The organism is Paenibacillus sp. FSL R10-2788 (assembly GCF_038003885.1).
GTDB lineage: Bacteria > Bacillota > Bacilli > Paenibacillales > Paenibacillaceae > Paenibacillus_AQ > Paenibacillus_AQ odorifer.
Genome location: NZ_JBBOQA010000001.1, coordinates 4,670,467 through 4,728,137, shown reverse-complemented (window position 1 = coordinate 4,728,137; position 57,671 = coordinate 4,670,467). Strand labels below are relative to the sequence as shown.

At 44.1% G+C, this 57,671-nt stretch carries 48 protein-coding genes, 1 pseudogene and 2 riboswitches (2 of these 51 only partly in view); of the genes and pseudogenes, 39 read left to right on the top strand and 10 right to left on the bottom strand.

Annotated features, from left to right (window positions below; all coding sequences use genetic code 11):
- Positions 1-228, top strand: the 3' portion of a protein-coding gene (locus NSQ50_RS21070; protein ID WP_036676073.1) for an FtsX-like permease family protein. Its footprint begins 1,749 nt before the window's first position; only the last 228 of its 1,977 coding nucleotides appear in the window; its start codon lies off the left edge, out of view; it ends in the stop codon at positions 226-228.
- Positions 229-274: 46 nt separating this feature from the next.
- Positions 275-496 (top strand): hypothetical protein, encoded by a 222-nt coding sequence (locus tag NSQ50_RS21065; protein WP_036676074.1) that lies wholly within the window; start codon positions 275-277, stop codon positions 494-496.
- Positions 497-584: 88 nt separating this feature from the next.
- Here the strand turns inward: NSQ50_RS21065 and NSQ50_RS21060 are convergent, their stop codons facing one another.
- Entirely contained in the window at positions 585-1,592 is a 1,008-nt protein-coding gene (locus NSQ50_RS21060; protein WP_036676075.1) for an ABC transporter substrate-binding protein, read from the bottom strand.
- A gap of 213 nt (positions 1,593-1,805) precedes the next feature.
- On the opposite strand from NSQ50_RS21060, the gene NSQ50_RS21055 reads away from it, so the two are divergent.
- The 10 genes from NSQ50_RS21055 to NSQ50_RS21010 all read left to right on the top strand — a co-directional run bounded on the left by NSQ50_RS21055 (position 1,806) and on the right by NSQ50_RS21010 (position 13,676).
- Positions 1,806-2,864: a FecCD family ABC transporter permease gene (locus tag NSQ50_RS21055; RefSeq protein WP_036676077.1), complete on the top strand. Its 1,059-nt coding sequence runs from the start codon at positions 1,806-1,808 to the stop codon at positions 2,862-2,864.
- Positions 2,865-2,926: 62 nt separating this feature from the next.
- Positions 2,927-3,901, top strand: a complete 975-nt coding sequence (locus NSQ50_RS21050) for a FecCD family ABC transporter permease (protein WP_370510596.1) — start codon at positions 2,927-2,929, stop codon at positions 3,899-3,901.
- A 42-nt stretch (positions 3,902-3,943) separates the two neighbouring features.
- Positions 3,944-5,659: an ABC transporter ATP-binding protein gene (locus tag NSQ50_RS21045; protein WP_036676085.1), complete on the top strand. Its 1,716-nt coding sequence runs from the start codon at positions 3,944-3,946 to the stop codon at positions 5,657-5,659.
- A gap of 42 nt (positions 5,660-5,701) precedes the next feature.
- Positions 5,702-6,742: an NAD(P)/FAD-dependent oxidoreductase gene (locus NSQ50_RS21040; protein ID WP_036676089.1), complete on the top strand. Its 1,041-nt coding sequence runs from the start codon at positions 5,702-5,704 to the stop codon at positions 6,740-6,742.
- 144 nt (positions 6,743-6,886) lie between these two features.
- On the top strand, positions 6,887-7,543 hold the full coding sequence (locus tag NSQ50_RS21035; protein WP_076223029.1) for a hypothetical protein: 657 nt from the start codon (positions 6,887-6,889) through the stop codon (positions 7,541-7,543).
- Complete coding sequence (locus NSQ50_RS21030; RefSeq protein WP_076147000.1) at positions 7,501-8,511, top strand: AraC family transcriptional regulator; 1,011 nt, start codon at positions 7,501-7,503, stop codon at positions 8,509-8,511. Before NSQ50_RS21035 ends, NSQ50_RS21030 begins: the two co-directional genes overlap by 43 nt.
- Before the next feature lie 132 nt (positions 8,512-8,643).
- Positions 8,644-9,669: an iron-hydroxamate ABC transporter substrate-binding protein gene (locus tag NSQ50_RS21025; RefSeq protein WP_256717010.1), complete on the top strand. Its 1,026-nt coding sequence runs from the start codon at positions 8,644-8,646 to the stop codon at positions 9,667-9,669.
- Positions 9,670-9,825: 156 nt separating this feature from the next.
- Positions 9,826-11,340, top strand: coding sequence for a spore germination protein (locus NSQ50_RS21020; protein ID WP_143760463.1), 1,515 nt, complete (start codon positions 9,826-9,828; stop codon positions 11,338-11,340).
- Positions 11,337-12,542 carry a Ger(x)C family spore germination protein gene (locus tag NSQ50_RS21015; RefSeq protein ID WP_038572463.1) on the top strand — a complete coding sequence of 402 codons (1,206 nt, stop codon included), beginning with the start codon at positions 11,337-11,339 and terminating at the stop codon, positions 12,540-12,542. The genes NSQ50_RS21020 and NSQ50_RS21015 overlap by 4 nt, the downstream gene beginning before the upstream one ends.
- A 36-nt stretch (positions 12,543-12,578) precedes the next feature.
- The gene (locus tag NSQ50_RS21010; RefSeq protein ID WP_038572462.1) at positions 12,579-13,676 is read left to right on the top strand and encodes a GerAB/ArcD/ProY family transporter; all 1,098 of its coding nucleotides are present in this window, start codon (positions 12,579-12,581) and stop codon (positions 13,674-13,676) included.
- 6 nt (positions 13,677-13,682) lie between these two features.
- Here the strand turns inward: NSQ50_RS21010 and NSQ50_RS21005 are convergent, their stop codons facing one another.
- From NSQ50_RS21005 to NSQ50_RS20995, 3 genes are all read right to left on the bottom strand, one after another.
- Complete coding sequence (locus tag NSQ50_RS21005) at positions 13,683-13,913, bottom strand: hypothetical protein (protein WP_036676096.1); 231 nt, start codon at positions 13,911-13,913, stop codon at positions 13,683-13,685.
- A gap of 142 nt (positions 13,914-14,055) precedes the next feature.
- Positions 14,056-15,015 carry an ABC transporter substrate-binding protein gene (locus NSQ50_RS21000; RefSeq protein ID WP_076213662.1) on the bottom strand — a complete coding sequence of 320 codons (960 nt, stop codon included), beginning with the start codon at positions 15,013-15,015 and terminating at the stop codon, positions 14,056-14,058.
- A gap of 160 nt (positions 15,016-15,175) precedes the next feature.
- Positions 15,176-16,762, bottom strand: a complete 1,587-nt coding sequence (locus NSQ50_RS20995) for an AraC family transcriptional regulator (RefSeq protein ID WP_081384343.1) — start codon at positions 16,760-16,762, stop codon at positions 15,176-15,178.
- A gap of 149 nt (positions 16,763-16,911) precedes the next feature.
- Here NSQ50_RS20995 and NSQ50_RS20990 point away from each other — a divergent pair, with 149 nt between their 5' ends.
- The 4 genes from NSQ50_RS20990 to NSQ50_RS20975 all read left to right on the top strand — a co-directional run bounded on the left by NSQ50_RS20990 (position 16,912) and on the right by NSQ50_RS20975 (position 20,589).
- Entirely contained in the window at positions 16,912-17,271 is a 360-nt protein-coding gene (locus tag NSQ50_RS20990; protein WP_036676102.1) for a (2Fe-2S) ferredoxin domain-containing protein, read from the top strand.
- Between the two features lie 243 nt (positions 17,272-17,514).
- Complete coding sequence (locus NSQ50_RS20985; protein WP_036676105.1) at positions 17,515-18,669, top strand: AI-2E family transporter; 1,155 nt, start codon at positions 17,515-17,517, stop codon at positions 18,667-18,669.
- A 19-nt stretch (positions 18,670-18,688) separates the two neighbouring features.
- Entirely contained in the window at positions 18,689-20,161 is a 1,473-nt protein-coding gene (locus tag NSQ50_RS20980; protein WP_038572460.1) for a carboxylesterase/lipase family protein, read from the top strand.
- A gap of 23 nt (positions 20,162-20,184) precedes the next feature.
- A complete protein-coding gene (locus tag NSQ50_RS20975) occupies positions 20,185-20,589 on the top strand; it encodes a VOC family protein (RefSeq protein WP_038572459.1) in 405 nt (134 codons plus the stop codon).
- A gap of 48 nt (positions 20,590-20,637) precedes the next feature.
- On the opposite strand, the gene NSQ50_RS20970 is transcribed toward NSQ50_RS20975, so the two are convergent.
- Entirely contained in the window at positions 20,638-22,140 is a 1,503-nt protein-coding gene (locus tag NSQ50_RS20970) for an N-acetylmuramoyl-L-alanine amidase family protein (protein ID WP_076223084.1), read from the bottom strand.
- Positions 22,141-22,347: 207 nt separating this feature from the next.
- Positions 22,348-23,520 carry a PstS family phosphate ABC transporter substrate-binding protein gene (locus tag NSQ50_RS20965; protein ID WP_076101509.1) on the bottom strand — a complete coding sequence of 391 codons (1,173 nt, stop codon included), beginning with the start codon at positions 23,518-23,520 and terminating at the stop codon, positions 22,348-22,350.
- Between the two features lie 209 nt (positions 23,521-23,729).
- A riboswitch (FMN riboswitch) is annotated at positions 23,730-23,878 on the top strand.
- Between the two features lie 126 nt (positions 23,879-24,004).
- Between NSQ50_RS20965 and NSQ50_RS20960 the strand changes: the two genes are divergently transcribed.
- The 12 genes from NSQ50_RS20960 to NSQ50_RS20905 all read left to right on the top strand — a co-directional run bounded on the left by NSQ50_RS20960 (position 24,005) and on the right by NSQ50_RS20905 (position 41,654).
- A complete protein-coding gene (locus NSQ50_RS20960) occupies positions 24,005-24,961 on the top strand; it encodes a DMT family transporter (protein WP_076101508.1) in 957 nt (318 codons plus the stop codon).
- A gap of 244 nt (positions 24,962-25,205) precedes the next feature.
- Positions 25,206-28,658, top strand: coding sequence for a glycosyl hydrolase 53 family protein (locus NSQ50_RS20955; protein ID WP_076223031.1), 3,453 nt, complete (start codon positions 25,206-25,208; stop codon positions 28,656-28,658).
- Positions 28,659-28,797: 139 nt separating this feature from the next.
- Positions 28,798-30,543 (top strand): sensor histidine kinase, encoded by a 1,746-nt coding sequence (locus NSQ50_RS20950; protein WP_038572456.1) that lies wholly within the window; start codon positions 28,798-28,800, stop codon positions 30,541-30,543.
- Positions 30,544-30,561: 18 nt separating this feature from the next.
- Positions 30,562-32,202, top strand: a complete 1,641-nt coding sequence (locus NSQ50_RS20945) for a response regulator (protein WP_038572455.1) — start codon at positions 30,562-30,564, stop codon at positions 32,200-32,202.
- Between the two features lie 107 nt (positions 32,203-32,309).
- The gene (locus NSQ50_RS20940) at positions 32,310-34,028 is read left to right on the top strand and encodes an extracellular solute-binding protein (RefSeq protein ID WP_076223033.1); all 1,719 of its coding nucleotides are present in this window, start codon (positions 32,310-32,312) and stop codon (positions 34,026-34,028) included.
- A gap of 234 nt (positions 34,029-34,262) precedes the next feature.
- Positions 34,263-35,153 (top strand): ABC transporter permease, encoded by an 891-nt coding sequence (locus tag NSQ50_RS20935; protein WP_036676126.1) that lies wholly within the window; start codon positions 34,263-34,265, stop codon positions 35,151-35,153.
- A 27-nt stretch (positions 35,154-35,180) separates the two neighbouring features.
- Positions 35,181-36,059, top strand: a complete 879-nt coding sequence (locus NSQ50_RS20930; protein ID WP_076104427.1) for a carbohydrate ABC transporter permease — start codon at positions 35,181-35,183, stop codon at positions 36,057-36,059.
- Between the two features lie 318 nt (positions 36,060-36,377).
- Positions 36,378-37,034 carry a stage V sporulation protein AA gene (locus tag NSQ50_RS20925; protein ID WP_036676129.1) on the top strand — a complete coding sequence of 219 codons (657 nt, stop codon included), beginning with the start codon at positions 36,378-36,380 and terminating at the stop codon, positions 37,032-37,034.
- Between the two features lie 2 nt (positions 37,035-37,036).
- Positions 37,037-37,462: a stage V sporulation protein AB gene (locus NSQ50_RS20920; RefSeq protein ID WP_036676132.1), complete on the top strand. Its 426-nt coding sequence runs from the start codon at positions 37,037-37,039 to the stop codon at positions 37,460-37,462.
- A gap of 453 nt (positions 37,463-37,915) precedes the next feature.
- Complete coding sequence (locus NSQ50_RS20915) at positions 37,916-39,616, top strand: spore germination protein (protein ID WP_076223087.1); 1,701 nt, start codon at positions 37,916-37,918, stop codon at positions 39,614-39,616.
- A gap of 126 nt (positions 39,617-39,742) precedes the next feature.
- Positions 39,743-41,077, top strand: a complete 1,335-nt coding sequence (lysA, locus tag NSQ50_RS20910) for a diaminopimelate decarboxylase (RefSeq protein WP_036676133.1) — start codon at positions 39,743-39,745, stop codon at positions 41,075-41,077.
- 145 nt (positions 41,078-41,222) lie between these two features.
- Positions 41,223-41,654, top strand: a complete 432-nt coding sequence (locus NSQ50_RS20905) for a peptidylprolyl isomerase (RefSeq protein ID WP_036676135.1) — start codon at positions 41,223-41,225, stop codon at positions 41,652-41,654.
- Positions 41,655-41,709: 55 nt separating this feature from the next.
- Here the strand turns inward: NSQ50_RS20905 and NSQ50_RS20900 are convergent, their stop codons facing one another.
- Positions 41,710-42,465 (bottom strand): YwaF family protein, encoded by a 756-nt coding sequence (locus NSQ50_RS20900; protein WP_036676136.1) that lies wholly within the window; start codon positions 42,463-42,465, stop codon positions 41,710-41,712.
- 243 nt (positions 42,466-42,708) lie between these two features.
- Between NSQ50_RS20900 and NSQ50_RS20895 the strand changes: the two genes are divergently transcribed.
- Entirely contained in the window at positions 42,709-46,176 is a 3,468-nt protein-coding gene (locus NSQ50_RS20895; protein ID WP_076223034.1) for an LPXTG cell wall anchor domain-containing protein, read from the top strand.
- A 16-nt stretch (positions 46,177-46,192) separates the two neighbouring features.
- Here NSQ50_RS20895 and NSQ50_RS31625 read toward each other — a convergent pair.
- The 3 genes and pseudogenes from NSQ50_RS31625 to NSQ50_RS20885 form a co-directional block, all read right to left on the bottom strand.
- Positions 46,193-46,387, bottom strand: a pseudogene (locus tag NSQ50_RS31625) (stalk domain-containing protein); the annotation flags it as partial.
- 218 nt (positions 46,388-46,605) lie between these two features.
- Entirely contained in the window at positions 46,606-47,709 is a 1,104-nt protein-coding gene (locus tag NSQ50_RS20890; protein ID WP_076223036.1) for a sensor histidine kinase, read from the bottom strand.
- Positions 47,706-48,416 carry a response regulator transcription factor gene (locus NSQ50_RS20885; RefSeq protein ID WP_076223038.1) on the bottom strand — a complete coding sequence of 237 codons (711 nt, stop codon included), beginning with the start codon at positions 48,414-48,416 and terminating at the stop codon, positions 47,706-47,708. The genes NSQ50_RS20890 and NSQ50_RS20885 overlap by 4 nt, the downstream gene beginning before the upstream one ends.
- Positions 48,417-48,874: 458 nt before the next feature.
- Here NSQ50_RS20885 and mscL point away from each other — a divergent pair, with 458 nt between their 5' ends.
- The 10 genes from mscL to NSQ50_RS20835 form a co-directional block, all read left to right on the top strand.
- Positions 48,875-49,270 (top strand): large-conductance mechanosensitive channel protein MscL, encoded by a 396-nt coding sequence (gene mscL / locus NSQ50_RS20880; RefSeq protein WP_036676141.1) that lies wholly within the window; start codon positions 48,875-48,877, stop codon positions 49,268-49,270.
- Between the two features lie 188 nt (positions 49,271-49,458).
- A riboswitch (FMN riboswitch) is annotated at positions 49,459-49,632 on the top strand.
- A gap of 218 nt (positions 49,633-49,850) precedes the next feature.
- Positions 49,851-50,951 (top strand): bifunctional diaminohydroxyphosphoribosylaminopyrimidine deaminase/5-amino-6-(5-phosphoribosylamino)uracil reductase RibD, encoded by a 1,101-nt coding sequence (gene ribD, locus NSQ50_RS20875; RefSeq protein ID WP_076223040.1) that lies wholly within the window; start codon positions 49,851-49,853, stop codon positions 50,949-50,951.
- A 55-nt stretch (positions 50,952-51,006) separates the two neighbouring features.
- Positions 51,007-51,675, top strand: coding sequence for a riboflavin synthase (locus NSQ50_RS20870; RefSeq protein ID WP_076104433.1), 669 nt, complete (start codon positions 51,007-51,009; stop codon positions 51,673-51,675).
- A 62-nt stretch (positions 51,676-51,737) separates the two neighbouring features.
- Entirely contained in the window at positions 51,738-52,991 is a 1,254-nt protein-coding gene (locus NSQ50_RS20865; protein ID WP_051490904.1) for a bifunctional 3,4-dihydroxy-2-butanone-4-phosphate synthase/GTP cyclohydrolase II, read from the top strand.
- 36 nt (positions 52,992-53,027) lie between these two features.
- Positions 53,028-53,495: a 6,7-dimethyl-8-ribityllumazine synthase gene (ribH, locus tag NSQ50_RS20860; protein ID WP_036676377.1), complete on the top strand. Its 468-nt coding sequence runs from the start codon at positions 53,028-53,030 to the stop codon at positions 53,493-53,495.
- Positions 53,496-53,631: 136 nt separating this feature from the next.
- Complete coding sequence (locus NSQ50_RS20855; protein WP_076223042.1) at positions 53,632-54,423, top strand: segregation and condensation protein A; 792 nt, start codon at positions 53,632-53,634, stop codon at positions 54,421-54,423.
- Positions 54,392-54,994 (top strand): SMC-Scp complex subunit ScpB, encoded by a 603-nt coding sequence (gene scpB, locus NSQ50_RS20850; RefSeq protein WP_036676149.1) that lies wholly within the window; start codon positions 54,392-54,394, stop codon positions 54,992-54,994. Before NSQ50_RS20855 ends, scpB begins: the two co-directional genes overlap by 32 nt.
- Before the next feature lie 181 nt (positions 54,995-55,175).
- The gene (locus tag NSQ50_RS20845) at positions 55,176-55,883 is read left to right on the top strand and encodes a DUF2953 domain-containing protein (protein WP_076101497.1); all 708 of its coding nucleotides are present in this window, start codon (positions 55,176-55,178) and stop codon (positions 55,881-55,883) included.
- An 89-nt stretch (positions 55,884-55,972) separates the two neighbouring features.
- Positions 55,973-56,461: a GerW family sporulation protein gene (ytfJ, locus tag NSQ50_RS20840; RefSeq protein ID WP_036676154.1), complete on the top strand. Its 489-nt coding sequence runs from the start codon at positions 55,973-55,975 to the stop codon at positions 56,459-56,461.
- A 250-nt stretch (positions 56,462-56,711) separates the two neighbouring features.
- Positions 56,712-57,671 carry the 5' portion of a D-alanyl-D-alanine carboxypeptidase family protein gene (locus NSQ50_RS20835; RefSeq protein ID WP_178420405.1) on the top strand. Its footprint extends 240 nt past the window's final position, so the window shows 960 of its 1,200 coding nt (coding positions 1-960); the start codon lies at positions 56,712-56,714; its stop codon lies beyond the right edge, outside the window.

The following is a 57,671-nucleotide window of genomic DNA, read 5'->3' as shown; positions in this document are numbered from 1 at the left end:
TATGCATTAGGTATTGCATTGTCTTCTTTTTATGTTGTCAGTTCTTCCAGGGTTGAAATGTCTACAGCTCTGGAGCCGATGTGGTTTTGTTTGTTGGTGGGCGGAGCATATCTTTTATTTCAAGTCCTTTTTTATCGTATATACACCAAAATATACACTCACAATATGCTGGCACATATTAAGCTACTCGATATTCCCTTAATAGAACAAAATGAGATTTCAATTTAATCCCAAATATGATAATATTGGTGCACAAAACGTGGGGGGATTCCATTTGAAAAAGATTTTTTCCAGAATTGCAGTCGCATTAATGATCTTGACCCTTGTTGCGATAGTCACTTGCTTTTATATTGGTGAATTCACCTATGCGTATGGATTAATTTTGGTGCTGTTTTTCGTATTTGCGGGGATGGGACAGCTCTATAAGCTTAAAAATGATGAGTATATGTACAATAAATTAAATAACACCGATGAGTATAATGAATATACTAGATGATATAAATTTAACAGAAGCTTATTATGTATAGCCAAACACCCCACTTTAGACAGTGCCTAAAGTAGGGTGTTTTTGTATGTGCCTATGTTTATTTCTTACCGTTGCGTTCAAGAATCATATCTACGAACAGATCAATCTGTGCGGTAATCGCAATCGGATCATAGCGGTAGTAGGTATCAAAATCATTGTAGAATAGATGATCGTTCTTCGCAGCATCAAGTCCGTTCCAAACTGGAGATTCCTTCAGTTCTTTCAGCTTATCTCCTTTTTTGTCAGGATCATAAGTGGTGAGGAACATGTAGTCAGCTGCATATTCTGGCAATAGCTCCATGGACAGCTGCAACGTTTGGTTGTCGTTGCTGTTTTTAGTAGGCATTTTTAGCTTCAGTGCGTTATAAAGGGCTTGTCCACCCCGGCCAGCATTATTTCCGAAGGTCCATAGCTCACCTTTATCAGTCAGCTCATAGATTCCAAAAGTATCATTTTCATTTACGACACCTTTAAGCTTCTCGCGGCCTTCAGCAGCCTTTTTCTCAAAGTCAGCAATAAATTGTTCAGCTTTGTCAGGCACACCTACAATGTCACCGAACAGTTTAACAGTTTCATAGATATTTGTAGCAGTTCCGTATGGAATATGAATGGTTGGAGCAATTTTGGATAAAGCATCGTAGTTATCATCATACATAACGACGATTAGATCAGGTGTAAGTTCCAGAGCTTTCTCGGCGTTAACTGGAGCACCGACATCTTGTGTGTTTGTGAGCAGGTCTTTCAAGAAGGGATTATCAAAGGTACTAGGTTCGACACCTACAACATTTGCTCCTACGGAGAGCAACTCCCCACCATAATAATCTGTAATAATCCGCTGTGGTTTTACAGGTATTTGCACAGTACCTTTAGTGGTTTCATAGCTACGCATTTCAGCAGCTGAAGCCTCAGGAGCAGTCGTTGGCTCAGTGCTCGGTGCTGTAGTTGCTTCTGTTGTTTCTGTTGGTTTATTAGATGAAGCATTGTTTGTTCCCCCGCAAGCTGTCACAAATACAGACAATAACATTATGAGTGCCAGGATGGGGAAGAGGGTCTTTCTTTTTAGCATGATAAACCTCCCTATATATGTGTACCAACAAATAATAATGAGAATCATTATCATTATTATTTTCAATTTGAACTTTATCAAATCCTAGAATTCCTGTCAATGCAATAAAATAAATGCCTCCTATTAAATCTATCTATTGCCAAACCTAGGAAGGCTCATTTACAATAGCATAGTGATAATGAGAATCAATTTCATAGAAATAGGGTGGCATTCATGAATCAACAGATATCTTCCAAGATTAGACCTAATAAAGGGTCAGCCATACAAGAGTTCCGTTCACGTCCTTGGGCTGCCACGTTAATCTTGGTTGGCGGTCTGGTACTATTAGCACTAGGTATCGCTGTTTCAGTCTCCTTTGGAGCGGCTGATATTAAACTTTCTGTGGTATGGGCAGCTGTGTTTCACTTTGATCCGGAGATCATGGATCATCAGATTATTAGAGAATTACGATTACCCCGTGTACTTGGCGGGGCCATGATAGGGGCCAGCTTTGCAGTTGCGGGTGCCATTATGCAGGGAATGACCCGAAATCCACTCGCAGATTCAGGTTTGATGGGCATCAACTCAGGCGCAGGATTTGCGCTGGCGCTTTGTTTTGCATTTTTCCCGAATCTATCGTTTATGTATTTAATCCTATATTCCTTCATTGGTGCCGGAGTAGGGGCTGGGGTTGTGTATGGGGTCGGATCATTGGCCAAGGGAGGGCTGACTCCTGCTCGTCTGGTGCTGGCAGGTGCTGCTTTTAGTGCACTGCTGTCAGCGCTGAGTGAAGGGGTAGCTTTATATTTTCACATTGGGCAAGATTTGGCTTTCTGGTATGCGGGAGGCGTGGCTGGGACGAAATGGATTCAGCTTAAAGTCATGTTCCCTTGGATAGGAGCAGCGTTAATTGGGGCTATGGTAATATCCCGATCGATTACAATGCTCAGCCTAGGTGACGATGTTGCTAAAGGGCTAGGCCAGCGCACAGGGCTTGTTAAGCTGGCAGGGACTTTAATCGTATTGATTCTGGCTGGATCATCAGTTGCAGTAGTAGGAGCCGTTGGGTTCATTGGACTAATTATTCCCCATTTGACCCGTTTTTTTGTAGGTGTGGATTACAGATGGATCATTCCATGTTCAGCTATTCTTGGCAGTCTGCTTGCAGTATTTGCAGATTTAACAGCACGGATGATTAATCCCCCTAATGAAACGCCGCTTGGAGCAATTATTGCACTGATCGGTGTACCTTTCTTCCTTTATCTTGCACGTAAAGAAAGGAGGGAACTGTAATGATAGAGAAAACTTCATTCGATTCCTTCCAAGCCGCCAAAAATAAACGTGGCTTAGTTATAATGATTATTTTAGCTGTACTGATTGTTATTGCTTTTATTATTAGTATGAATACAGGATACATACGTTTGACACCTATGGAGCTGCTTAATACGTTATTCGGTAAAGGGACGGATAAGCAAGAGTTAATCTTGTTTCAATTTCGGCTACCGCGTATTGTGATCTCCGTTCTGATAGGCGCAGGTTTGGCTGTATCCGGAGCTGTGATGCAGGGCGTCTTTCGTAATGCTTTGGCCGACCCCGGCATCTTAGGGATTAACGCTGGTGCAGGAATTATGGTTATGCTGTTAATATCTTTTTATCCGACGGCAACCGCGGCTCCGGTGTATCTGCTGCCTATGGTGGCGTTTGTTGGTGCGGGAATTACTGCTGCCTTGATCTATGTCTTAGCTTATAAACGGCATGAAGGAATAAAACCCATGCGACTGTTGCTGACCGGTGTAGCGGTTGCAGCTGGAATGAGTGCAGCGATGATCGTGCTGACTCTTCGGCTGGATCCGGAGAAGTATCAGTTTGTGGCTACTTGGCTTGCAGGAAGTATTTGGGGCACAAGCTGGAAGTTTGTACTTTCTTTACTACCGTGGATCGTAATTCTCGTGCCGTATGTCATCTATAAAGCAAGGGTAATGAACGTCCTTAATTTGGGTGAACAGACAGCTGTAGGACTTGGGGCTGCTGTAACGAAAGAACAATTCCGGCTTCTTGCGGCTGCGGTTGGTCTAGCTGCGGCAAGTGTTGCTGTGAGTGGTGGGATTGGCTTTGTCGGCCTTGTCGGCCCCCATTTGGCGAGACGACTAGTTGGACCCAAACATCAGCTCATGCTGCCAACCTCAGCGCTGCTCGGCTCACTGCTAGTTATTATAGCGGATACCATTGGGCGCTGGATCTTACAGCCATCTGAGATCCCCACTGGAATTGTTGTTGCTGTAATTGGAGCGCCATACTTTTTGTATTTGCTAGCCCGTACTAAATCTTGATGAAAGAGGATGGTCAATCACCGGAAGGAGCGAATTTTTACAATGTTGCGTCGTTTTTTTTCTTACTATAGACCCTATAAGGGATTGTTTATTCTTGATTTCTCCTGTGCTATTGCTGCTGCACTGCTGGAACTAGTCTTCCCGCTGGCGGTTAACCGGGTAGTGGATGATATGCTGCCAAGTGGGAATTGGAAATGGATTCTCTATTCTTGCCTCGGTTTGCTGGGGATATATATCGTCAGCGCCTTTATGCATTTTGTCGTTACTTATTGGGGGCATAAGCTGGGGATCAATATCGAGTCGGATATGAGAAAAAAGCTATTTGATCGTGTGCAGAAGCTCTCTTTCAACTTCTTCGATAATAACAAAACAGGCCATTTGGTCTCGCGGATGACAAATGATCTGATGGACATCGGTGAGATTGCCCACCATGGTCCTGAAGATTTATTCATAGCAGTGATGACGCTGCTTGGTGTATTCGGTATCATGCTTAGCATCAATTGGCAATTAGCTATTCTAACCTTTGTAATTGTCCCGCTGATGATTTATTTATCCATGTACTTCAGTCGCAAAATGTCCAAAGCGTTCCACATCATGTTCGCGGACATTGCTGACTATAACGCACGCGTAGAAAACAATGTAAGTGGGATCCGTGTTGTGCAAGCTTTTGCTAATGAGAATCATGAAATTTCCCGTTTTGCAGTTAATAACGAACGCTTCCGTATTACGAAGCTTATGACCTATCGAATTATGGCTTGGAATTCATCCTTTAGCTTTGTGCTTATGAAACTGGTCTCATTATTCGTACTCGTGTGCGGAACCTATTTTGTAATCCAGAAGCAAATGACTTACGGTGAATTTATTGCTTTTGTGATGTTGTCTAATGTCTTCTTAGGACCTTTGCAACAGATTAACTCGGTCATTGAGACCTATCCTAAAGGGATCGCTGGTTTCAAACGTTATCTTGAACTGCTGGAGACGGAGCCAGATGTTGATGACGCAAAAGACGCTAAGCCAGTGTCTCATCTGTCAGGGAATATAACCTTCCAGGATGTAGCTTTTGCTTATAGTGATAAAGAAAAGGTGCTAACCAATGTGAACTTATCGATTTCGGCAGGAGAGACGGTTGCACTTGTGGGTCCATCCGGTGCTGGTAAGACAACACTTTGCAGCTTGCTGCCACGCTTTTACGATGTAAGCGAAGGCAACATCTCTATTGATGGAATAGATATTCGCTCCATGACGTTAGAATCACTTCGTTCCCATATCGGGATTGTACAACAAGATGTATTTCTGTTTGACGGAACCATCCGTGAGAACATTGCTTACGGCAGATTGGGAGCTTCCGATGAAGAAATCTGGGAGGCTGCGGGACGCGCTCAGCTGGAAGAACTGATCAAATCTCAGCCTGCTGGGCTGGATACAATGATCGGTGAGAGAGGCGTCAAGCTTTCTGGCGGCCAGAAGCAGAGGTTGTCCATCGCCCGGATGTTCTTGAAGAATCCGACGATTCTCATTTTGGACGAAGCAACCTCTGCATTGGATACTGAAACGGAGTCCGCTATACAAGAGGCTCTCGCCGAGTTGTCTGAAGGACGCACAACACTTGTTATTGCTCATCGCCTTGCAACGATCAGAAATGCGGACCGTATTGTTGTCGTTGCGGAAGGCGGCATCGCAGAACAAGGTAAGCATGAGGAACTGCTGCAGACTGCCGGAATTTACAGCCGATTGCATGAAGCGCAGTTTGGAGCTTAAGTAGCTGAAGGGATCACTAGAATATAATTTTGGAGGGACACGATGAATAAACAACTGGAATTATACGATGTAACCATTATTGGTGGCGGACCTGCTGGGATGTATACAGCTTTTTATAGTGGAATGAGAGACTTGAAGACAAAGTTAATTGAAGCGAAGGATGAGCTCGGAGGAAGAATGCTTATTTATCCCGAAAAAATGATCTGGGATGTAGGAGGCGTAACCCCAACTCTTTGCCATCAACTGATCGGTCAGCTCAAGGAGCAAGCTCAAACCTTCGATCCGACTATTGTGCTGGGTCAGCAAATTATGAATCAAGAGAGACAAGAAGATGGGACGTACATCTTGACCTCTTCTACTGGGGAACAACATTGGACCCGCACAGTCATTTTGGCAATTGGTTACGGAATTCTACAGATGGCAAAGCTTGAAATTGAAGGTGCAGATCGTTATGAGGTGACGAATCTTCATTATACCGTTCAAGAGCTGGAGCCGTTCCGCGGTAAAAGAGTGCTAATCTCCGGTGGAGGCAACTCCGCAGTAGATTGGGCGAATGAATTGGAGCCCATCGCTGCAAGTGTGACGATTGCGCATCGCCGCGAACAGTTTGGCGGACATGAGAAAAACATTGTGCGGATGAAGGAATCCTCAGTCAATGTCCGTGCGCCATATGCAGTAAGCCAATTACACAGCAGTAATGGTGAAACGATAGATCAGGTTACGATCAGCCATATAGAGACAGGTGAAACAGAGCAGTTTGAAGTGGATGCTGTCATTGTGAATCATGGTCTGAAGAGCGATTTTGGTCCGTTAAAAGAATGGGGCCTTGATATGGGCGAGTGGTGTGCGAATGTAACTGATAAGCTGGAGACCAATCTTCCGGGTATATTCGCAGCAGGTGACTTTGTGGATTATGCGAGCAAGGTTCGTTTGATCGCAGGCGCTTTCACTGATGCGGCTCTGGCGCTTAATAGCGCAAAGCTGTACATTGACCCGACCGCGGCCAAAGTCGCTTACGTATCTTCTCACAATGAACGGTTCAAAGAGAAGAATAAAGCGCTTGGAGTCGTTGACGACCACTAAGGATAGAGGCTTCTCAAACCATAAAATCTGAAGTTTTATATAAAGCGTATAGGGGATCTTATCCATTTCGAGCGGAGAGAACCCTTATACGCTTGCTTTCTATTTTATGGGTTATTAAGTCTAGCAGTCTGGAAGGGAGCAGGAATGAAGCTATCAAATAATAACCCGGTTCATAGAATTTATCTGTTAAAAGAGGCAGGGAAACGCCAATGCGGCGGCGGTCACATCAATAAACCCCAGATTGCCCAGTCCCCACTCTTCCTGACACCAATAGAAGCTATCGTTCAAATAACCATAGAAGGAGAGACAGTAGCTCTGAAAAATGGTGAAATTCTTTTTCTAAGCGCAGGTGCGACTTATCAAATTAATGCTCCATTAGAGACTGTTATCTCTGTTCTAGCAATTTCCTATGAGGTATATGGGCTAAGCAATAGCACGGAGCAAGAATTGGTCTATGGACTTTGCCGTGAAATTTTTCCGGTCAATGGGATTTTACCTATACGTACGACGAATAAAATAACCCGCTTATTCAGCGAATTGGAAGATGTTGCTGCCAATAATTTAGAAGCACAGGCAGATAGAATTCAATCCTTGCTGTATCAGCTACATCAACTGGACGTAGAGGCTGACGCTGAAGCAGACATTACGGATAGTTCATATTTCAGAATGCTCTCTTATATCCACCAGAATTTCCAAAGGGAGATTACGCGGGAGATGATGTCTCGAATGATGGGCTTCAATCCTCGTTATTTCTCAGTATGGTTCGCAAGCAGACGGGTTGGAGCTTCACCGAATATGTAACTCATTTAAGAGTAAATAAAGCGAAAAAACACTTGATGTCCAGCAAAGCAACAATACAGGAAATTTCGCAAAAAGTAGGCTATACAGATGGACTATATCTGAGCCGCAAATTCAAGCAAGTCACCGGGATGACCCCAACAGAATTCCGTTTACGTCCCAAACCGAAGCGGATAGTAGCGTTACAATTTTTAGGGGATTTACTTGCGCTGGGAGTGAAGCCTGTCGCGGTTGAAGAAGATGTGATGAACTACTCCTTGCTTTTGCTGCCGGAACTGGCGGGTGTGCGATCATTTGAGTTGCAGGGATGTCCGGCGGAAGCGGACTGGTCTGGGCTAGATGCCGATCTAGTTATTGCACCGACCTATCTGAGCCCTCGTCAGCTTAAATGCATGGAAAAGTTGGGTCCACTAGTTACTGTGGAGTGTGATAAAATGGACCGCCTGGAACAGATTCGTTTATTCGGCAGACTGCTGGGAGAAGAGGAGCGGGCAGAGGCATGGATAAGGCACTATCATTTGAAAATAGATTTGGCCAAGCAGCGCTTGTCCTCATTAATTGAATCTGGTGAAACGGTAGCGGTGTATGAGATTAGGCAAGATAACAGTATTTATATCTGGAATTATACAGCCCGAGGGGTGTACAATCTGTATCCAATGCTGGGGGTAACTCCACCGGACAAGGTAAGGTCAGATGTTCTGGAGCGGAATGATCATTTATGCATCTCACTGTCGGAATTGCCAATATACGCGGCTGACCATATGTTTGTGGTTGTATCAGGACAAGAGGACTGGATGTCGAGAACACGTAAACGCATTAGTAAAAGCGCGGTTTGGCGCAATCTTCCAGCATTCAGGAATGAATGCATATATTACCTGAAGCTTGAGGAATTTTGGGGCAGCGAAGGGCTTGCGCTCGAACGCCAGCTGGAAATACAGACAGATTTGTTAACCGGCCATAAATTAAGCTGACAATCGTCCATAGCTTAATTGATGTATTAGCGTGTATATATGTTTTCCCGCGGAGACGGTATATTAAACAAAGATCTTAATGATATTGATTATCAATATCATAATAATATAAAGTCTCAAGGGGGATTTACATTGTACAGAATTATATCGTTAGGAAAAACAAGCATGATAGCTGTTATGCTTACGCTGGTGCTGCTGTTGAGCGCATGCGGACAAGCTGCTAATCAGGGGAATGCTCCAGCTAGCACGTCGGCTGAAGTGGCTAAAAGCACTAATGATTCTGTAGTTGCCAGCACGGAGCCGGCTGCTGATGCAGAGTATTGGACGTACGAAAGCGACAAAGGCCCGGTGCAGATCCCACGCAATCCACAAAGAGTTGTGATTCCGGTACAAGACTTTATTGGTGATCTTCTGACGCTTGGCGTGACGCCCATTGCCGTTGCCGGGAATGACATCTTGAACCATCCATATTTCAAAGAGGCGCTGACAGGTGTAGAAGTAGTAGGCGATGACATGACGGTGTCCCTGGAGAAAATAACGAGCCTCGAACCGGACTTGATTATCACTTATCAGGAAGATACCTATGAGCAAATCTCTAAGATTGCTCCGACTGTCTTTATTCCTTGGGGCAAATACGACTATAAGGAACGATTGATCGAGATCGGGAAAATCTTGAACAAGGAGCAGCAGGCTGTAAAGTGGGTGGCGGATTTCAATCAGAAGCTGGAAGCGAAAAAAGCGGAATTGGCTGATCTGATCGCAGCTGACAAAAAGGTGGCGATCTTTGAAATTGCCGGTAAAGAGCTGTATTTATACGGTTCGTCATATGGGCGCGGTGGAGAGATTATATATAACGGATTGGGGCTGCATGCACCTGATCTTGTCCAAGAGGCAGCCTTTAAAGAAGGCTGGGCTTCCCTCTCACTTGAAGCGTTGCCCGAGTACTTAGGTGAAGCTGATTATATCTTCCAAGGCTTCAGCCGTGGTGTGGAGCAGGATAAGCTGGACATTCTGGACAGTGTCTTCTGGCAGAACCTACCTGCTGTCAAGTCGGGTCATGTATTCACCTACGATCTAAAAACTTATTATCTATCCGATGCTTATGCGCTGGACAAGCAGCTGGATGAGATAGTTACGTTGCTGAAGTCTCTTCAATAAGTTAATTTCAAAAGAGTAAAAGGGGATGTTCGCTGAGCTATAGTAGCTCAAGGACATCCCTTTTGCGTATTTATATTCCAAGTTAAGGGAGGTTATAGATTCCATTTGTTGCATAAAAAAGCGGTGTAGAACAAATAGTATGAGCAGGAGGTGTTAATGATGGACCCCTTTAACTCTACTATTTTGGACGATAATCTTAAAGAGCTTCAAGAAAGGCTTGGCCATAGCCCTGATATTGTTATTCGTAGAATTAAATCCACTACCACACAGGTTGAGGTAGCTGCTGTATATATTGAGGGATTAATAGAAAAATTAATGGTCAACGAGTTTGTGGAGCATGCGATGTCGTTCGATAAGCTAAGTGAAGAAAACCCGGTGGTAACATCCGCTGAAGATATCTTTTTGTATATGAAAGAAGTGGCGAGAGGGATCGGAGAAGAACAGACACTTGAAGATTGGGATGTGCTTTTTGAGGCTTTATTCTCTGGTGATACCATTCTTTGGGTCAACGGGATAAGGGCAGCTATCAGAGGGAATACAAGCGGCGGTGAGGTTAGAGCGGTATCGGACGCTACAACTCAAGTAGCCATTCGTGGCTCCAAGGAAGGCTTCACAGAATCTATTGGGACGAATATCTCTCTGGTGCGCAGGAAAATAAAAAGCCCTAATCTCTGGGTGGAGTCGATGAAGATAGGTGACGTCACGCAAACGAATGTATCTATTATGTATATTCATGGAATCGTCAATGATAATACCTTAAAGGAGCTCAGAACTAAGCTGCAAAGCATTGATATAGACGGGATTCTGGAATCTGGATACATTGAGCAATTTTTAGAAGATACTCCCTTTTCTCCATTCCCAACATTATATAATACGGAACGTCCTGACAGTGTTGCAGGAAATCTTTTAGAAGGTCGAGTTGCTATTTTTGTGGACGGGACCCCGTTTGTGCTGATTGCACCTACAACCTTTTTTATGTTTTTACATGCCGTAGAAGATTATTACCAGCGTTATGATATCACGACTTTGATCCGATTATTGAGATTTATTTGCCTTGTTATTTCGTTATTTGGCCCAGCGTTATTTATTGCAATTCTAACCTTTCATCAAGAAATGATCCCAACGGCCTTACTTATTAATTTTGCTTCACAAAGGGAGGGGGTTCCATTTCCGGCTTTTATTGAGGCTATGCTGATGGAATTTACCTTTGAGATTATACGTGAAGCAGGAATTCGTATGCCATCCCCTATAGGCCAAACTGTGTCGATCATTGGGGGCTTAGTGTTAGGACAGGCAGCCGTACAAGCCGGTATTGTCTCTCCTGCAATGGTTATTGTAGTTTCACTTACAGGAATATCCAGCTTTGCTACTCCCGCTTTTAATATGGCTCTTTCCATACGTATCTTGCGTTTCATCATTATGTTTATCGCAGCCTTTATGGGGCTTTATGGAATAACGATCTTTACTTTTATTTTGGTTGCTCATATGTGTAGCTTGAAATCGTTGGGTTTTCCGTATATGTCTCCATTTGGTCCTTTTATCGCTGAGAATCAGAAGGACTCGATCTTGCGTGTGCCCTTGAAATATATGAAAACTCGGCCGCGTCTTGTTAGCCAAAAAAATAATACTCGACTTAAGGTGAATGATGGGAAGCCGGGGAGTGGCAAATGAAGGTCGGATGGATGATGCGTTCATTTATTTGTATATGCTGCTTAATGTTGCTGACAAGCTGCTGGAACAGTCGGGAATTAAACAATTTAGGCATTGTGACTGGTATAGGTGTGGATAAGGTGCCGAATAAAGAGGAATATCATGTTACTTTTCAGATTGTGAATCCATCCTCAACAGCCACAAGTGCAGGAGCTAGCACCGGACAACCCACGGTCACTATTTATTCTTCTACGGACCGTACGATCTTTGGCGCTTTTCGCAAGACTTCAAAAAAGGCGGCAAGACAGATGTTTTTTGCACACACGCAGCTATTAGTTTTAGGCGAATCTACAGTGAAGAGCGGTATTGATGGGATTTTTGACATCTTTGAAAGGTCCCATGAGCTGCGGCTCAACACGAATGTTATTGTAGCCAGAGATACGGAAGCATCCTCTATTCTGAAACTATTGCTTCCCGTAGAAAGCCTGCCTGCAATTGGGATTATTAAAAAGAGTAAAAATACCGCTAGAATATATGGAGAAAGCCGGGATATCAATGTTTTTGAGCTAATTAATGGTCTCAGTGGAGAAGGGTCAGTGGTGATATCCGGAGCCAGAATTCTTGGAGACGCTGAAGAAGGAACTAAAAAATCCGGGATGGAGCAAACTAAAGTAAAAGCACTTGTCACAATGAGCGGGCTTAGCGTATTGAAAAAAGGGGTTTTTCAGGGGTGGCTGGATGGCCCTCTTGCTCGGGGGGCACTATGGGTACAGAACGAGATTAATGAAACCAGTATTAATGTAGATTCAAATGAGGTTAAAGATTCGATAGCCGTTAACATTAATTATTCAAAAACAAAAATTAAGATTGAACTCCGCAATAAAGTACCCGTCATTCATGTAAATGTTGTGGAAGAGGGGACGCTTAGTGAGGCACAGAGTTATATTGAGCTAAGTGATAGAGAGGTAATCGTTCAGTTGGAACAACAAGTGGCTCTTAAAACTAAACAGGAAATAACCCAAGCCTTACAGGCTGCTCAAACTATGAAATGCGATATTTTCAATTTCGGGAATGAACTGAAGCGCACAAATCCAAAAGCATGGGAGACTGTTAAGGACGATTGGGAGTCAGTGTTCGCGGAAGCGGAAGTGGATGTTTCTGTAGAGGCCTATATTCGCAGTGTTGGAATGAGATTAGAGCCGAAATTGTTAAAGGAAAAATGAAAGTGTTCAGTGAGAAAGGTGGGAGAAGGCCACTTTATGAAAAAAGAAACCATCAGCGCGAGTCAATTATTTGCTTTGATTTTTTTGTTTGAATTGGGAACGGCCCTTGTGGTACCGATTGGACTTGAAAGTGGCCATGCTGTCTGGATTGCTATTCTGTTAGCTTTGCCCGGTGGACTTCTTTTGTATTTGATTTATGTTTATTTATACCGGCAATATCCGGGCATGATTATTAGCGGTTATACAAGAAAGATACTGGGCAATGTTATAGGCTGGCCGTTAAGCTTAACATATATTCCAATCCTTCTCTTCAATGGCTCCCGAAATCTGCATGAATCAGGTGAGTTGTTAATAGCTGCTTCTTACGACAGAACACCCGTGTTCATCATTTATGCAATGATGGTTGTTGCGGTAATTTACATCTTAAATAAGGGGATTGAGGTGTTTGCGCGGGCGGCTGAGATTTATATGCTGATTATAATATTGTTGGGCTTGACCAGTTGCTTTTTGGTTATTGCCGCCGGACTTGTAAAACTAGATAACTTGTTTCCGTTACAGGCCTCGGATTGGAAGAATGCATTGAAATCAGCCTATCTGAATATATGGCTATTTCCGTTCGGGGAGATGGTATGTTTCACTACGATTTTACCTCATATCAAAAAAACCAAGGTAGCAAAAAGAACCGGAATCATCGCAATTACTTTATGCGGATTATTACTCAGTTTTACCCATGCCATCGAAATATCCGTTCTAGGAACAGAAATCTACAGTAGAGCCAATTTTCCGATGTTCACTACGATAACGTTAGTAAACCTGGCCAATTTCATTCAACGTTTGGACGCGCTTGTGCTCTTAACCTTAATCATTGGAGTCTTTTTTAAAATGTCAGTATATTGCTACGCTGCAATGGTAGTCACCGCGGATCTATTCAAGGTGCAAGACAGCAGAAAGCTCGCCGTTCCCGTTGGTATTGTTGTTTTGTTCGGGGCTTTTATTAGTTCAGCGAATTATCCGATACATATGGACGAAGGAAGGATATTTCTGAAATATATTTTGCCGTATTTCTGTGCCGCTGTACCTATTCTCTTGTGCATCGTTCATTACATCCGCAGAAAATTAGGGAGCATAGGTTAGTTTATTTTATTTGATGGATTTATTGCTTCTATTTCGGATAGAGGATGTAATTGTAATAACAAAAGGTAAGGAGATAAAAACGAGCATAGTTATTGATTCCTGTATGCTTGTAGCTGCAAAGGAGTCATAGATCGTCCGCATTGAAGCGGTGAGGTTTTCTCCTGATAAAAGGTCGATGATTACTGCCATCAGCAACCCCATAAAAGCAAGCATGAAATATAGTAATAGTAATTTCATATTGATCAACTCCATTTGCTAGATTAACCTTAGGCTAAATGTATTATTACCTCTTGAGTGTTTTTGTAGTCAAAAGAAATAACAAATCCCCTACTGCTCCAACGTTGTTGGAAGCAGTAGGGGATTCTAATTTAAGCGCATTTTATTGTGTAAGCCAAGCAGCCAGTTCTTCGGTCTGGGATAACACGGCAATTGGATCATAGTACCAGGACCGTTCTTCTTTCCATACATATAGATGGCCATTTTTTACAGCGGGTAGGCTACTCCAGATTGGATCAGCTTTGTAATCAGCTTCTGTACGGTTATTGGAAGTTAAGATAATATAATCTCCTGCGTATTTAGCGAGTGCCTCTGTAGAGATTTCCGCCCATTGCTTCTCCATAATTTCTGCGGCCACAGCTGTAGGGGGCTTACGACCCAGCGCCTGATAGACAGGCTGTCCGCCTCGGCCAAAGTTATCGCCATAGGCCCAAATGGATTTTCCGCCGTCTTCCATGATGGAAAATGTTGCATCTGCAGGGATTACTTTGTCTACTTTGGCTTTAGCTTCAGCTATCCGTTTGTCGTAATCTGCAAGCCAGCTTTTGGCTGCCTCTTCCTTACCAAGGAGTTCTCCGAAATAGGTTAATTCGGCATGAGCATCTTTCAGATCACCATATGGCACAACGATGGTTGGAGCAATTTTGCTTAGTGCTTCATAGCTTTCAGCTTGTCCAGAAATAATCAAATCAGGATTAAGTGCGATGATTTTTTCAGGTGACATTTTGCCGTAAGTTCCAGTGTCTGCAACTCCAGTAAGTGCCTCCTTAAAATACATATTCTCCAGTGTTAATCCGGGAGCACCAACAGGAATGGTATCTAGCGCAATCAGACTGCCCAGATATTCCTCAGCGACAATCCTTTTAGGTTGAACAGGGATTTCAATATCACCATTTATAGTAGTGACCTTTTTAAGAGCAGCTGCTTCAGTAGTTTCTGTTGGTTGACTAGTTTTGGTAGGTACTGCAGTTGCCGATGATGTGTTGCTGGTGTTACTGCCTGTATTCCCCACAGAATTATTGGAATTCCCGCAAGCTGATATGACTAGAATTAATGCCAGCATGAAGGGAAAAAGAAACCAATGGGTTTGTTTGGAGCTATTTTTTCCTGGATTATGCAATTTGTTGTTCCCCCTATGTATATTGATTATCATTCTCAATAAGAACTTTACAAGCTTCACCGGGTATTTACTATGGACGGATATGATCTCAGCTTATGCAAATTTATGATGTCATTACCCGTAGCAATTCTTGAAGCTGTGCCTGTGAGGACAGTGGGTCAAATCCGTAGAACATATCAGCCTGGTTCAGAATATATACCCGTCCGTTTCGGACTGCATCTAATTGCTTCCAAGCTTTAGAATGTAGTAGGCGAGTAAAACGTTGTCTTCCCTCAGATGATGAAGGGATGCTAGTGATAATAATATGGTCAGCAGGAAACGATACGATATCCTCAATAGATGCCTCTAAGTACCCGGAATCTGTGATCCCCTTTTCAATAATTACGGAGGGGGGCTTGAAGCCAAGATCACCGTATAGAATTTGGCAACCTCTGCCGAAGCTGCTACTGAAACAGTAGGCGGATCGGGAGCTAACCTCCCATACGATAGCCGTACCTCTCTCCATTCCTATTGCATGGTTTAATAACCCGTTGGCGGTAAGACAAAGTCTGTCATAATGACTTAGCCACTGTTCAGCACGCTGTCGTCGATTCACAACCTCGGCAATCAGAGCAAATTGCTCTCGCCAACTCATTTGCATAAAGGGCAGCTCAATAACCGGAGCAACAGGAGTCAGAATCTTATTGTCGGGTAGACTGTAGCCGATAATGACGTCTGGTTTTACCGCAGCTACTGAGTCATAGAGTAATGAAAATTTACCTTCGCTCATTTGAAGCTGTTTGGAAGCGGGAACTTGTTCCAAGCTATGCTGCCATTCGGAATAAACCCCGAGTTGAGGCATGATTTCCAGTACTCGCAGGCTAGCGGTGTGATTATAGTTCAGGGCAACGACCCGTTTATTCTTATTCTGGTAGGCTGTAGGTGAAACGCCAACAAGCTGCTTGAATTTTCGGCTCAAATAAGTTCCCTCTTCGTAACCAACCTCATGTGCCAATGTTGTCAGATTGGGAGAACTGGTGAGGATTCGTTGCTGGGCTTTACGGATTCTTAGTAGTGTAATATAAGCACTGAAGGATAGACCTATTGATTTGCGAAAGGTTCTCGAAAAGTGCTCGGGGCTCACTTCAGCTAAAGCAGCCATTTGATCCCGCGTGATATCTTCATTGTAATGAGCTTCTATATACTCAGTCACCCGTTCCATCCAACTGCTTGATCTTTCTTTATGGGATGTCAGTTCACCATGAAGCTCCACGATGAACTGGGTGAATAGCTGCTGGACCCTAAACGGCTTTTGTTTATCAGCGTCTATCCAGGCACTGTAAAGCTCACCTGCCAAGGCTATCAAACGAGTGGAGGCATGGTGGACAGGGGAGTTGTCATTTATAAAAATGTCCTCATTTTTACTCTGGAGTATACAGGAATACTCAATCCATATCCCCTTTAACTGTAATTCAGGTTCCATCTTCAATAAAGAAGAACTACTAAGGGCTATTAAGCTTCCGGCCATGACCTTGTGTATCTTACCGTCTATTTCAAGAAAACCTTTCCCATCCCAGATCATCATAAGGCTGGAATTAGTAGAAGAAATGTTTGAGGCTGTGTAGTTGGTTATTCCCGATAAGCTGATGACCCGAAGGGGCATATAAAAAGGATGGGATGGATAAGGCATCCCGTCGGATTGGATCTGCATGTAGTAATCCCCTTCTTTTCATTGATAATCATTCTCATTTATAGTATAACAGTCTTTCTTACTATTGACTATAATGATGCTTATGATAGTGTTTAAAATAATCCACGAACGGAATAGGGTTAGCTGATAAGAAGGGGTTGAAGTCATCCATGACGACCTGGAATTTACAAGGAACTGTAAGTCACTTATTAATATGTAACGGTAGCAGCTGCAAGAAACACAAAGGTGAAGAGGTAGCTGAAGCGATAGAAGACGAGATTGAGAAGCAGGGCGCACAAAGTCTTATACATACGACTGTGACCCGTTGTAATGGAAGATGTTCAGATGCTTGTGTGGTGATCGCTTATCCCGAAGGTGTGTGGTACAAAGAGATTACACCTAAGCTGGCGAAATCATTAGTGCGGAAACATTTGCAGGGGGAGAAGCTTGAAGATCACTTGTTATACACCTATGATGGACAATTGATTGCTTCAAATGAAAAGGGCGCTAAAGGGAAAAAGAAAAAATAGCAAGGCTTGTAAGTACCTTTTAGCTGCGCTTCTAACCCTGTACAGATGAATATCTCGTGCAGGGTTATTTATTTATAAACAGGGGAGGATTATGATTGAATTGGATTATAACCAGACTCGTAATAGGACTGTGTGCTTAATTAAGGACATCAAATTTGACTTGCAGGGCTAACGTTGACTATGCTATTAAAAAGTGAATGAAATAACACAGTATATATGATGGTTTATAGGGGAGAGGGTACGATGGAGAGGCTGCAGGTGTGGCCAGAGAAGTTCAAAAAATTTTTTCTGAATAATAAATTTGTAGTAGTGCTGCTCATTATGCTGCTGGTTGGAATTAATATTCTGGTATTCTCCAAAATACCGTTTATTTTTAAGCCGATATCAGTATTGCTGCACACCGTGGCCGCACCATTATTACTGGCAGGTATAGCTTATTATTTGCTGAATCCGTTGGTAGATCGGATGGAGAAAAGATCCCGAATAAAACGTGTATATGCAATAATCATCCTATATTTGTTGATTGCTGGTCTCATCACGCTGGTTTTGTTTATGGTCATTCCAATTATACGGACTCAGCTATCAGGTTTGATCGACAATTTTCCAAGGTATAGTGAATTAATTCAAGAACGGTTTATGGATCTGACCGGAACGGAGTTCTTTGGGCAAGTTCAAGATAGTATCGGAACGAACCTTAGTGAGATAACATCTAAGATTACGGCGTGGGGCAGTTCTTTTCTGAATAATGCCTTGACGGGTGTTGGCAGCTTTGTAGGAGCCCTTACAGAGATTGTCTTGGCGGTTGTAACGACGCCATTTATTTTGTTCTACTTGCTTCGCGATGGAAAAAAATTGCCGGATTATATTCTGAAGTTTGTACCTACTTCTCTGCAGCCGCAGACTCGTATGGTCATGTCGGAGATGAACAGTCAGGTATCCTCTTACATACGCGGGCAAATTATTGTCAGCTGCTGTATTGGTCTGCTGCTCTATATTGGCTATTTAATCATTGGTTTGGAATACTCTCTCGTTCTGGCTATTGCTGCTGCTTGTACAGCAGTTGTTCCTTATCTGGGCCCGGCAATCGCAATTACACCTGCCTTAATTGTTGCGATGGTTACTTCTCCATTTATGCTGTTGAAGATGATTATCGTGTGGACAGCTGTTCAGCTGATTGAAGGGAAATTTATCTCACCACAGATCATGGGCAAGACGTTGAAGATTCATCCAATAACCATTATTTTTGTAATTATATTCGCAGGTAAAATGTTTGGAATTCTGGGGATTATCCTTGCAGTTCCGGGTTATGCGGTACTTAAGGTGGTATTTACACATCTTTTTGAATGGTTCCGGTTTCGATCCGGCTTATATAAACAGATTGAAGAGAATAAGGAATAATGTGGAAGGGTGAAATGTAATGGGAGCACCAATAGCAGTAACCTCTTATGGTAAGCTTCAAGGAATACAGGAGGGCGATGTGAACATTTGGCGTGGGGTCCCTTTTGCAGCTCCACCTGTTGGAGAACTTCGGTTTCGTGCACCACAGCCACCAGAAGCCTGGGATGGGGTTAGAGATGCTTCTGAATTTGGTCCAGTTAGTCATCAGCCAGCGGATACGAGAGGTACTCGGTTCGGTGGCAAGACGCCGCTTCATTCCGAGGATTGTCTGTATTTAAATATTTGGGCGCCAGCAGTTCATGATGAGCCCCTGCCGGTTATGTTCTGGATTCACGGGGGGACGTTTGTGACCGGGGCTGGAAGTCAGCCGCAGTTTGACGGCACAAGCTTCGCTGAACGCGGCAAAGTAATCTTAGTGACCATTAACTATCGGCTGGGTCCATTTGGATTCATGAATTTGTCTCCATTTGGCCATGGGCTTGCTTCTAATCAAGGTTTATTGGATCAAATCGCCGCACTGGAATGGGTAAAGCTGAATATTGCTGCTTTTGGTGGGGACCCGCAGCGGGTAACTGTATTCGGGGAGTCAGCAGGGAGTATGAGTATCGCAGCCCTTTTGGCCATGCCAGCAGCGAAGGGGTTGTTCGCTGGTGCGATTATGCAAAGCGGGGCTGCTCAGACGCTGCCTTCCGAGCAGGGGAAGTACATTGCAGCTGCACTACTAGCTGAATTAGGGATTGCTCCAGATGGAGATGCCAGTCTTCTGCAAACATTTTCTTCTGAACAAATTATCGATGCAGCCGCAAGAATGACTAAAAAATTAACAGGTGGCTCAATAGGTATGTTATTTCAGCCTGTCATTGATGGGGATACACTTCCTGTAGAACCTGCACAGGCTGTGGCAGAAGGATCGGCACAGGGTATTCCGCTATTGATCGGAACCAATCGTGATGAGGGCAACTTGTTCTTCAGAGAAGAATCGCCTGAGGCAGACTTTGACGATTCACTCAAGGCGCTGGAGCAGATGATGGGTACTGGGAGTCTGAAGGAGATTGCGAACCATTATTCATCCTCATGGGAGGGACAAGCCGAAATTCTAACGGATCTTTACTTCTGGGGAACCTCGGTGTCCCTGGCAGAGAACCAACTGAAATATGCACCTGTCTGGATGTACCGTTTTGACGGCACGATCCCAGGTCATCCATTGTTAAATAAAGCTGTGCATAGTGCAGAAATCGTCTATGCCTTTAATAATCTATCTCATCTAACCCATCTTAGGGCAGAAATTAATCCAACGATGCAGAAGTTGGCTGAAGTTATGCATGATGCTTGGATTGCTTTCGCTCATCAAGGAAATCCGGCTACAGCAGAGAGGTTATGGCCGAAATACAATCTGGAGGAACGGGCTACCTTGATCTTTGATGAAGATACGCATGTAGCTTATGATCCTGAGTCAGAGAAACGCAAAAGAATTGTCACTATGCTGGCTTAAGAAGATTGAGAGGCTGAATAAAGATGCAGGTAGAAGGCTTTAACCATGTGACCGTAAATGTCAGTAATTTAGCGAATTCCCTGAATTTCTACACAGGAGTTCTGGGCCTTCAGCTAGTTCATAGAGGTAAAACTGATGCTTATCTGGAATGGGGAAGTGCCTGGATATGTCTTCTTGAAAAGCCTGATTATATGGCGATTGCAGATAAAGTAGTTGGGGTAGACCATATCGCTTTTAGTATTGCAGAGGAACATTTTGAGGAAGCCGTCCAAGTATTGCAAACCCAGAATGTGCCCATAATTAGAGGGCCAATCAAACGGGGAATAGGCTGGACGGTCAATTTTCTAGATCCGGATGGTATACAGCTAGAGCTACATACCTCGAATCTGCGGGAACGAATGAGTGTTTGGAACACAACTACCGAATAAAAGATGGGTGTCCTATCAGCCTGCATGGCTAATGGGACACCCATTTTTTTAACGACCTAAATATTCTTTGATTCCTAAAACTACTGCTTCGGCTATTTTATTCTGGATGTCCGGGGTAAAGAGTAATGCTTCATCCTTGGTATTGCTTAAGTAACCACATTCTAATAATATTGCAGGCATTTTGGTTTCTCTTGTTACATGATAGTTAGCTTGACGAACCCCTCGGTCCTGCAGTCCTGTAGCAACTGCGAGGTATTTGTGAACGGTTTGAGCGAATAATAAGCTATCGTTACGTGTGTAATAGGTCTCTGTGCCACTAGGATTACTTTTACTGCCCGCCGGAATACTATTGGCATGAACAGAGATAAATAGATCGGCTTTTACATTGTTGGCGAGGTTAGATCTGTCCTGTAGAGTTGGGTATGTATCGCCACTGCGCGTGAGTATAACCTCGATATTTGGTTCTTTCTTTAGTAATTCTGCAATTTTCAGTGCTGTCGGCAAGGTGAAATCTTTCTCTTTAAGCTTGTTAACACTTGAACTCCCTGGATCTTTCCCTCCATGTCCTGCATCAATGACGATTATCTTCTTGTCTGTGTTGCCGGTAGAAGGTGGAGGAGTTGTAACCGGTACTTCTGGTAAGGTGGTTTCAGGAAGCGTAACGCTAGTCCCATTAAGATCCACAATAATAAGTCCATCATTAGCATTTATCAGACTGTAGCTATTAGCGCTGTTTAGATCAATGACGATCCGAATGGTCGATGGGGAACTGCTGAACAATGAATAGCGAACGGCAGAGACATTAGGATAGTCGGTAACCGTTAACTGTCCGCTTTGGTTCTTTCCTACGGAAAGATTCTGATGGAAGTCGGTTCCAAAGCCAGTATTCGGTAAATCCACGACAATTCGGTCTTTGTCTGTCATAGTGAACAGGGTAGGTTTTATACTGCCGTTCACTGCAATAACCAGCTGGTTATTGATGAAGCTAAGATTGGTGACTGCAGTCACTGAGCTATTCCCTTCAGTTGCTGTATTCCCGGTTGATCCGTTCTCCGAAGGTGCTGTTGGAGTGGGTTCTGGAACCGTAACTTCCGGATCGCTTCCCCCAACCTCAGGCACTGGAGAGGTTAAATATACGGTTTTGGTTACATTGTCCCAACCGACAGTAGTTCCTGTCTGTTCCCCAACAAATCTTAAAGGAACAAGGGTTGTGCTGCCACTGAGAAACGGAGGGTTGTCCAGTTTGACCTGTTTCCCTGAAGCTTCTGCCATCGTATTATCCACGATCAGTTTTAAAGTAGTTCCCTTTTGCTCAATGATCGCTGTCTTGGCCACATTATCCCATTTCACGGTATAACCAAGCTGTTCCGCAACAACGCGAAGAGGAACCATTACACTGCCATTTACAATTTGTACCTGTGCTTCTTTGGAAATCTTAAGATCGTTGCCGTCTAGGTTGATGTGTGTTTCCGTAGAGCCGGCATAACCAGTTCCTGGATGAACCAGCACCAACAAAAGCAGCAGTAACGCCAAAAAACCAAACTTTTTCATCTGCAATCCCTACCATCCCCGTTTATTGGTCTCTAGCAATTCTTACTTTTTCTTCCTTTGATGCCGTTTAAGGCTCGTATAAAGTATAAACGACAATAGTTTCCAAAAGTTGCGCTCTACAAGCGATAAAAAGGAAAATTTTCGGTATAAAAATAGAAAAAGAGCCTTCCCAAACATTTGGGATAGCTCTCATTCGCTAGAGATATGTTATTTTAACGATGTATAACCTGTTTTCTCTACCAATTTCTGACCTTGAGAAGATTGAATCCAATCCAGAAAGGGTTGAATATTAGGGTTGTCGCTTCCCGCGGTCACTGCATAAAATTCTGTTGCCAATGGGTACTGTCCACTACGAATACTTTCCTTGTCTGGTTGGATACCATCGATGGCCAGCAGGGCTATTTCCCCGTTCCGATTCATTTCTGAGGCGTAAAATAAGAAGCTGTAGCCCAGTGCATTTTTATAGTTTCGATAGCTGGAGGTTTGTTGAATGATACCGCTCATAATATCCGCTACGTCTTCTTGAGGCGGCTTCATGAGTGGAGTGTCCTTCATAAACTTTTGCAACATCGTCTGGCTTCCACTATCTTCAGGCCGTTGAAAAGCACGGATTCGGTTATTAGCTCCGCCTAAATCTTTCCAATTTGTGATCTTGCCTGCGTAAATATCTTTAAGTTGAGCGGTGGAAAGTCCGGTTACGTCGTTTCGTTTGTTTACAAAAAATACGAAGGCCTCGCGGCCGATCGGCGTAAGCTTCAGTTCGACACCTTTGCGCTTAGCTTCTTTTTGTTGTGCGATTGACGGAGCCGCTACAAATATAATATCGGTTTCTCCTTCAATTAATCTCTTGTAAGCTTCAGGTGTGCTGCTGCAAATTACTTGACTTGTTTGAAAATCATACGGATTATAATAACCCTCAGGATAAGTAGTTTGAACGAAAGCTGAATACAGTGGATAAAGTGCGGTTGCGCCGTCCAATCTTGGAAGATTGCTAGCGATATGATAGGAAGAAGGTTCATCCAGATTCACTGCTTTGGTCTTCTCAGCAAAGGGTTCATATTGTAGCAGATTAACCTCCCGATCATCGACCATGGCAATTCTGTTGACGTACGCTTGCTTGATCTCATATCCTGCGGTCGCGAGCAGACTAAGTCCGAGGATAGATAACAATACAATATTGCTTGTTTTTCGTGACAACACATTAAATATGATAAGTACAACATAGATGGCTAATACGATCGCTAAGATTGCCACAAGTGGGGTATAAAACAGCAGTCCTCCGTAAAGCGCAGTAATTATAGCACCTATGAATCCTAAAAAAGCTATTCCTCCAACGGCAAAGATGGAGAACAATAACTTCGTCCAGAATGCTTCTTTCATAACAACCTCCTCGACATGATTACTAAACTATGGAAAAATCAACATATTTTCATTATACAGAAGTTTTTTGGATGAAGCAGTAGAACAATTACGAACAAACATGTAATAAAATGCTGCGAAACATGAAAGTAATGTGTACATTTTCATAAAGTACTGGACGAATGGCAAGAAGAGGTTTATTCTGAGATTGTGAAAAAAACAACGGAATACAAGATTCTCGGGGTAGGGTGAAATTCCCGACCGGCGGTAATGTTCAAAGTGAACTGAGCCCGCGACTCACTTGTTCTGCTTGCAGAGAAGTGACTGATCTGGTGTAAATCCAGAGCCGACGGTAAAGTCCGGATGGGAGAGGATCATAAGATAAAGACGCTAGGAGTCTATCCTTGTACGTCTTTATTGATAATGCCCCCGAGTTTACCTTTTTGGTAATTCGGGGGTTTTTGGTCTCTTATCGAGGGTTTGTATCGACAAGGAGAATGAAATTATGAGTAATGTTACAGCTTCATCATCAACTAAGGTTGGCAGTACATCAGCGCTACGCAGTGGATTTTGGCTCGTTGTGATTGGTGCAGCATTATGGGGCGTTGATCCGCTCTTTCGTATCATCCTGTTAAAATCTTTGACCTCATCGCAAATTGTTCTTCTGGAGCATGTGGTGCTTTTCTTGGCTGCTTCACCTGTTCTTTGGCGTCACCGGGCGGAGCTTAAAGGAATTGGATTTCGCCAGATTGGTGCTTTATTGATTGTTTCATGGGGAGGTTCTGCCGGGGCGACGATCCTATTTACGATGGCACTTTCCAGTGGGGATTTGAATGCGGTGCTGTTACTGCAAAAGCTTCAGCCAATATTCGCGATCGGTCTAGCTGCTTTAATTCTTAAAGAACGTTTGCCTAAAAATTTCGGACCACTCATTGTGTTGGCGCTGGTAGGAACCTATCTGCTGACCTTTGGCTGGAGTATCCCTTTCGGACATGTGAATAACTTTATTGGGGTTAGCAGTCTGATGGCCTTGGGAGCAGCTGCACTGTGGGGGGGATCGACAGTCATGGGACGTTATCTGCTCGGTTCTATGAAATATGAGACAGTGACTTCGCTGCGGTTTATCCTTGCGCTTCCTTTACTGTTCGTTATCACTACGCTAGAAGGTGCACCGTGGCAGATTCATGGCGGGTTTGGTGCATCGGCAGCCATTGCGATTAATCTATTGCTGCAAGCTTTGCTGCCAGGACTTCTTAGTATGTTGTTGTATTACAAAGGGCTTAGCACGACCAAAGCTTCCTTCGCCACATTAGCTGAACTCAGCTTTCCTATGACGGGAGTAATCATCAACTGGATCGTGTTCCAACAGCTGGTCACTATCCCGCAGATTCTCGGATTTGCCTTGATCTGGGTCGCTTTATTCTTTTTATCTAATCAACAGTCCAAACCACAAACGCTCTGAGCAAATTGAAGTGGAATGGTTCTACCTATATAAAGATGATTCGAAGCCTTATGGCTTTCGGATCATCTTTTTTTGTATGTGATTTTACTCCTTGCTTAGATCAAATCGACTGCAAAAACTGCTGAAATGTTTCTAATGTAACATATAGCAGAATTAATAAAGCGTTTACAATTAGGGGGTGCACAAAATGACTGTGCCACTGAGTACATAATCCATTATTAAATTATTTAGGAGGAAACAGACATTGAAGAAATCATTTGTATTATTTATGATTCTGACCTTTCTTATTTCCCCTTTTACGTTTGGGCCGTCTGCTCAAGCGGCAGGAGATGAGAATATTGCCCTAGGTAAGCCTGCAATATCAGATAGTGAGCTTGCAGGGTATGAAGCGGGTAACGCAGTGGATGCGGATGAATGGAACACACATTGGACGGCGAATGACGGGAGCTTTCCTCATTGGCTGGAAGTAGATTTGCAAGGTGCATATGATTTGTCAGGTGCAACCGTCATCTGGAATGCATGGAGTTACATTAATCAATATACGATTGAAGTATCACGTGATCATAAGGTATGGACAACAGTTGTGGACAAAAGTCAGAGTAGCAGTGTAGAGCAAACTCAGTACAATGCTTTCAAGCTGCGGAATGTTTCTTATGTAAGGGTCAACCTGACCGGCATCAACGGCGGAAAATGGGCAGCCATTAATGATCTGAAGGTCTGGGGTGTTCCCGCAGCCGGCCCGCCGCATGAGCCGGCACAGGGTGAAATACAAACTGTACTGCCAGTACGGTTGGACACGGAAATTGGGCAAGCCCCTGAGCTTCCAAGTGTTGTAACTGTGGTATATAGCAATTCTGACACGGAGGATGCTCAGGTTACTTGGGATGTGATCCTGCCAGCAGAGTATTCCCGTCCCGGAACCTTTACAGTAAGCGGTTCTATCTCAGGTACTGTGCAGAAGGCAGTGGCGAAGGTAACAGTAGTAGGTGACAGCAGCACGCCTATTGTCGGATTTGAGAGCATAAATGTCAGCACAATTACGGATGTGCCTGCTTTATTGCCATCAGTGGTAACGGCTATATACGAAGATGGGTCAAGCAAACAGCTGCCTGTAACCTGGGATGACCTTACTGAGGCGGAGTACGCGGTTGAAGGAACTTACAGCGTAATGGGGAAAGTTGCAGGGACAGACCTACAACCCACAGCTGATATTCAGGTTACTCCGCTTGTGCTGCAATCCGGGTTCATAAAAGGTGCGGACATTTCCACACTGGAAGCGATTGAGGATGCCGGTGGAAAGTATTACGACAATGGAGTAGAAAAGGATTTGCTGGATATTCTTAAAAGCCGGGGTGTAAATTACATTCGGCTACGTTTATGGAATGATCCTCAGGAAGCTGGCGGCTATAATGACCGTGAGCATGTTGTGGAAATGGCGCAGCGCGTCAAAGCCAAAGGGTTTAAGCTGTTGCTTGATTTCCATTATTCTGATTTCTGGGCTGACCCCGGAAAGCAAAACAAGCCGGGAGCATGGGCGGATTACTCCTATGATGAATTGAAGCAAGCGGTATATGACTATACCAAAGATGTTATGGATGAGCTAAAGGAAAAGGGAGCTTCACCCGATATGGTCCAAATCGGAAATGAGATTAATGGGGGCTTGTTATGGCCTGACGGCAAATCCTATGATCAAGAGAATGCTTTTGAGAAGGTTGTTCCGCTTCTAGAGAGTGGAGTGAAGGGAGTTAGAGACAGCCAGAGTGCAGATCAGGATATCAAAATTATGATCCATCTTGCTGAAGGTGGCAAAAATGATATGTTTCGTTGGTTCTTTGACGAATTAACGAAGCGGAATCTTGATTATGACGTGATCGGCGCGTCCTTTTATCCGTATTGGAGCGGAACGATGGATAGCCTGCAGTTTAACTTGGACGATATCTCTAAACGATATGGTAAAGAAGTGATTGTGACGGAAACCGCATATCCTTACACGTTGCAGGACGGCGACAACTTTGAGAATAACATCGCTCGTCAGGATCAGCTAGACGGCAGTGGCTTCCCAGCTACGGTTGCAGGTCAAATGGCTGAGGTCAAAACAGTAATGAATGTATTGTCCAAAGTACCCGATGGTAAAGGAACAGGCTTGTTCTATTGGGAACCAGCTTGGATTCCAGTGCAAGGTGTAGGCTGGAAGGTAGGCGAAGGAAATGCTTGGGAGAATCAGGCAATGTTCGATTTTGCAGGGAATGCACTCTCTTCATTAAATGTCTTCAAAACCCCGGTGGCCGGTGAGGGGGGCGAAGAGGAACCGGGAACGGGAGGAAATCCCGGCACTGGTGGGGAACCCGGAACGGGAGGAAATCCTGACACTGGCGAGGAACCCGGAACGGGAGGAAATAATCCCGGCACTGGTGAGGAACCCGGAACGGAAGGGAATCCTGGCACTGGTGAAGAACCCGGAACGGGAGTTAATCCTGATCCTGTCATCACGGTCAGAGATTCAAGCGTTGTAAATTCAGCAAATAAAGCAGTGGTCGAACATACAGCGGCAGGACAACTTCAGGTGAAGGCACAAGCAGGAATTTCCGGTATAGCTGATATCACGCTAAGTATAGAGGATATCAATAAGGCGCTGTCGACGCTTCCGGCGGATGAAAAACTGGTTATTTCTGTTCTGCCATCGACGGGAGAGCTTAAGGGAGCAGTCGTTCATCTTCCGTTGAGTTCTATACTAGAGCAGGGCAAACATCCTCAAATAGTAATTGTATATGGTGCGGCCTCTGTTACGGTTTCTACGGAAGCTAGTGCAGGAATTATAAAGACGGGAGCTAAGGAACTAACGCTCACACTGGTTCAGGTAGCTGCGCCAACCTTGCCTGCACCATTGGCAACTGGAGCAAAAGACTACCCGGCCTATAACATCCAAGTGTCAGTAGACGGGACTTCTATCGATGTTTTCAAAAAAGGAGCAATATCGGTAGCCTGCCACTACAAGCTGAAGCTCGGGGAGCAGAGCCAGCGGATTGCTGTTTATTCGATACTTGCTGATGGAAAACTTGAAGTTATCAAAGCTGTGCGGTACAACCCAACCGCGGAACAGATTGTGTTTAATCCAAGTCATTTCAGCATTTATGCTGCGGGGTACGCAGAGGTGGGGTACACAGATTTAAAAGCAGCAGATTGGGCCACGTTAGCGATTGAATCCTTGACGGCTAAAGGGATCGTGCAAGGAATAGGAAACGGGATCTTTAATCCGCAAGGGGAGGTTACACGCGCTGAATTTGTCAGCATGCTGCTGTCCGCGCTGGAGCTAAAAGCAGAAAGAGGAACAGGCAGTTTTAAAGATGTGAACCTTGATGCGTGGTATAGCTCTGTTGTGATTACTGCTGGGAAATTGGGTGTTGTACAAGGACATGCGGATGGCACTTTTGGCCCGAATGATAAATTGTCCCGTGAAGAAATGGCAGCTATTTCGTATCGTGCGCTTAAGTTGGTGGAGAAAGTGAACGATCAGACGGATGTGAACGTTATTTCTTTTAAAGATAAAGACCTGATCTCGATGTATGCCAGTGAAGGGATAACAGCGCTTGCGCAGGCTGGGATTATCAATGGATTCGAAGATGGCAATTTCCGCCCGCAAGCCCATACAACACGCGCTGAAGCAGCTTACATCATACTCAATCTTTTGCAGCAATAATAGGCAGACAGGCAATAACTGTGCTCGAAAAGGCAGTTAGGGCCTGTCTTTACCACATTTTTTAGATATTTATCTTTTCGCAAGTAGGGATTGTTTGTACAATAGGGGCTATGACATTTGAGCCGGAGAGTGAAGGAACGTGTATAGATATAATTTATTTACCAAAATCGTGAGTATCATGGTCATTATGCTGATCCCGATAACCATCCTTTACTTCTATTCCAATAAAACGACCACGGATGTGCTGCGTACGGAGTTAAATACTTCGAATAATAATCAGCTTAGTTTTTTTCAGAATCAGGTAGAAAGTAATATGGAGTTATTGTCCTCGTGGCCGATTCTGCTGATCCATGATCCTGATATCCTCAGCCTTAAGGATACTTATCTGGAAAAAGGGCGTTTGAATCTGGATACGATAAACCTGATCAAACGGATTCAGACCAAAATCAGCATTCAAGAAAGCTCCTCCAATTGGAAAAGTAAGCTGTATTTATACTCCCCATCCATTCACCGTATGGTATCTGAAAATGATGCGAAATTATACGAAGATGAGGATCTGAAGCGGGAAGTGAAGTCAGGCTGGCATGTGGAGAAGATTGAAGGGCAGGAGGGTGACCGCTTCGTATTCTCGTGGTTTTCTTTTACACCTTTTATGTCAGAATTCGCTCCGGAAAAAGTCAAAACGATTATGAAGGTAGAGTTCGACAGCCGGAACATAGAAGATATGCTGGATAAATTCAAGAGTGATGGCAGAAGAGATCCTTTTTATTATAAGCAGGGAACAGGACTTATTTTTAACCGCAGTGCCGACAAGGTGTTAGCCAAAGAATTGGTAGACAGGCTGGAAGAGACCCAACTGAAACCTAGTGAGAATCGCACGGTCAAAATAGAAGGTGAATCCTACAGTGTAAATATCGTCTATTCGGACAAAATGGGCTGGTATTTGATCGACTATATGCCGCTAACTGAAATCTTACATCCGATCCTGACCTCTAATCGTTTATTTTATTTTGCGATCAGTGCTTTGTTGTTAATGAGCTGTCTCGTAGCTTATCTGTTATATGTTCAAGTGCAGGTACCTATAAGGTTATTGGTTGGAGGCTTTCAACGGTTGAAGCAAGGGGACTATTCTACGCGAGTGGAGATTAAAGGGAAGAATGAATTCAGCTTTCTGTCCGGCCGGTTTAACAGTATGGTAGAACAGATTCAGATGCTGATCGAGAATGTGCTGATGGAGAAAATCCACGTTCGCGAAGCCCGCTTAAAGCAGCTTCAATCACAGATTAATCCACATTTTTTCTATAATTGCTTCTCCTTTATTACAAGTATGGCGAAGCTCGATAATATGGGTGCGGTCGTTGGAATGTCGCATAATTTGTCCCGATATTACAGATACACCACTCGTCAGGAACGTGATTTGGTTGCGCTGTCTGAAGAGGTGGAATTTGTGAATCATTATCTGGAGATCCAGAAGATGAGGATGAGCAGACTTCGTTATGAGATCAATATCCCACCGCAAATGCGCAAAAGAGAGCTTCCGCCGCTCGTACTGCAGCCTCTGGTGGAGAATGCGGTTATACATGGAATTGAGCCCATCGCCAAAGAGGGCCTGGTGCGGATTACGGGTTCATGTGTAGGCAGAGAAATGACGCTTACGGTTGAGGACGATGGTCAGGGAATGACGCCAGAGGGAATTATAGAACTGGAAAATAAACTAAGCAGGGCGATGGATGAAGAAATGGGCTGCGGTTTATGGAATGTGCATCAGAGAATGCGGCTGCGTTTTGGGGAGACGTCTGGTTTGCGCATCTCGCCTTCTCCACTCGGAGGGTTACAGGTGACACTGCAGTGGTTGCTGCCCTACACAGACAATGAAATGGAATGACATCTAGGAGGGGAAAGAATGATAGAGCTGTTGTTAGTTGATGATGAGCCCTATGTTACGGAAAGTTTAGCTCGTACTATTCCATGGGCTGAAATCGGGGTGAAGCAGGTGCATCAAGCGGCATCGGGTGCTGAAGCTCTGCAAATTATGGAACAGCAGGCTATAGATATTATGGTTACTGATATTTCAATGCCAGGAATGACTGGCCTGCAATTAATAGAAGCCGTAGGCGAGAAATGGCCAAATATTCGGTCCATTTTATTGACGGGTTATTCCGATTTTCAATATGCGAAAAAAGCTATTCAACTGCAGGCATTTGATTATATTTTGAAGCCGGTAAGTGATGACGAGTTTATCAAAAGCGTATCCGGTGCGATTGAATCTTTGAAAGATGAATGGGAAGCCCATGATAGATATCATTTGCTGCTGTATAATCGCAAAGCCGATTACAGTGTTTTGCGGGCTAATCTGATGCACGAATTGCTTCTTGGCAGGGTGCTGTCCGAGCGGACGCTGGCCATTAAGCTGAAGGAATATGAAATCTCCTTCCAGCCGGACGCTGAAGCGGCGATGCTGCTGATTCAGCTTGGTAAACATTATGCCGCCATGGATCACCATTCGGTTTCTCTAATGGAATATGCGATCGGTAACATTGCCGAGGAGCTTTTTAAGGAGCAGTTCCATGTCTGGTTCTGCAAAGCGCCGCATGATTGCTTGATTCTGCTTGTTGAATTAAAGCCGGCAGTTCAGCAGAGATTGGAGCAAATGGCTAACTATGAAGCTGCAAGGCAGCAAGTCCTAAAAGCGGTGATCGCGAATTTCCAAATTAGTGTAAGCAATTACCTCAAGGGTGAGATTTCACTGATTGTAACGGAGTGGTTCACCTTTCCAGAGGGGATGACGGCTGCCTATCGAAGCGGCCTTAGCTCGATGTATTTGGCAGCACATGATGAATCCAGTTCCGTGCTGTTTTTGGATGATCGCCAGCATCAGGAGACGATGAGCATCAAATCGCTCGAATGTCTTTATCGTCCACCTACACTCATTCATCTGCTGGAATCCAAACAATGGGATACAGCAAGGCAAAAAATTGCTGACGTGTTCCGGGATATGGAGAATGCACGGTTTTCTAGTGAACATCTGTACGAGGTCTTTCTATCGATAACGAATGCATTTATGTATATAGCGCATAAGAGTGGCCAGTTCATCTCCAAGATTGACCAATACGCTTTAGATCCGTTGTTGACGCAGAGTATTATTGTTTCTTTTGATAAGCTTAAAGAATGGGCGTTTGATATGCTCGATAAGCTTCAGAAGGAGCTATCCGAAAGCGATCAGAATACGAAAAGTTATATTATCAAGCAGGTCCATGAGCTGGTAGGAAACCATTCGGGTCATGAGCTGTCCGTCAAAACCATTGCCGATCATGTATATTTGCATCCTGTCTACTTGTCCAAGATTTATAAGGCTGAGACTGGGGAAGGGCTTGGGGACTATATTATTCGGATGCGGATGGAACGGGCACTTTATCTGCTTAAAAATACGAATAAAAAAATCTATGAAATCACCTCTGAGCTTGGATATCAAAATCCGCAATATTTCAGTAAGATGTTCAAAAAACACTACCATATGACACCAAATGAATTCCGGGACGGATAGAGGTTGAGAAAGGTGCAGAAACCTTGTTTAAATGACGTATTCGGGCTTAGAATCGTTCCCTATAATTAAATTGTAACCAACACTTATGGAATCCAAGGGGGAACAAAATGAGCGCGATGAAGAGAAAAAGATGGCTGCCGCTCCTGTGTATGAGCATGCTTTTGGCGGGTAGCCTTGCGGGCTGTTCAGGCAATAACGCTGCTAATAGTAAAGACACTGCTGGAGATAAAACAGCTGGTGAAGCGACTGCAAATACAGCTTCCAATTCTGAAAACGCCTACAAGGATAAATACGATCCTGAGGTGACATTTACAACCGCATGGGGCGTGGACCCTGAGCTTAAATTCAAAAACGGTGAAAGCATTGAGAATAACGTGGCTACAAAATGGGCTAAAGAAAAATTCGGCATCAACATTAAGTCCCTTTGGTCCATCACAGATACGAACGGCTCATTTGGTACGAAGCTGCGTTTATCCATGTCTTCAGGTCAGGACATGCCTGATGTCGTAACCATCGGTACAGCCGACAACACAATTGCACAGGATTTGATCGATTCCGGCATGTATGCTGATGTAGGAACTTTGTTTGATAAATATGCTTCAGATACATGGAAAGAAGCGATGGCACAGGATCCTAACGTTTGGAACCAATACAGCCGTGATGGAAAAAGAATGGGTCTGCCTGTTCTCGATTATGCATATAACCATGATTACATTCTGTGGATCCGCCAAGATTGGCTGGATAAGCTGAATATGCAAGCACCGAAGACGATCGATGAGCTGGAAAAAGTGATGGATGCGTTCAAGAATCAGAACCCTGATGGCTTGGCACCAGACAAGGTAACTCCACTTAGTATCGGCTTTAAAACAACGATGAACACTTGGATGGGCGACCCTTCTTGGATCTTTGGTGCTTACGGAACCTTGCCACAGCAATGGAATCTAGATGCTGATGGTAAACTAGAATACGGCTCGGTAAATGCTGGCATGAAGCAAGGGCTAGAAAAACTGAAGGAATGGTTGGCGAAAGGTTATATTCCTCAGGAAGCAGCTCTTTGGGATGAGAACAAAACTGCCGAACCAGCAGTTGCAGGTACAGCAGGGATTCTCCCGGGTCCTTACTGGATGAGCGGCTGGCCGCTTCAGGATACCGTGAAGAACTCTCCAGATGCAGTATGGGCTCCAATTGAAATTCCAGCGGGTCCGGAAGGAAAAGTTATGCGTCATGGCACACAATTCACTAACGGTGTAACTTTGATCAGCACGAAAATGAAAAATCCAGAAGCCTTCTTTACTTATCAAAACTATCTGTTCGATAACTTTGCTAATCCAACGCCAGGCAGTGAACTGGATAACGGTCTTTTTGCAGGATACGACTATGAGCTAGACGCGAACGGCAAGATGATCGAAAATGATAAAATTGCTGGCGGTTATGTGAATAGCGTTCGTTATATGCTGGTTCGTGACGGTGCCCGGATCCCGGATGCCCAAATGAAAGCACTCCTTAACCTGGCAGATGGCGCAGAGCCAACAACCCGCCTGGAGAAAGACGTAGCTGTGAATTATGGTAAAGATACCCCAGCTGCTGCAAAAGTTCTGCTGGCGCAAGAGGATAAATCCTTTAAGAATATGTTCACAGGTCCTACGACCGAAACTATGAAATCGAAGATGGACTATCTGAACAAAATTGAGAACCAAACGTTTAATGAAATCATCTATGGCAACAAACCGCTGGATGCATTTGATTCCTTTGTAGCGACCTGGAAATCAGGTGGTGGCGATCAAATCACTAAAGAAGTTAACGAATGGTATGACAGCGTAAAATAAGGTTTGGATTTAGTTTGGCTAGGTAAAAAGCAGCAAACGGGACCGTCTCTTCAGCCGTAGTATTAGGCTTTAGGGAGGGTCCCTGTTTGCGTTTGGAGTCCTCTTTTTTCTATGTGATAAAGAGATTGCTTTTGTACCATATATATTGGTTTTGCTCGCTATTTGAGGAATTCGGGCGTTGCTATAATTTGAGTATGGTTACAGAAGAACTTGACACGATATGGGGGACCAAGGATGAGAACACTAAAAAAAACATGGCCTTTTCACTTGATGTTATTGCCGGCGATGATATTCCTGATCATCTTCAGCTTTATTCCAATGGGCGGAATTGTGATGGCATTTCAGGATTATAAGCCATGGCTGAAAATTTCAGGCTCGGCATGGGTTGGATTGGACAATTTCCGTTATCTGTTTGAACGTAATGACAGTATGCAGGTCATTTGGAATACATTGATTATTGCTGTTCTAAAAATGATTTTCAATCTGGCTGTACCGTTTGTGTTCGCCATTTTGTTAAATGAGATTCGCAAGGTATACATACAGCGCACTATTCAGACGCTGGTTTACTTGCCTCACTTTTTATCTTGGGTTATTCTCGGCGGGATATTGCTGGATTTGCTTGCTACAGATGGTTTTGTCAATCAGATCTTAGGCAGCATGGGCTTCAAACCCATCTTTTTCTTAGGGGATAACAACTGGTTCCGGTTCACAGTTATTCTCACAGATGTGTGGAAGGAATTTGGTTATAATACGATCGTCTTCCTAGCTGCTCTAGCAGGAATCAATCCTTCATTATATGAGGCTGCTGAAATAGACGGCGCTAACCGCTGGAAGCAGACACGTTTTATCACAATGCCATCTCTATTGCCAATGGTTGTGGTGGTAGGTACCTTGGCTCTCGGAAATGTATTGAACGCAGGGTTTGACCAGATTTTTAACCTCTACAATCCACTGGTCTATCAGAAAGGCGATATTATTGATACCTTCGTGTACCGCACGGCTATTCTGAATGGTGAGATGGGCTTTGGTACGGCAATCGGACTGTTTAAGTCGGCCATTAGTATGATCCTAATTCTCGTCTCGTACAGTTTGGCTAAGAAGTGGGCAGGATATCGCATTTTCTAATCTACCAAAGGAAGAGGGAGACAACTTATGTATTACAAAACAAGAGGTTATCGTATATTCAATGTGTTTAATACTTGCTTTCTAATCCTGCTCGCACTGATGTGTATTGTACCTTTGATTCACGTGCTGGCTGTATCCTTTAGCGCGAAGTCGGCAGCTGACGCCAATTTGGTAGGATTATGGCCAAAGCAATTCTCTCTGGAAGCTTATAAAAAGACAGTAAACAATCCAATCTTCCTACACTCCATCTGGGTATCTGTACAAAGAACCATACTCGGGACTGGACTTACACTATTAATTACTTTTCTGGCAGCCTACCCGTTGTCCAAAGAAAACTCAGCCTTCAAGGGCCGTAATGTCTACTCTTGGTTGTTCGTTTTCAGTATGGTGTTCAACGGCGGATTGATTCCATTTTACATTGTGATTCAAAAGATTGGTTTGATGGATTCCTTCTGGGTACTTGTTCTGCCAGGTGCGGTAAATACGTTCTTGGTGATTCTGATGCTGAACTTCTTCCGTGGTATTCCAAAAGATCTGGAGGAGGCCTCGCTTATAGACGGAGCCGGACATTTCCGTACGTTGTTCAGCATTTACTTGCCGATTTCTTTACCATCGATCGCTACGATTGCCTTGTTTAGTATGGTGTTCCATTGGAACTCCTGGTTTGATGGACTATTGTATTTGAATAATTCCAAACAATTTCCACTGGCGACATTCCTGCAGACGGTTATCATTCAACGGGATATGAGCTCCATGAGCATCAATCCAAAGGAAATGGAGCTGATCTCGCAGACGACGGTGAGAGCCGCGCAAATATTTATCGGAGCCGCTCCAATTTTGATCGTATATCCTTTCCTGCAAAAATATTTTGTTAAAGGGATGACACTTGGTTCTGTAAAGGAGTAGCAATGATGACAACTACATTTATCAATGGAATGGATATTTCGTTTCTGGATGAAATTGAACAGGCACGGTATGTTGGATTACTTGCGATCTAACTGATGAATTGGCAGAAACAAGAAGACAGCTTAAGGTTAATTACCTTGAGCTGTCTTCTTTTTAATTTCCAGAAGAAGGATTGGCCTTTCCTGATACCTATAAACAAGCAACATTTCAGTATTTCAGGAAATTGATTCAGAGCAGCAAGAGTAAAAATAAGGCTTTACTCCCATACTACCGTTATCTTGGACCTGAGCTTCACCATAACCTTTAGGAGGAATGCGGATGAAACAACATTCTGCTCCCACCATCTATATACAGCTTAAAAATCGGGTGATGGTTCCCAAGGGTAAAGGTGTCACATTGGGTGATATTGCTTTTTTGATAGCGGAGCCTGAGCTGAAAGAGTCGTTGGAGACAATTCTCTTAATGAAGCCGGAGCAAAGTGACGGCAATCTGATTTTGATTGATCTGTTGATGGTTATCCCCCGGATATATGAACTTATACCGAATGCAGACATTGAACCGATCGGTGAAGGGAGGACGATTGTACAGATTGAGAGTCAGGTGGAGAGACGGAAACCTTCGGTGGCGATGTTTGTTTTAGTGTGGCTGCTGCTTTTCTTTGGGTCTGCTCTGACGATTATGAACTTTCATGCTGATGTAAATATGCTGGAGGTACAAATTCGAATTGTGGAGATGCTAACGGGTCATCGGGATGAGCATCCCTATATATTTCAGATTGCTTATTCTCTGGGCATCGGGTTTGGGATGGTCATTTTTTTCAACCATTTATTTAAAAAGAAGTGGAACGAGGAGCCTACTCCGCTGGAAGTGGAAATGTATCTGTATCAGAAGAACATCGACCAATATGTCATCAATGAGGAATACAGCAAGATGAGGCGCCGAAGTGAAAACCAATCTGAGAATACGGAGGACTGAAGATGACGGCACCCATAGCACTGGGACTAAATTTGCTGCTGGGCATTGCGGGTGGTATTGCTGTAGGCGGTGGAGTGATCGCTCTATTTGTTGTGCTGGATATGGTGCCGCGTCTGGCGCAATTAACCTCTTCTTACGATAAAGTTCATTGGTATGAAGGCGCGATGGTAGGTGGATCTTTAGTAGGTACTGTTAGTGATTTTTGGAATTGGAAAATTACCTCAGGTCCTCTAGTTGAACTTGGTGTAGGACTATTTGATGGGATTTTTGTCGGGATGCTCGCTGCAGCATTGACCGAGGTATTAAATGTGCTGCCGATACTCGCTAAACGCTTAAATATGACACATTATCTATTCGGTCTGTTAATGGCGATGGTGAGTGGGAAGGTCGCGGGTTCTTTGTTCGACTGGTTTGTATACCGACAGTAAACAGGGGGTTATGAAATGAGCAAGTTTATTCACAGCGGTGATTCTGCACCGGAAGATGACCATCTGGAAGATAATGCTGCAGCTGCTGCAGCAATGAAGACAACTGCAGCGGATCTAGTTGCAGATCACACAGAACCTGTAGGAGCTTCAGCTATCGGGGAAAGTGAAGATTCAGCGGAAAATTCTACAACAACTGAAACTAGCCAAGACCAGGAGGATGCAGAGGCGTCAGCCGAATTAGGCACTGAGCTGCAAGACGCAGATGCAACTACAGAGCAGGGAACAGAGCAGCAGGATGCGGAAGCCACTGCGGAGCAGGGAACAGGGCAGCAGGATGCAGCAGATGCCACTGCGGAGCAGGGAACAGGGCAACAAGATGCAGAAGCATCGGATGAGCTCGGCAATCAGGAGCCCAATGAGCCGAGTAAAGGTTTTTTTGCCAGGTTATTTGGTATGGATTCAGAGGATTCGGAATTAGATGATGAGGCACAGGATCAGAATGCTCAGGCAGCAGGAGGCACAGATAACGGTACCGGAACCGGGGAGGGTTCTCAAGCTCAACCGAAGCCTTCGAAGAAGCAGGCGAAGCAGCAGACTCAGAACAAAGGGAAAAATAAGCTGCAAGACAAACGCGATAGTGAGCATTCTAACTCATTAAAGGAATCCGTTATTTATTGGCAAGGCAATGATCATATCCCAGGTTCTCTACAAGAAACAAAAAACACGCTGACCGAAGTGATGGGACTGGGATCAAGTTTTGATGTGACGTTTAGAGAAATGTCCTTTGGGGGACATAAGACAGCTTTACTCTGTTTAAGCGGATTCACCAACGAAGATGTAACGGATGAAATTCTGAAACGACTAACCTACCTTTCTTCAGAAAATTTGTCCGCAGGTGTGTTAGGTAGCTTTATGAACGAATACATCCCTCATATTCAAGTTGAAGAGGGTAGTGTATTAAGTGAATGTTTCGATAAAGTATTAAAAGGAATGAGCGCACTATTTATTGAGGGTGAGAACAAAGTTATCCTAATGGATACTCGATCTTACCCAATGCGAAGTCCTGATGAACCCTCGATTGATCGGGTGGTACGTGGTGCGCGTGATGGTTTTACAGAAACCCTGCTTAGTAATATTTCACTTGTAAGAAGACGGATACGTGATCCGGGGCTGAAGCTTGAAATGTTTCAAGTGGGACGGCGGACACGGACAGATGTCTGTGTGGCTTACATCGATGATATCGTTGATAAAACACAGGTTACGTCTGTCATCGATAAAATCAACAGCATCGATATCGATGGTATTCCACTGGCGGATAAGCAATTGGAGGAAGCGATTATCGGCGGAGGGTGGAACCCTTATCCTATGGTGCGTTATTCTGAACGCCCTGACGTTGTTGCCTCCAATTTATTGGAGGGACGGGTCATATTATTCGTGGATACCTCACCCATTGTAATTGTTCTTCCGACCACCTTTTTTGATCTTTGCCAGCATGCGGAGGAGAATCGTCAGACTCCTTTTATGGGGACATATCTGCGGTGGGTCCGTTTCATCGGCATCTTCGCCTCCATGTTCCTGCTCCCGTTATGGATGCTGCTTGTTATCCATCCTGAGTTAAAGCCTGCTATGCTGGATTTTATCGGGCCGCAAAAGACAGCGAGAATTCCTATTCTCGCTCAGTTTCTGATTGTAGAGCTTGGGGTTGATTTACTGCGGATGGCCGCCGTGCATACCCCAACACCTTTAGGCTCAGCGATGGGTCTGATTGCAGCCATATTGATTGGTGATATAGCGGTGCAGAGCGGTCTGTTTGTAAACGAAGTAGTACTATATATGGCGGTAGCCTCAATCGGTATGTTCGCGACTCCGAGTTATGAGCTGGGTCTGGCGAATCGTATAGTCAGGCTTGTGTTATTAATTGCCGTAGCGGCGTTCCAGGTACCAGGCTTTATGATTGGCACGACGTTGCTGACTATCTTCTTAACCACTCATCGGTCCTATAACTCCTCATATATGTGGCCGTTTATACCCTTTAATGCAAAGGCAATGAGTGAAATTCTATTGCGTAAACCGGTCCTAAGTTCGAAGGAAAGACCGTCTTTTAACAAAACCAGAGACAATACTAGAATGCCGCCATCTCAAGAGAATGAGTAACAATCGTAGGAAAATACAAAACTACTGCAAATTAGTCCATTCAATGGAGTTCCCACTGTCTGTTATACTGAATACACTAAGACAGGGTGGAACCTTGATATTCCACAGAAATTGGAGGACTAAAGAATGTTTCTACACGGTACTAGCCGCATTAACGATGCTGGGCATTTGGAGATCGGCGGATGTGATGTAACTGAATTGAAAGCGGAATATGGAACCCCGCTATATATATTGGACGAGCAATTGGTTAGACAACGTTGCCGGGAATATATGGATGCTTTTAAAGCCTCCGGCCTTGGTTTCCAAGTAGCTTACGCAAGCAAAGCGTTTTCAGTAATGGCAATGGTTCGTTTGGCTGATGAAGAAGGTTTGTCACTGGATGTTGTATCTGACGGCGAACTATATACAGCTTTGCAAGCTGGCTTCCCGGCAGAACGTATTCATTTTCATGGCAACAATAAGACATCTGAAGAGATTGAAATGGCGATTGATGCCAAAATCGGCTGCTTTGTAGTCGATAATCTGGTAGAGCTTAACCTTTTGCAGTCCATTGCCGCACGTAAAGAAGTTAATGTGAACATCTTATTGCGGGTGACACCAGGTGTAGAAGCGCATACTCATGAATATACCGCAACTGGCCAGACGGATTCCAAATTCGGTTTTGATATCGGTAACGGATCGGCCTATGAAGCAGTGAAAGCAGCAGTCAGCAAAAAGAATATCACGCTGCTTGGTGTGCATTCCCATATTGGTTCGCAGATCTTTGAAACCGATGGTTTCCAGCTGGCTGTTGAGCGTGTGGCAACTTTTGCCCGCAGTGTTAAAGAAGGCTTGGAAGTGGACTTCCGTGTAGTCAATCTTGGCGGAGGTTTCGGCATTCGTTATGTTGAGGGAGATACCCCACTACATGTTTCTGAATATGTTGCAGCGATTACGGATGCAGTGAAGACTCATTTTGCGGGAATTTATAGTGCTTTGCCGGAAATTTGGGTGGAGCCGGGCCGTAGTATTGTTGGAGATGCAGGTACTACATTGTACACTGTAGGATCTAACAAGGACATTCCTGGCGTGCGTAAGTACGTTGCTGTTGATGGTGGAATGACCGATAATCCACGCCCTGCTTTGTATCAGTCTAAATACGAGGCATTGCTTGCTAACCGTGCTAACGAAGACGCAACTGAGACTGTCTCCATCGCTGGTAAATGCTGCGAGAGCGGAGATATGTTGATCTGGGATGTAGAGCTGCCGAAGGCTGAAAGCGGCGATTTGTTGGCTGTAGCCTGCACAGGTGCGTATAATTACTCCATGGCCAGCAACTATAACCGTCTTCGCCGTCCGGCTTTAGTATTCGTACAGAACGGACAAAGCGATCTTGTAGTGCGTCGTGAAAGCTATACGGATCTTATTGCCAACGATATTGTTCCAGAGCGTATCGCCAAACAGACAGTTGTTGCTAAGTAAAAGCCTGCTGCTGTAAGGTGGGTAAGGTTGAGCAGCATACAGAGCAAGCAGGAAAGTCTCCTGCTTGCTTTGCTTTGTGCGTGGTTTCATAGTAATATAATTGAGGTATTCTAAATTTGTTAATTTTGAAAGGGGTCATTTACATATGGCAAAGCAAGCGAAAATCACTCTAGAAAATGGCGGCGTAGTGCTGCTGGACTTGTTCGATCAAGATGCACCTAACACTGTAGCCAACTTTGAAAAGCTGGCAAAAGAAGGTTTCTACAACGGATTAACATTCCACCGTGTTATCCCTGGTTTCGTTGCTCAAGGCGGATGCCCTAACGGAACTGGATCTGGCGGTCCAGGATACACAATCAACTGCGAAATTAACCCAAACAAACACGAACGCGGAACACTTGCTATGGCACATGCGGGTAAGAACACAGGCGGAAGCCAGTTCTACATCTGCTACGCTCCACAACCACACTTGGATGGAGTACACACTGTGTTTGGTAAAGTAGTAGAAGGCATGGATCTTGTTGATGCTTTCAAAGGACGCGACAAAATGACTTCGGTAGAAATCATCGAAGCTTAAGATTTAATAGTTAAAAAGCCAGTCTCCGAATATCGGGGCTGGCTTTTTTGTGTTGTTAAAGAATCCGCCTAACCTGTGTACGCCGCGAATTGCGCCGTTCTGGCAGCCAGAAGAATATCAAATACATGGCAAGAAACACAGTGAAGGCAAACAGCTCTTCAACAAGCAGGTAATAAGGATAAGGTCCAAAATAATCCAATACGGAATAGGTGCTAGGCTTCTGGGATAGGAACATGTAGTTTGAGCCTAGGAAGTAATTAGCAGTCCAGATGCAGGCAGCCACAATATTGAGGCCAAGCATGGTGATGAGTAACGATCTCCAAGTCGGCTTGTAGCCCTCAATCCAGGTCATATAAAGAGACGCCAGAATAATAGAACCATGAGCTATAAAAAACAGGAGAAAGCGGAAATGAGGGAACGGATAAACTAGGTTAGGGGTAAGCAAAGCAATAAATGCTCCGCCGATCCCGGCAAAGTAGAGAAAGGAATAAAGGGTTCGACTGCGTGAAATTAACATGATAATAGACAGCAGTAGAGTGATTCCACAGAGCTCGAACGGTAATGAGGAGCTGGAGCGCCAGATGTTCTGAGAGATGTACCACATTTGCAGCCCGGCTTCTGAGACTACAAGTAGAATGATTAGCAGCAAACGCACACTTTGCCGAAGTCTTGAATCTGCACGAATTTCAAACCGTAAGCCATAGAGCAGTAGACAACTTAACGTAATGATAGACAGCGCAACCCAATGCGAAGATGAGAACATGATGAAATCCTCCGCGTGCTGGCGATCAAAAAAAGATGAAAGCTGCATAGACAAACCTCCTTTGAACGTGAAAACATCCATCAAAAATAAAGTTTGAGAATTTTAATAATATTGATTCTAGATATCCATAAATTGGGTATATATGTATATGTTCTGTCAACTCCACCACATAAGGAAGACTTTTCATTATATTAACATAAGATGGGGCGCTGGGTGCGGAATTACATATGAAGCTTTTGAACAAACAGGGGTGGAAAACAATTAGAACAAGAAAATGGAGGCAAAAAGAACATGTTTAAGAAAAAAATAAGTGTAATGGTCATTATTTTGATGCTTATGGCACAATATGCCTATGGCATCGGATTTGCTCCGCAAGTAAAAGCGGCTGCGATTGATGACGAAAGAAATATCATCACCAGTGTTTCGATGGCTGTTTACGGGCCGGATGGAATCACAGTCACGAATAGCGTATACGAACAAGATGCTAATGTTACCTTGGATTATAATTGGTCTCTTCCTAAAAATCATAATTACAAGCAGGGCGACACTTTTACTTTTCAGCTACCGGAACAGTTCCAGCTATTTAATGATTTTAACGGACCCTTAGTCTCTGAGGATGGAGATGTAGGGAGCTTTGAAGTCAGGCAAAATTCACATGAAGTGATAATGACTTTTAATGACTACATAGAAATGCATGATGACGTGCAGGGAACGCTGCGGTTAAATACTAAATTCGATAAACAGAAAATCTCGGGCAGTACTATTCAGAATATTTTATTTCCCGTGAGCGGCGGTATTCAGACAGTGACAGTGAATTTTAAACCAAGTGTTGGATCGACTATAGAGAAGAGAGGTATTCCCGAAGGCTTCAATGCGAACCAAATATTATGGACTGTTGATGTCAATAAGTCTTTGGAAGCCGTGGGGAATGCCATTGTGATAGACCCCATCCCTTCAGGCTTATCATTAAATACTCCAGTCACTGTGAGCGTGTATCAACTGAGCATTCAATTGGATGGTTCAGTAACGGAAGGAGCATTGCTCGACACAAGCAAATACTCTGCAGAGCTCTCCGGAGGGTCACTGATTGTCCGTTTTACGGAGCCTGTGATTAAAGAGGCTTACCGTATTGTATATTCCACAGGGATTACTAATGACCATCAGCTAAGCTTCACCAATACTGCAACTTTTTCAGGAGATGGGCAAGAGCCTGCCAGTTCCTCTGCCACAGTGAATGTAGAACGTGGAGGAAGCTTGAAAAAGTATTCCACAAGCTATGATGGGGGCAAGCAGATCATTTCCTGGGCAATTGAATATAACTACAGTGAAAAGAACATCCCGAAAGGAAACGCTGTGTTAACAGATTTGTTCGATGATTCTCAAGAGCTGGTAGCCGATTCGCTAAAAGTATATGCTGTGCAGCTGGATTCTTCCGGTGGTGCAACGTTAGGCAATGTTTTGACAAAGGATGTTGACTACACGGTTGTTTCCACCTCAGACGTTCATAAGGCTGGATTTCTATTGCAATTTGTACACGATGTTACTTCACCATATCGAATCGAATATAAGACAAAAGCGATAAAGCGCGTGTTTGAGGATGCCACCATAACTAATACAGTCTCCGATAGTACGTATAGTAATCAGGCTACCCGATTAATCCGGTCTTCCATTCTTTATAAGACTTTATCAACCGTAGATTATCAGAATAAAACATTGGGCTGGAAGGTCACATTGAATAGTGACAATTACCCGATGAGCCATGTTGCAGTTACCGAATCCTTCCCATTTGGCGGCCTAAAGTTTATTCCGGAATCACTGGTGATTAGAAATCTGAATGGAAATGTTTTAAATCCGAATAACTATAATCTAGTGTACAACTCACCTGTCGAGCCTAATAAAGGCTTCAAGGTAGTGTTTAATTCACCAATATCTGGACTTTACACGATTAGCTATTCTACAGAATTTGACAAGGATTGGATTTGGGCTAAAACTGAAAATTTCAATAACAAAGTTCGCTTAGACTGGATGGACACTACTGAAGCCTTACGCACGATAGAAGCAGAAGGGTTATTCATTCCTAGACCTGAAGCGAAAAACAATGGATTTAAAGGAGGAGCCTACGATGCTTCAACTAAAGAAATTACTTGGACGATAGGCGCCAATTATAACGGCAAAACCCTCGAAGCTCCGGCGCTTGTTGATATTTTAAAATCAGGCCAGACCTTGGTTCCTGGTTCACTTAAAGTTTACACTATGAATATTGCAAAGAATGGTGATCCTACCAAGGGTGGAGAAGTGAATCGTAATAAATATACCTATAGCTTAAATAGCGATAATGAATTAAAGGTCATTTTTACAGATACGATTAACTCCGCTTTCTACATTGAATTTAACACAAGTCTTGAAGGGCAAATAATAGGCACTACTATTGATAATAAAGCTAATCTCTATGATGGAACAAAAGTGGTTTCCAAAGATTTGACCGCCTCCGTAAAAATTCCTTTTGGAGAGGATTATGTGCTGAAGGACGGCACACAAAACGGGGATAAAATCGACTGGAGCCTGCAAATTAACCGGGGGCAGTCTACTGTAAAGGATGCTTTAATCAAAGATACTCCTAGTGCTAATCAAATTTTGCTGCAGAATTCATTCCATCTATATCCTACGGCTGTAGCTGTGAACGGAGATATCACGAAAAGCGGCCCTGAATTGATTCAGGGTATTGATTATAGCGTAGTTAATACAACGGATGCCGATGGAAAACAATCCTTTGAGTTAAGCTTTGCCATCGAAATCAGCAGGGCTTACATTCTCGAATATCAATCCCTGATTGTGGCTAACACTGGAGACAAAGTAATAAATACTGTACATTTCAGTGGTTTTAACGGCAGCGAAATAAGTAAAGAGACCTCCAAAGAAATTATTGTCGGGGTCTCCAGCGGTTCTGGCACAGGCAGCGGGGTTAGAGGCACCCTCAATATTAAGAAGCTAGATGCTGAAGATAACTTAAAAGCGCTTGGTGATGCGGCTTTTGCATTGTATCGACTAAATGGAGCGGAACGTGTATTGATTAACAGTCTAACTACAGATGCAGAGGGTACAGCTACATTCAATAAAATATGGCTGGGTAGCTATGTATTGGTGGAGACAGCAGCTCCAAATGGTTACGTGCTCGATACATCCGAGCATCCAGTGGAGATTCGTTCCTCGTCAGCGATTCAACTGGTGATTACGAATCAAAAAGCAGTGGAGCCAACGCCTACGGCAACACCAGAACCAACCGATGCTCCAACAACAACACCAGAGCCAACCGTAATACCTGCACCATCAACAACGCCAGAACCGACGGTTTCTCCATCACCAGAAGCGACTACTGCACCTACACCAATCCCTACAAGCAGCACATCTGGAGGTTCGGTGGTACCCACGTCTACAAGTTCGCCCGTACCAGGGGTAATTATTAATGATCCAGCTGTTCCTGCTGGTCCTGGAATTGCCGCCGATCTAGGATCCGCGCCATCAACCGATGAGGGAATTCCTGAGCAAGAGATAACCGAAGATGAAATTCCTTTAGGAGAAGTTGATATCGATGATGAAGAAGTACCAAAGGGTACGGTGAACAATAGCACTTCGGTTGCTCCTCAGCTGCCGAAGACAGGTGAGAATAGTCCAATGCCACTGTATCTGTCGGGAATTGGGTTGATAACGATAGGCTTTGTTTTGAACCGAGTATTTAGACGTAGGGGTAAGACGGAGTGATTGAGATTAGTGTGATTTAAGCTTTTATGCAAAAGCACCCAGCATGATAAATGCCGGGTGCTTTTGTGCTTTTTTTGAAAAATTTATGGCTGATTCTTAAGTGTACCGGGACTAAAACTTTTCCTCCTGGCAGTAGTGGCGCAGCATCAATGGTGAGAGCTTTCCCGTTCACGAGTGCTTTGACACTGCCCACAGTCATAGTAACGGTGTTCTCGGCGTGCTTAAGCTAAAGATCAGTAGCGGTCGGCGATGCTTAGCTGTCGCGGTATGAATGAAATGGCCCCTAGCATAGTTAAATAAGATGGATAATAATATTAGAGGAATTCCTCACTTATAGCAGAGTTGGTATGAAATGATCTTAAGGCTTTATGTTATGAAATCTTATCATTTTCTTAATGGATGAGATTGTACAAAAAATCCCCGCAAGCATCATTCGCTCACAGGGAAAGAGGTTTCAAATTCAGTTTGTTTGCGTGTGCTTTTGGCTGTAATGGTTCCGCCGTGAAGCTCTGCAATACTCTTGGCTATGGCGAGCCCTAAGCCACTTCCGCCTGTCTCTCGGGAGCGGGATTTATCGACACGATAAAAGCGTTTAAATAAGTGGGGGAGGTCGGATGCAGGGATAGGAGTACCATAATTCGTACATACAGCAACTATTCTACCGTCTTTTCTAACAACAGAAATGTCTAGAATTTTCCCTTCCTTTCCGTATCTTACGGCATTGGTAAATAGGTTCTCATACAATCGCACCAGCTCATCCGCATCTCCGTTGATGATCAGAGGAGCTGTATCCGTATGAATGCGGTAGATCATATCTGCTTGTTCCAGTACGGGTGCAAATTCCTCAATCAGCTGTTCGAGCAGCTTGCCGAGATCTACAGGCTCAATATTTAGCGGTAATCCGCTGCTGCTGACGCGTGTGTATTCAAATAAATCGTCGATTAGCTTTTTAAGAGTCAGAGATTTCTCATAGGCAATATTCACATAATAACGCAGCTCAACCTCGTTTTTATAACGATCCTTCTCCACATATTCAAGGAATCCGAGAACAGAGGTTAGTGGGGTTCGGAGGTCATGGGACACACCTGTGATTAGGTCATTTTTGGCTTTTGCAGCGGCTCGTTCTTCCTCTATAGCAGATTTTAGCTTGCCAGCCATTGTGTTCATATTTTCAGCGAGCTTTCCGAGTTCATCCGTACCTGATACCGGCACCTTGAAAGACAAATTGCCATCCGCAATGGCCTGAACTCCGCTCGTAATGTTATGAAGATTCTTAGTTGTATTTCTGGACAGTTTTAGGATGAAAAAAATAAATAAAGGAATCCCTATAAGAATTACAACTGGCGTCGATCCAATGGTATTGATCACCCAGAGAATGAGTCTGACTCCCCAAAAGGAGCGCGAAGGATTTAACCACAGCAATAGTGAAGTGCCATAATAGCTGCCCATTAAGATTAAAGCGGTGAGTGCTAGGCTTGTTAAGCTGAAGCCAACTATTTTCCAGGATAGGGTATCGAATCGTTTAAAGTTCAACTAGAAGGACCTCCTTTTTCCAGTTTGTAGCCAACGCCCCATACCGTTTTTAAGTATTGTGGTTTACGCGGATCTTCTTCTATTTTTTCTCTGATTTTACGAATATGCACCATGAGTGTATTGGTGCTTTCCAGGAATTGTTCTTTCCATACTTTGGCGTAGATCTGCTCCATGCTTAGGACTTGTCCTCTATTACGGGCGAGCAGCTCTAGAATCGCAAATTCTCGCGGGGTAAGTTTAACTGGCTGATCATCCACACTAACTTCATGCGTAACCGAATTAATAACCAAGCCATCAATGATGATTTCATCCTGTTTGGCGTTTAGATCTGCCATGTAATTTCGAGTTCTGCGCAGCTGGGATTTAACACGGGCAACTAACTCCAGCGGACTAAAAGGTTTCGTAACATAATCATCTGCACCTACGCTAAGTCCGTTGATTTTATCAAGTTCCTGCCCTTTAGCAGATAACATGATGATCGGAAATTTTTGCGTTTCACGAATTTTAATACAAGCCTCAATGCCGTCCATATTAGGCATCATGATATCAAGAACCATGAGGTCTATAGTCTCTCTATTGATAATTTCGAGTGCTTCCAGCCCGTCTCTGGCAGTTAACAGCCGATAGCCCTCGTTCTCCAGATAGATCTGCATTAGTTTAATAATCTCGGCTTCGTCGTCCACCAATAGCAGCGTTGCGTTGTGCATTTCTCAACGTCCTTTCTTGCTTGTAAAGCAATCTTGCTATAAGAAGTATACAACATTTTCTTGTTTGGAAGCCTCATTTGAAGACCGGTGAAGGCAAAGGAACTGTATTGCAGCTCATAAATTAGTGGAATAAAAGACCAAATCGCCCACAGCATTATGCCAGTTTGTTTTTTCTTTTAGCTTGCTCTGATCGCTGTGCCTCAATCCATGTTTTGATCTGTGATAATACATTCCCAGCCATGCCCCTAACATGCAGTTCTGGAATCTTTTTTAAGAGTTGTCATGATAGAAATCTTCCTTTCTTGTAGTGCTTAAACCCTATTTAACAGGAGACTTCTTAACAACGCTGGCAGATAAAAGTAAAGGGAAACTTAATAGTTTCTTAACAAGTCTTAAGAATTAGGAAGCTACTATGCTATAATAATTTCAAATTAAATATGTTGGGGGTAATTTGGAATATGTGGAAGGAATTTAAAGCTTTTGCCTTGAAAGGAAATGTTCTTGATTTAGCGGTTGCGGTCATTATTGGAGCTGCATTCGGAAAGATTGTAACTTCATTAGTAAATGACATTATTATGCCAATTGCAGGTTTGCTTACTGGTGGGATAGATTTGAAGGATCGGGTGCTTGAAGTCAGTACGGACCTGAAAATACCTTATGGACTATTTTTACAATCGGTTGTGGATTTCTTTATTATTTCATTTTCCATTTTTTTGGTTATCAAGCTGGCCAATAAATTTCAGCGCAAAGAAGCCGTTAAAGTTGAAGTGGTGGAGACTCCAGCACCTGCAGAGGATATCGTGCTGCTTACGGAAATTCGTGATCTTTTGAAACAACAAGAACGTGGTTTGTAATCATGAAATATAACCAAGAAGCGCCAGGAGTCCTTGTCCTGGCGCTTCTTGGTTTCCTTTTATAAACTCAGTACAATCTATAATCTAGTTACAAATTTTAAGTAAATATAATAAACGCACTTGCATTTCGCTGGTGTAAGTGATAATTTTGTTAGTAAGGAAAACTTGAACCTCAATTAAATAAAGGATCAATCCTTCAGGGCAGGGTGTAATTCCCTACCGGCGGTGATGCTGTTGTAGAAGTAACTTATTAAGTTCATCTACAGTGCTCAGTCCGCTACCCGGCTCGCGTTGTTGACGCGAACGGTGGACCTGGTGAAATTCCGGGACCGACAGTATAGTCTGGATGGAAGAAGGAGAGGTTGACCGCTTGTCTGCAATGGACTGGCGGATCGCAGTGTTTTCATATAATTATGTGCGATATTTCACAATACCCGTCGATTGACGGCTATTTAAGCACACTTTTATTTGGACTGCCGATTAACTCTCGCATAACCCATCTTGAACTCCTCCTGGAGAATGAGATGGGTTTTTCTGTTTTTTTAGCTTAAGAATAGACAGCAGTGGATAGGAGGAAGAGATGGACAACATGAATGATGAGTTTTATATGTCGCTAGCACTGGACATGGCCGAACGTGCCCAAGGGCAAACGGGAATTAACCCTGTTGTTGGTTGCGTTGTGGTGAAGAATGGAGCAATGATTGGACTCGGAACTCATTTGCAGCGCGGTACGGGGCATGCCGAGGTGCACGCTTTGAATATGGCAGCTGGGCAGGCACAGGGCAGTACGGCATATGTCACACTAGAACCGTGCAGCCATTATGGAAAAACTCCACCTTGCAGCCAAAGGCTGATCGATGAAGGGGTAGCTAGGGTTGTAGTTGCTTGTGAAGACCCGAACCCTCAGGTGGCAGGAAGAGGAATCCAAATGCTGCGTGACCAAGGGATTGAGGTCGAAGTTGGTTTGCTGCGTGATCGCGCGTTTCGATTGAATGAGCGTTTTATCAAATATATTTTGACAAAACAACCTTTTGTTACGCTGAAGAGTGCTAGCACGCTTGATGGCAATCTGGCTACCAAATCTGGTGACAGTAAATGGATTTCGAATGGGGAAGTGCGGGAGATCGTACATACGCTGCGGCATCGGCATCAGGGCATCATGGTCGGTGTGAATACAGTGATTGCTGATAATCCCTCTCTGACAACAAGAACAGAAGTGCCTGGCATTAACCCGACGCGGATCATCATTGATTCCGGGCTACGTATTCCTCTGGATTCGGCAGTTGTATGTGATGGCCTAGCGCCTACTCTTATTGTAACAACCGATGCTGCAGATCCTGCTAAGAAGGCTGCACTGCTGAAAGCAGATGTTCAAATCGTTGTGTGCGGAGCAGGTCCAAGAGTGGATCTGAAGGCGGCCATGATATCCCTTGGCGAAATGGAAATTGGCTCTATTTTGCTTGAAGGCGGGGGAACGCTGAACGGTGCGATGCTGGAAAGCGGGCTAGTGGATCGTGTGATTCTCTTCTTCGCTCCAAAAATTGTCGGTGGTGGTGCAGAAGCGAAAGGGACTTTCGTATTCCCGGGTGTAGAGCTGATGAAGGATGCGATCTCACTTGAAGGATTGGAAGTAAAAGTGCTAGGAGATAATGTATGTATCAGCGGTACTCCGGTACGCTAACAAAAGCTATGCAAGAAGTGAATTTGAGGAAGTAATGCTTTTTAGGAGGGATATCATGTTCACCGGATTAATTGAAGAGGTTGGTGTTTTGCGCAGTGTCTCCGCCGGTGGGGAAATGATGGTGCTGAATATTGCCGCTTCGGTCATCATGGATGATCTAAAAATCGGTGACAGTGTGTCCGTCAATGGGGTTTGCCTTACGGCGACAACTTTGGGCGATCATTCCTTTACAGTGGATGTAATGCCACAGACCTACCGGAATAGCAACCTGAAGGAACTGAAGCCCGGCAGCCGGATGAATCTGGAACGAGCGATGGCAGCTGGCGGGCGTTTTGGAGGACATATTGTTCAAGGACATGTTGATGGCACTGGCATTATTAAGAGTGTAAAACGTGATCAAAATGCTGTCGTATTCGAGATTGCACCGGATCGTAAATCACTATTTAAATATATTATCCCTAAGGGATCGATCACGATCGACGGCATTAGTTTAACTGTAGTGAAGACTACGGCCTCATCGCTGGCAGTGTCCATTATTCCGCATACGTTAGGGGAAACAGTACTGACGCACAAACGGGCCGGGGATAGTGTGAATATCGAGTGTGATGTACTTGGCAAATATGTAGATCATCTGTTGCATTATGGCTCAGCCGCCCAAGATGAAGAAGGCGAGAGCAGCTCCGGGATTAGTCATGATTTCTTGGCGGCGAACGGGTTTGTCTAAATAAAGAGTTTGCTTACGAAGAAGGGAATAATCTTTCGTAAAGCTTTTAGGAGGATAGGATCATGAGCGAGCAATCGAAAAAGGAAAGTGTCTTGGATCCGATTGAAGATGCGATTTATGACTTAATGCGCGGTAAAGTCATCATTGTAGTGGATGATGAAGATCGTGAGAATGAAGGGGATTTTATAGCCCTTGCTGAACGGGCGACACCAGAGGTCATCAATTTTATGATTACTGAGGGACGTGGATTGGTTTGTATGCCTATTACCCAGGAGCGTGCGGCAGAACTTGAACTGCAAGCCATGGTAACCCACAATACCGATAATCACGGTACGGCTTTTACCGTATCTGTTGACCATATTGATACAACCACTGGGATCTCTGCGGGGGAAAGATCTTTGACCGTTAAGGCCATGATCGATCCAAAAGCGAAACCTGCTGATTTCCGCAGACCGGGGCATATGTTCCCGCTGATTGCGAAAAAAGGTGGCGTTCTGCGCCGCTCCGGACATACGGAGGCTGCTGTTGATCTAGCGCGGATGTGTGGCGCTTATCCAGCCAGTGTCATTTGCGAGATTATCAAGGAAGATGGCTCAATGGCCCGCTTACCTGATCTAATCGAAATTGCCCGCAAGCATGATCTTAAGCTGATCAGCATCAAGGATCTTATTCATTATCGAAATGAAAAAGAACAACTCGTCACGCGAGAAGTGTCTGTACGACTTCCTACCGACTTTGGGGATTTTCAGACCATAGCTTATACAAATGAAGTGGATGATAAAGAGCATGTAGCTTTGGTAAAAGGAGATATTTCCGGCGATGAGCCAGTACTTGTACGTGTTCATTCCGAATGCCTGACGGGTGATGTATTCCACTCCCATCGTTGCGATTGCGGCCCGCAATTTGAAGCTGCACTGCGGCAGATCGAAACTGCCGGCAGGGGCGTGTTGCTCTATATGCGCCAAGAAGGCAGAGGCATTGGCCTTATCAATAAGCTTCGGGCTTACAAGCTGCAAGAGGAAGGTCTTGACACTGTAGATGCGAATCTAAAGCTTGGTTTTCCAGCAGATCTGCGTGATTATGGAATTGGAGCACAAATTCTGAAGGATCTGGGTGTGCGCCAAATCCGTCTGCTCACGAACAACCCGCGTAAGATCAAAGGGCTGGAGGGTTATGGATTGGAAGTCGTTGAGCGCGTGCCGATACAAATGCCGGAGAACAAGGACAACACCAACTATCTCCACACGAAGCAAGCGAAGCTTGGACATATGCTGTCTTTTGACGATATTGAACAAAATGAGGATTCGAAAGCTTAACCATACATTATAAAAAACGAAGGGTAGATGATGGATATGCCGAAATATTTAGAAGGACACTTAGTTTCTGAGGGGTTAAAATACGGAGTTGTTGTAGGACGTTTTAATGAATTTATTACCAGCAAGCTTTTGTCAGGTGCACTCGATGCCTTTAAACGCCATGGTGTCGGTGATGATGAAGTGGATGTTGCTTGGGTTCCAGGGGTATTTGAAATTCCATTGATCGCGCAAAAAATGGCTGAAAGCGGCAAATACGACGCTGTAATTACCTTAGGAACGGTTATCCGTGGTTCCACTACACACTATGATTATGTATGTAATGAAGTTGCCAAAGGAGTAGCCGCTATCAATCTTAAGACCGGCGTGCCAACCATTTTTGGCGTAGTTACTACTGAAAATATTGAACAGGCCATCGAGCGATCAGGAACTAAAGCAGGCAATAAAGGCTGGGATGCTGCGACTGCTGCGATTGAAATGGCGAATCTTAACAAACTGTTTAAGTAAGTCAGCTATTGACGAATCAGTCGAATTCGTGCTTATTTATAGTATAAGAAGAAAGCATGGATTATAAGAGCCCTTTCTACTTGTGTAGCGTCCAGACGGGCGCTGCACTTTACTTTTTTTGGCGGGAGGATGCTTCGTGACTGTATTGTACAAGCTGGAGACGTTTGAAGGTCCGCTGGATCTGCTCTTGCATTTAATTGATAAGGCGGAAATCGACATCCAGGACATTCCGGTCGCCGAGATCACCGAACAGTATATGGAATACCTGCGTAGCATGCAGGAGCTTGAATTGGATATTACGAGTGAATTTCTCGTGATGGCCGCTACCCTTTTATCTATAAAGAGCAAGCTATTGCTGCCCAAACCACCGGTCATTGAGATCGATGATTTTGAATATTACGAAGAGGATGAATTTGATCCACGAGCTGAACTTGTTCAGCGACTGATTGAGTATCGTAAGTTCAAGAGTATTGCTGTACATCTAATGGATATGGAGAGCGAGCGGAGCTTGATTTTTACGAAGGAGCCTGAGGATTTGGGTCCATTCGTGCCAGAAGAGATTGATCAAACGCTAAAAGGACTACATACCTCAGACTTAATATCCGCTTTTCGTAAAGCGCTAAGTAAGGCTGCCAGAAGGTCTTCTTACCAGCGGATCACCCGGGATGAAATATCGGTAAAAGATCGTATACGTGATGTATCAGATGCGCTGCAGCGCAGAGGAACAGGCGGTAAGCTGCATTTCTCCGCACTGCTTCACGATGAAATGGCACGGCACGAAATCGTAGTTACTTTTCTTGCGATTCTGGAACTGATGAAAATGAAGGCGATTTTTTGCTACCAAGAGAAATTGTTTGATGACATCGTAATGGAGTGGAGAGGAGGAGAACACTTCAATGGATTACAAAACGCTGAAATCGATTATTGAGGGCCTGCTGTTTCTATCAGGGGATGAAGGAATCTCTGTACGCCAAGTGGCTGAAATTACGGAACAGCGCCCAGAGCTTGCGGCCGGAGCATTAGAGGAACTGAAAGAAGATTATGTAGCACAGGAGCGGGGCTTACAGGTAGTGCAAATTGCCGGGAACTATCGGCTGGCTACATTGCCTGATCATGCCCACTATTTTGAGCGTCTGGCCTATTCACCATCCAGATCAACCTTGTCTCAGGCTGCCTTAGAGACTCTCGCAATCGTGGCTTATCGCCAACCGATTACGCGGGTGGAGATTGAAGAAATCCGGGGTGTGAAGTCGGAACGCGCAATTCATACGCTGAATAACAAGGATTTGATTCATGAGGTTGGTCGTGCGGAAGCGGTAGGCCGGCCAATTCTGTACGGGACGACTAAATCCTTCTTGGAGAGCTTTGGTCTTGCCAGTCTAAAGGATCTGCCGGAACCAACGAACTTTGAGTCCACGGATAATTTGGAAGAAGAGACGCAGCTATTGTTCAATAAGCTGGATACTCAAATGACGTTTGAGGATGTCGAGCTGCCTTAGTTCGTACGAGAACGCTAATAATTGTATTGAAGGGACTGCCCTTAAACCATTTATGTGGTTTGGGATAGTCCCTATTTTTATTTAAGCTCATATTTTTTATGCAAACCCCGAATTTTTTCCAGCTTAAATTGCCATACTAAACCAAAGGTTCCCATTATTAAGGTTTCTTGGAGGTAAATACGTGACGTTATGGCTTGCAATTCCCCTCGTTTTGCTTGTGCTGGCACTGATCCTGGTCCTGTCTTCATCTATCGATTTCCGCATACGGTGTTATAAACATGGAAAAAATGACCTGCTCGAATTAGATATTACCTCTCTTTTTGGTCTGATAAAGCTTCACTATGAACTTCCCCAATTGGTTTTTAAGGGATTGGAGCAGGGTGTGTGGGGAAAGTTTAAAGAGACAGGGACTGCGACGACAGGTGTAGATACCGTAAAAGAAGAGATATTCGATAAAGAAAGAGTAATGCACTGGCGCGACAATGTTAACCAAGCTGTAAAATCTACACGCGGGTTGAAGGAATGGTTAAAAGAGACTGTAGCTCATGTGAAAATATCAAAGCTCGATTGGTCCACCGATTTCTCTCTTGGTGATGCAGCAGATACTGCGACCGCATCGGGAGCGGTTTGGGGCCTGAAGTGGAGTATTGTTGGTTTTATTTCGCAGTGGGTGAAATTGCAGCAGCACCCTCGAATTTTTGTTAAGCCTGTTTTTGAAGATGAGCTTTGTTTTGCAATGGAGTTTGTCTGTAAGGGGAAAATCTCAGTCGGCTATACTTTGTATGCCTTAATGCGGCTATCTCGGCGTGTCTTGCGTGAAAAAGGTGGGATCGGCCATTGGAGAAATCTGCTGAAACAGATGCGTCAGGAGCCACATGGGAAAGTTTAAAATGAAAGTTACATACAAATGGGCGGAAGTGGGGATGATATACGCTGTAGAAGAAAGAGAAATCGTACTCAATTAAAGGAGGAAACAATATGAGCGACCATCCTATTCAAGGCCTAATGCAAACAGCGATGGAAAATATCAAGGGCATGGTAGATGTGAATACCATTGTCGGAGATCCAGTACAAACTCCTGACGGCAGCATCATCCTGCCTATCAGTAAAGTTGCCTTTGGATTTGCTGCTGGTGGTAGTGATTATCGAGTAGAAGATTCTATAAGTGGTTCAAGCTCCCAAGGTGGAGTCAAAATGCTTCCATTTGGTGGAGGTAGCGGGGGAGGCGTCTCCATTCGACCGATCGCTTTTTTAGTGGTAGGTAAGGATGGAGTGAATATTGTCCCTCTGGACAATCAAACTCACCTATTCGAAAAAATCATCGACGCAACACCAGGGCTCATCGACAAAATTCAAACCATGTTCCAAACCAGCAATGCTGCAGCTCAAACGCCGCCAACACCTGCCACACCAGCAGCAGCACCTGTTAAAACCGATCCAAGTACATCTCAATCTTCAACTCATTAGGTACACATAATTCTACAAATAGCCTCGGGGATATCGCCATACATCAGGCGGTGTCCCTTTTTTGACGTATCAGAAAGTATATTTTGGTCCCCGCAAATTACCTGAAAAAATATCGAAGCAAGGCCTCACATTGTGGGGATATTTTGTGTGGAACATCCCAAGGAGTGGACATACCCTAAGGCTGGTCCGCATACACTTGTACAACATAAACACTTTTACTTAAGATCCGATAAGAAGCCGGAGGATGAACATGAAGACAATAACCCGTAAATGGCCATTCGCCTTAATATTGTGCCTTTCGCTGCTGCTTCTGGCGCCGCTATCTTCAATTCAGGCCGAGAACAGCTCTATCTCTACACATGCAAGAGCAGCGGCACTGATTGATGTGGAATCCGGGCGTATTTTGTACAGCAGCCGTGGGGATGAGCCTATGCTTATTGCCAGCTTGACCAAAATTATGACCGCCCTCGTCGCCATTGAGAATGGTGATTTAGCCTCTAAAGTCAAAGTAGGAAAAAATGCCTATGCGAAAGAAGGCTCTTCTATTTACTTGCAGCAGGGGGAAGAGATGACGCTGGAAAATATGCTGTATGGCCTGATGCTGCGCTCAGGGAATGATGCAGCAACGGCGATCGCTGAGCATATCGGTGGTTCTGAAGAAGGTTTTGTATACCTGATGAACGCTAAGGCTGAGGAGCTAGGGCTAACCCATACTCATTTTGCTAATCCCCATGGTCTTGACGCTGAAGGGCATTATTCAAGTGCCAACGACTTGGCTGTTCTGACCGCTTATGCTCTTCATAATCCTGTATTTAAAGAAATTGTGAAGACGCAGGAGAAAACTGCAGACAATCCAAATGAGAAATGGGATTACAAATGGAGAAACAAAAATAAGATGCTGTATTTATACGAGGGAGCGGACGGTGTAAAGACAGGTTATACCAAAAAAGCACTGCGCTGCCTTGTCAGCTCTGCCACCAGAAACGGCCAGCAGCTTGTTGCAGTTACTATAAATGACGGCGATGACTGGAATGATCATGCTTCCCTGCTAAACTTCGGGTTTAATCACTATCCGCTCAAAACACTGATCGAACGTGGTGATGCCGTGACGGGCTATAACTTTGTAACCTCCAAAACCTTTGCTTATCCACTTGGACAAGGTGAACAAAATAGAGTGATCACGAAACTTGTTTTGAATCAGAAGGAAACG

Excerpts from the sequence above, each read along its gene's own strand:
- NSQ50_RS20930 (WP_076104427.1), top strand. The coding sequence starts at position 35,181 with ATGTATTACAAAACAAGAGGTTATCGTATATTCAATGTGTTTAATACT.
- NSQ50_RS21040 (WP_036676089.1), top strand. The coding sequence starts at position 5,702 with ATGAATAAACAACTGGAATTATACGATGTAACCATTATTGGTGGCGGA.
- NSQ50_RS20895 (WP_076223034.1), top strand. The coding sequence starts at position 42,709 with ATGTTTAAGAAAAAAATAAGTGTAATGGTCATTATTTTGATGCTTATG.
- NSQ50_RS21010 (WP_038572462.1), top strand. The coding sequence starts at position 12,579 with ATGAAAAAAGAAACCATCAGCGCGAGTCAATTATTTGCTTTGATTTTT.
- NSQ50_RS21050 (WP_370510596.1), top strand. The coding sequence starts at position 2,927 with ATGATTATTTTAGCTGTACTGATTGTTATTGCTTTTATTATTAGTATG.
- NSQ50_RS20940 (WP_076223033.1), top strand. The coding sequence starts at position 32,310 with ATGAGCGCGATGAAGAGAAAAAGATGGCTGCCGCTCCTGTGTATGAGC.
- ribD (WP_076223040.1), top strand. The coding sequence starts at position 49,851 with ATGGACAACATGAATGATGAGTTTTATATGTCGCTAGCACTGGACATG.
- NSQ50_RS21005 (WP_036676096.1), bottom strand. The coding sequence starts at position 13,913 with ATGAAATTACTATTACTATATTTCATGCTTGCTTTTATGGGGTTGCTG.
- mscL (WP_036676141.1), top strand. The coding sequence starts at position 48,875 with ATGTGGAAGGAATTTAAAGCTTTTGCCTTGAAAGGAAATGTTCTTGAT.
- NSQ50_RS20985 (WP_036676105.1), top strand. The coding sequence starts at position 17,515 with ATGGAGAGGCTGCAGGTGTGGCCAGAGAAGTTCAAAAAATTTTTTCTG.
- NSQ50_RS21060 (WP_036676075.1), bottom strand. The coding sequence starts at position 1,592 with ATGCTAAAAAGAAAGACCCTCTTCCCCATCCTGGCACTCATAATGTTA.
- NSQ50_RS20920 (WP_036676132.1), top strand. The coding sequence starts at position 37,037 with ATGACGGCACCCATAGCACTGGGACTAAATTTGCTGCTGGGCATTGCG.
- NSQ50_RS20980 (WP_038572460.1), top strand. The coding sequence starts at position 18,689 with ATGGGAGCACCAATAGCAGTAACCTCTTATGGTAAGCTTCAAGGAATA.
- NSQ50_RS21020 (WP_143760463.1), top strand. The coding sequence starts at position 9,826 with ATGATGGACCCCTTTAACTCTACTATTTTGGACGATAATCTTAAAGAG.
- NSQ50_RS21035 (WP_076223029.1), top strand. The coding sequence starts at position 6,887 with ATGAAGCTATCAAATAATAACCCGGTTCATAGAATTTATCTGTTAAAA.
- NSQ50_RS20995 (WP_081384343.1), bottom strand. The coding sequence starts at position 16,762 with ATGCAGATCCAATCCGACGGGATGCCTTATCCATCCCATCCTTTTTAT.
- NSQ50_RS20960 (WP_076101508.1), top strand. The coding sequence starts at position 24,005 with ATGAGTAATGTTACAGCTTCATCATCAACTAAGGTTGGCAGTACATCA.
- scpB (WP_036676149.1), top strand. The coding sequence starts at position 54,392 with ATGGATTACAAAACGCTGAAATCGATTATTGAGGGCCTGCTGTTTCTA.
- ribH (WP_036676377.1), top strand. The coding sequence starts at position 53,028 with ATGCCGAAATATTTAGAAGGACACTTAGTTTCTGAGGGGTTAAAATAC.
- NSQ50_RS20965 (WP_076101509.1), bottom strand. The coding sequence starts at position 23,520 with ATGAAAGAAGCATTCTGGACGAAGTTATTGTTCTCCATCTTTGCCGTT.
- ytfJ (WP_036676154.1), top strand. The coding sequence starts at position 55,973 with ATGAGCGACCATCCTATTCAAGGCCTAATGCAAACAGCGATGGAAAAT.
- NSQ50_RS20970 (WP_076223084.1), bottom strand. The coding sequence starts at position 22,140 with ATGAAAAAGTTTGGTTTTTTGGCGTTACTGCTGCTTTTGTTGGTGCTG.
- NSQ50_RS21000 (WP_076213662.1), bottom strand. The coding sequence starts at position 15,015 with ATGCTGGCATTAATTCTAGTCATATCAGCTTGCGGGAATTCCAATAAT.
- NSQ50_RS21030 (WP_076147000.1), top strand. The coding sequence starts at position 7,501 with ATGGTTCGCAAGCAGACGGGTTGGAGCTTCACCGAATATGTAACTCAT.
- NSQ50_RS20945 (WP_038572455.1), top strand. The coding sequence starts at position 30,562 with ATGATAGAGCTGTTGTTAGTTGATGATGAGCCCTATGTTACGGAAAGT.
- NSQ50_RS20975 (WP_038572459.1), top strand. The coding sequence starts at position 20,185 with ATGCAGGTAGAAGGCTTTAACCATGTGACCGTAAATGTCAGTAATTTA.
- NSQ50_RS20925 (WP_036676129.1), top strand. The coding sequence starts at position 36,378 with ATGAAACAACATTCTGCTCCCACCATCTATATACAGCTTAAAAATCGG.
- NSQ50_RS21015 (WP_038572463.1), top strand. The coding sequence starts at position 11,337 with ATGAAGGTCGGATGGATGATGCGTTCATTTATTTGTATATGCTGCTTA.
- NSQ50_RS20935 (WP_036676126.1), top strand. The coding sequence starts at position 34,263 with ATGAGAACACTAAAAAAAACATGGCCTTTTCACTTGATGTTATTGCCG.
- NSQ50_RS20865 (WP_051490904.1), top strand. The coding sequence starts at position 51,738 with ATGAGCGAGCAATCGAAAAAGGAAAGTGTCTTGGATCCGATTGAAGAT.
- NSQ50_RS20915 (WP_076223087.1), top strand. The coding sequence starts at position 37,916 with ATGGATTCAGAGGATTCGGAATTAGATGATGAGGCACAGGATCAGAAT.
- NSQ50_RS20905 (WP_036676135.1), top strand. The coding sequence starts at position 41,223 with ATGGCAAAGCAAGCGAAAATCACTCTAGAAAATGGCGGCGTAGTGCTG.
- NSQ50_RS20990 (WP_036676102.1), top strand. The coding sequence starts at position 16,912 with ATGACGACCTGGAATTTACAAGGAACTGTAAGTCACTTATTAATATGT.
- NSQ50_RS20870 (WP_076104433.1), top strand. The coding sequence starts at position 51,007 with ATGTTCACCGGATTAATTGAAGAGGTTGGTGTTTTGCGCAGTGTCTCC.
- NSQ50_RS21055 (WP_036676077.1), top strand. The coding sequence starts at position 1,806 with ATGAATCAACAGATATCTTCCAAGATTAGACCTAATAAAGGGTCAGCC.
- NSQ50_RS21045 (WP_036676085.1), top strand. The coding sequence starts at position 3,944 with ATGTTGCGTCGTTTTTTTTCTTACTATAGACCCTATAAGGGATTGTTT.
- lysA (WP_036676133.1), top strand. The coding sequence starts at position 39,743 with ATGTTTCTACACGGTACTAGCCGCATTAACGATGCTGGGCATTTGGAG.
- NSQ50_RS20900 (WP_036676136.1), bottom strand. The coding sequence starts at position 42,465 with ATGCAGCTTTCATCTTTTTTTGATCGCCAGCACGCGGAGGATTTCATC.
- NSQ50_RS20885 (WP_076223038.1), bottom strand. The coding sequence starts at position 48,416 with ATGCACAACGCAACGCTGCTATTGGTGGACGACGAAGCCGAGATTATT.